The organism is Burkholderia sp. BKH01 (assembly GCF_025685725.1).
In the GTDB taxonomy this organism is placed as follows: Bacteria; Pseudomonadota; Gammaproteobacteria; order Burkholderiales; family Burkholderiaceae; genus Burkholderia; species Burkholderia pyrrocinia_C.
On the sequence record NZ_JAOTQT010000038.1, the window covers coordinates 1 to 46,163 of the forward strand.

The following is a 46,163-nucleotide window of genomic DNA, read 5'->3' on the forward strand; positions in this document are numbered from 1 at the left end:
ACCAGGGACCTACGGATTAACAGTCCGGCGCTCTACCGACTGAGCTATCGGGGAACAAACAGCAGAGAAATGAGATTGTATGGAGTGTTCGCTAACCTGTCAATACTTTTGGGCCGCAGCGCACAAAAATTTTTGCGGCCGCCGCGCGATCAGCGCTCGAGCAGGTGCAGCTTGTCCTGCACGTCCTTCCACTCGTCCGCGTCGGCCGGTGCCGGCTTGGTCTTCGTGATCGACGGCCAGCCCTTTGCCAGCTCGGCATTCAGCTCGGTGAACTGCTGTTGGTCGCCGGGAACGTCTTCTTCGGCATAGATCGCATTGGTCGGGCACTCGGCGACGCACACGGCGCAGTCGATGCACTCGTCCGGATCGATGGCGAGAAAGTTGGGACCTTCACGGAAGCAATCCACCGGGCACACATCCACGCAATCCGTGTATTTGCACTTGATGCAGCCTTCGGTCACAACGTGAGTCATTAAAACGCTCCTGCTTGGCGGTATATATGGGGTGGCGTTTGCGCCAAAAGCGGCATTGTAACTGAAGCGCAAAACCCGCATGGCATGGTCGGCTTTCCGGCTTATATCGTTTCGTGATTAGTTTATGGGGGTCCGCCGGCGGGAACCCGGATACGGCGTGTCGGCGCGACGGGGCAGCGCGGCAGGCGGTTTCACGATGGTCGGGCCCGCATTCGGGTAACATGGCCGACAGACCGGGCGGCGCGCTGTGCGCCGGGGCCCTGTCACGATATTGGCGGTGCCGCAAACATGATCATCACTTCGCTGCTCGACACGGATCTCTACAAGTTCACGATGATGCAGGTCGTCCTGCATCACTTCCCGGCCGCAAACGTCGAATACCGTTTCAAGTGCCGCACGCAAGGCGTCGATCTCGTGCCGTATATCGACGAGATCCGCGACGAGGTGCGCGGCCTGTGCGCGCTGCGTTTTTCCGATGTCGAACTCGACTACCTGCGGCGGATGCGCTTCATCAAGAGCGATTTCGTCGACTTCCTCGCGCTGTTCCACCTGAACGAGAAGTACATCTCGATCACGCCTTCGCCGAAGGGCAACGGCGAGATCGACATCGAGATCAAGGGGCCGTGGCTGCATACGATCCTGTTCGAGATCCCGGTGCTCGCGATCGTCAACGAAGTCTATTTCCGCAACACGCAGCGCGAACCCGACTATCGTGAAGGCCGCGAGCGGCTGCGCGAGAAGATCAAGCTGCTCGGCGCGAAGCCCGAGTTCGCCGATTGCAAGATCGCCGACTACGGCACGCGCCGGCGCTTCTCGAAGGTGTGGCACGAGGAAGTCGCGCTCACGCTGCGCGACGGCCTCGGCCCGCAGTTCGCGGGCACGAGCAACGTGCTGTACGCGATGAAGCACGACATCACGCCGCTCGGCACGATGGCTCACGAATACCTGCAGGCGTGCCAGGCGCTCGGCCCGAGGCTGCGCGACTCGCAGATCTACGGCTTCGAGATGTGGGCGAAGGAATACCGCGGCGACCTCGGGATCGCGCTGTCGGACGTCTACGGGATGGACGCGTTCCTGAACGACTTCGACATGTACTTCTGCAAGCTGTTCGACGGCGCGCGCCACGATTCGGGCGATCCGTTCGACTGGGGCGAGCGGATGCTGCGCCATTACGAGGCGAACCGGTGCGACCCGCGCACGAAGGTGCTCGTGTTCTCGGACGCGCTCGACATCCCGAAGGTCATGCAGTTGTACGAACGGTTCCGCGGCCGCTGCAAGCTCGCGTTCGGCGTCGGCACGAACCTCACCAACGACCTCGGCTACGTGCCGCTGCAGATCGTGATCAAGATGGTGCGCTGCAACGGCCAGCCGGTCGCGAAGCTGTCGGATTCGCCGGGCAAGAGCATGTGCGACGACAAAGCCTATCTCGCGTACCTGCGCCAGGTGTTCGGCATCGCGCAACCGGTCGAGGAAGACGCGTCGAAGTAGGCGTCGGCCGTTCGGTCGAAGGTGCGTGGCGGCAGGGGCGGCCGGTATAATCCGACGTATTGCACGCCAACGTCACGAGGACCGTTCATGGACACTTCTGCTGCCCGTCGCCAGATCCTCGCGCGCATTCGCGCGGCGCAGGGGCGCGCGGCCGAGCCCGATGCAGCGGAGCGCGACGGCGTCACCGATTATCTCGCCCGTCATCCGCAGGGTCCGCGCCCGCCGGCGCCGGCCGATCTCGTCGCCGCATTCGCCGACGAAGCGGCGCGCCTGTCGACGACGGTCGACGAAGTCGCGACGCTCGCCGACGCCCCTGCCGCCGCTGCCCGCTATCTTTCCGCTCACGGCCTGCCGACGCAGGCCGTCGCCTGGCGCACGCTGGCCGATCTCGACTGGGCCGGCGCTGGCCTGTCGGTCGAGTGCCGCAAGCCGCGCGACGGCGATCTCGTCGGCCTCACGGGCTGCTTTTGTGCGACCGCCGAAACGGGTTCGCTGGTGCTGCTGTCCGGTCCCGATACCTATGCGTCGGCCGGCCTGCTGCCGGAGACGCACATCGCGATCGTGCCCGCGTCGCGGATCGTCGCTGGCCATGAAGACGCGTTCGCGCTGATCCGCGCGGAACGCGGCGAATTGCCGCGTGCGGTCAATTTCGTGTCGGGCCCGTCGCGCACGGGCGACATCGAGCAAACCATCGTACTGGGCGCGCACGGCCCGTACCGCGTGCACGCGATCGTCGTACGGGGCGCATGACGCGCCCGCCGCATCCACTACCACTCGAACAAGGAAGTTCTGCATGAAACGACATGCCGCCTGGGCGGGCATGGCGTCGGGAGTCGCGCTTGGCGCCGCTCCCGCGCTTGCATCGGCCGCAACGCTCGACGGTGCCACGCTGTCCGCACTCTGGGGCATCCCGTTTGCCGGGATCCTGCTGTCCATCGCGCTGTTTCCGCTCGTCGCCCCGGTGTTCTGGCATCACCACTTCGGCAAGATTGCAGCCGGGTGGGCGGTCGTGTTCCTGGTCCCGTTCGCGTTCGCGTTCGGCGCGGGCACCGCGTTCGGCACGCTCGTGCATGCGCTGCTCGAGGAATACATTCCGTTCATCGTGCTGCTCACCGCGCTCTATACGGTGGCAGGCGGCATCTGCGTGAACGGCAACCTGCATGGATCGCCGAAGCTGAACACCGCGATCCTCGCGCTCGGCACGCTGCTCGCGAGCGTGATGGGCACGACGGGCGCGGCGATGCTGCTGATCCGGCCGCTGCTGCGCGCGAACGACAACCGCAAGCATGTCGTGCACGTCGTGATTTTCTTCATCTTCCTCGTCGCGAACGCGGGCGGCTCGCTGTCGCCGCTCGGCGATCCGCCGCTGTTCCTCGGTTTCCTGAACGGCGTGAGCTTCTTCTGGACGACTACCCATCTCGCGCTGCCGATGCTGTTCATCTGCGTCGTGCTGCTGGCGCTGTTCTTCGTGCTCGACACGTATTTCTACCGGAAGGGTGGCGAGGAGCGGCCGGCCGCGCTCGATCCGACGCCCGACGACGCGGCGCTGTCGATCGACGGCAAGATCAATTTCGTGCTGCTCGCAGCCGTGGTCGCGCTCGTGCTGATGAGCGGCATCTGGAAGCCGGACATCGCGTTCGACGTGTGGGGCACGCACGTCGCGCTGCAGAACCTCGCGCGCGACGTCGCGCTCGTGGTCGTGACGCTCGCGTCGCTCGCGCTGACGCCGCGTTCCGCACGTGAAGGCAACGCGTTCAACTGGGCGCCGATCGAGGAGGTCGCGAAGCTGTTCGCGGGAATCTTCGTGACGATCGCGCCGGTGATCGTGATCCTGCGCGCGGGCGCGGACGGCGCGTTCGCGCAGATCGTCCATCTCGTCACGGGGCCGGACGGCAAGCCGATCGACGCGATGTACTTCTGGGCGACGGGCCTGCTGTCGTCGTTCCTCGACAATGCGCCGACCTATCTGGTGTTCTTCAACCTCGCGGGCGGCGATGCGCAGACGCTGATGACGGCGGGCGCGTCGACGCTCGCCGCGATTTCCGCGGGCGCGGTGTTCATGGGCGCGAACAGCTATATCGGCAACGCGCCGAACTTCATGGTGAAGGCGATCGCGGAGTCGCGCGGCGTGAAGATGCCGAGCTTCTTCGCATACCTCGGCTGGGCGCTCGTCATCCTGGTGCCCGTGTTCCTGCTGACGTCGCTGATCTTCTTCCCGGCGTAACCTGACAACTTTCAACCAAGCGCGGGCGATCCCGGCGGCGCGATGCGCGCCGCGACCGGCCCGCGGCATACGGAGATGGCGATGCAGAAGATCCTGGTCGCGCGTCCGATCTTTCCGGACGTGATCGAACGCCTCGAGCAGTATTTCGAAGTCGACTGGAACAACGGCGACGCGCTCGGCCCCGATGCGCTCGTCGCGCGTCTGGCCGACAAGGACGGCGCGCTGACGGCCGGCGACCCGGTCGGCGCGGCGGCACTCGCTGCTGCGCCGCGCCTGCGCGTCGTGTCGAACATGGCGGTCGGCTACAACAACTTCGACATGGCCGCGTTCAACGCGGCGAACGTGCTCGGCACCAACACGCCCGACGTGCTGAACGAGTCGACCGCCGATTTCGGCTGGGCGCTGATGATGGCCGCCGCGCGCCGGATCGCCGAGTCCGAGCACTGGCTGCGTGCCGGTCACTGGCAGAAGTGGGCGTACGACGGTTTCCTCGGCACCGACATTTACGGCTCGACGCTCGGCGTCATCGGGATGGGGCGCATCGGCCAGGCGCTGGCGCGCCGCGCGCGCGGCTTCGGGATGCAGGTGATCTATCACAACCGGTCGCGGGTCGCGCCCGAGATCGAGGCTGAACTGAACGCCGAATACGTGTCGAAGGATGCGCTGCTCGCGCGCGCCGATCACGTCGTGCTCGTGCTGCCGTACACGAAGGAAAACCATCACACGATCGGCGCGGCCGAACTCGCGAAGATGAAGCCCACCGCGACGCTGACCAACATCGCACGCGGCGGGATCGTCGACGACGCGGCGCTGGCCGCCGCGCTGCGCGACGGGACGATCGCCGCGGCCGGCCTCGACGTGTACGAAGGCGAGCCGACCGTGCATCCGGCGCTGCTCGAGGTGCCGAACGTCGTGCTGACGCCGCATATCGCGAGCGCGACCGAAAAGACGCGCCGCGCGATGGCGAACCTCGCCGCCGACAACCTGATCGCCGCACTGGGCGAGGGGCCGCGCGCGGGGCAGCCGCCAAATCCGATCAACCCTGACGTGATCGGGAAGCCGCGCGCATGACGATGACGTTGTTGCTTGCGGCCGTTGTCGTGCTGGCCGTCGCGCTCGCGGTGGCGATCGTCGCGATCGTGCGCGGCGGTGGCCGCCACGACGATGCGGCGGTGCTCGGCGACCAGATCGAGGATGCCGCGCATGCGCAGGCGCGCGCGGTCGAGCGGCTCGAACGCGAATTGCGCGGCGAGATCGTCGAGAACGCGCGCGGTTCGCGCACCGAGCTGGCCGGCAGCTTCTCGCAGCTTCAGCAGACGCTCGCCGCGCAACTGACGAGTGTGGCGACTGTGCAGAACAACCAGATCGAGGGTTTCGCTCAGCAGCTCGGCAAGCTCGTCGCCGGCAATGCGCAGCAGTTCGACGCGATGCGCGAGAGCGTGCAGCGCCAGGCGCAGCAGGCGCGCGAGGAGCAGACGGCCGCGCTCAGGCTGTTCGGCGATACGTTGAACCGGCAGCTCACGCAACTGACCGAAGCGAACGATCGCCGGATCGGCGAAGTGCGCGCGACGCTCGAACAGCGGCTGAAGGAAATCGAGACGAACAACGCGGCGAAGCTCGAGGAGATGCGCCGCACCGTCGACGAGAAACTGCACGCGACGCTCGAGCAGCGGCTCGGCGAATCGTTCAAGCTCGTGTCGGACCGGCTCGAGCAGGTCCATCGCGGGCTCGGCGAGATGCAGACGCTGGCGGCGGGCGTCGGCGATCTGAAAAAGGTGCTGACCAACGTGAAGACGCGCGGCACCTGGGGCGAGGTGCAGCTCGAGGCGCTGCTCGAACAGATGCTGACGCCCGATCAGTATGCGAAGAACGTCGCGACGGTGCCGAAGAGCACCGAGCGCGTCGAGTTCGCGATCCGGCTGCCGGGCCGCGAGGCGGGCACGCGAGACGCATCGCCGGTGTGGCTGCCGATCGACGCGAAATTTCCGCGCGAAGACTACGAGCGGCTGATCGACGCGCAGGAGCGCGCCGATGCGGCGGCGGTCGAGGAGGCGGCCCGCGCGCTCGAAGCGCGCGTGCGGCTGGAGGCGCGCACGATCGCCGAGAAGTACGTCGCGCCGCCGCACACGACCGATTTCGCGCTGCTGTTCCTGCCGACCGAAGGGCTTTACGCGGAAATCCTGCGCCGGCCCGGGCTGACCGACCTGCTGCAGCGCGACTACCGCGTGACGGTCGCGGGGCCGACGACGCTCACCGCGTTGCTGAACAGCCTGCAGATGGGGTTCCGTACGCTCGCGATCGAGCAGCGCTCGAGCGAGGTCTGGCAGGTGCTCGGCGCGGTGAAGACGGAGTTCGGCAAGTTCGGCGACGTGCTCGCGCGCACGAAGGCGCAACTCGAAACGGTCACGCGCTCGATCGAGTCCGCCGAGCAGCGTACGCGCGTGATGAGCCGCAAACTGAAGCAGGTCGAGGCGTTGCCGGGCGATACGGCGGCCGGCTTGCTCGGTTCGGACGGCGCGGACGGCGCCGATGCCGACGACGCTTGACGGGTTCAGCCGCTCGAGTGCGGGCGGATCGCAATGAAATCGGGCGCCGTCGGCGCCCGTTTCCTTTTGCTGCAGGGTAGTTCGGCCGCGGCTCGCGCAGGCCGACGCTCAGCGCCCGGCGAGCGTGTCCAGCGCGTCGCCCGTCACGCGGACGATGCGCCATTCGGGCAGCACGGTCGCGCCCATCTTCTCGTAGAAATCGATCGCGGGCTGGTTCCAGTCGAGGACCGACCATTCGAAACGCCCGCAACGACGCTCGACGGCCAGCGCCGCGAGGTGGCGCAGCATCGCGGTGCCGAGGCCGGTGCCGCGCTGCGACGGCTGCACGTACAGATCCTCGAGATAGAGGCCGCGACGGCCGAGGAACGTCGAATAGTTGTGGAAGAACAGCGCGTACGCGACGATCGCGCCGTTGCGCTCGGCGACGAGCGCTTCGGCGGCAGGCCGCTCGCCGAACAGTGCGTCGGCGAGATCCGCTTCGGTCGCGACGAACAGGTGCGTGAGCTTCTCGAATTCGGCCAGCTCGCGCATCAGCGCGAGGATCGCGCCGACGTCGCGCGCTTCGGCCGCGCGGATCAGCGGCGCATCGCTCACGCCTCCTCCGGCGGATCGGACAGCACGATCTCGATGCCGCCGAAGCGCGACGCGACCCAGTTGTATGCGTGGCATGCGATCCACAGCAGCACGAAGCCGAGGATGGCGTTCAGCAGCAGCGCGCTCAGGATCGTGCTCAGTTCGACCATCCCGTAGCGGATGTACGCGACGAGAATGCCGAGCAGCACGATCGGCACGCTGAACGTCAGGTAGACGAGGATCAGCGCCTTCGCGGTCTGCCCCGCGGCGATCGACGAAATTTGTTTCTTCATGTGCGGATTGCCCCCGTAGAGATATACCGATAGTGGAATTCAGATCAGGCCGTCGAGCGGCAGGATGTCGACCGGGGTGCCCGCGTCGACTGCCGCGGTATCGTGGCCCAGGACGATGAAACAGTTGGCGGCCGCGAGGCCGCTCAGCGATGCGGAACTCTGCGAACCGGCCGGCGCGACGTGCCAGCGGCCGTCGGCGGCGCGCGTCGCGACGCCGCGCAGGTATTCGGTGCGGCCGGGACGCGTCTTCAGCGCATGCGTGCTGAGCGCCGTGTACATCGCCGGCGGCGGCGTCTGCGCGCCGGCCAGCGTCAGCAGCGCGGGGCGCACGATTGCGTAGAACGTTACGGCGGACGCGACCGGATTGCCGGGCAGCCCGAAGAACAGTGCGTGACCGGCGCCGTCGGCCGCTCGTGCGAGCGTGCCGCACGCGAGCGGCCGGCCGGGTCGCAGCGCGAGGCTCGCGAACGTGACGTCGCCGAGCCGCGCCATCACGTCGCGCGTGAAGTCGGCTTCGCCGACCGATACGCCGCCCGACGTGATCACCGCGTCGGCCTGCGCGGCGACCGCGTCGCGCAACGCGGCTTCGAGCGCGGCCGGGTCGTCGCGGACGATCCCGAGATCGATCGCGTCGACGTGCAGCCTTTCGAGCATCGCGATCAGCATCCCGCGATTGCTGTCGTACAGCGCGCCGCGGCCGAGCGGTTCGCCGGGTTCGCGCAGTTCGTCGCCGGTCGAGAACACGGCGACGCGCACGCGCCGGCGCACCGTGACGTCGGTGAGGCCGAACGACGCGAGCAGGCCGAGATCGGACGGCCGCAGGATGCGGCCTGCGGCGAGCGCACAGGCGCCGCGCGCGAGATCCTCGCCGGCCTTGCGGCAGTTCGCGCCGCGCGCGACGTCGTGCGCGGCGAAGCGGATCGCGTCGCCGTCGACGTGCACGCGCTCCTGCGGAATCACCGTATCGCATCCGGCCGGCATCGGCGCGCCCGTCATGATGCGCACGCATGAACCGGCCGCCACGGCGCCGTCGAACGGATGGCCCGCGAACGCGATGCCGGCGACCGTCAGCGCGATGTCCCCTGTCGGCGACGCGGGCGCGTCGGCGCCGCCGTCGAACGCATAGCCGTCCATCGCCGAGTTGTCGTACGCCGGAATGTCGAACGGCGCGCTTACGTCGGCCGCAAGCACGCGGTCGAGCGCGTCGCGCAGCGCCACCGTGTCGCACGCGTCGACGGGCACCACGAAGCGGCACGCGAGCGCCTGCGCGTCGGCAAGCGACAGCGTGGCATCGGAATCGGGTGCGGTTCGGGAGGCGGGCGAGGATTGCGTGATCATCAGTCGGACTGCGCCGCGAGGCGTATCGGGTTTGTGGCCGGTGGCGCGAGGAGGGTGCGTGGGCGCGGATTTCGCGTGCGGCGGGCGCCGGGCGGGAGCGGCGCGGGGCCGTCAGCGACGGGCCAGCGCGGCGAGTTCCTGCCAGGAGTTGGCATTGTAAAACGCACGCTCGTCGTGAAACTCGACTTCGACCGTCTTGTGGCGTGCGTACCACGCACGCACCTTGCGGTCGCCTGCCGCGAGCCGGGCGGCGAGATCGTCGGCCAGCGCCGTGCGCAGCAGCGCGAACGTCGGCTGCGGCGAGCGCGCCTGCTGCGCGTCGACGGTTACAGCCATCGCGATGTCGGCCTGCTGCGCGTCGAGCGCCTCGTGCAGCCGCGTGACGAGGTCGGCGGGCAGAAACGGCGTATCGCACGGTGAGCACACGACGAGCGGCGCGCGCACCGCCCGCATGCCGGCGAGCAGGCCCGCTAGCGGGCCGGGGAAATCGGGCGTTTCGTCCGCGACGACGCGCGCGTCGAACGGCGCACCGAGTTCCGCATAGCGATCGGCGTGGCGATTCGCGCTGATCAGCATCTCGTCGACCTGCGGCGAGAGCCGGCGCAGCACGTGCAGCGCGAGCGGCGTGCCGTCGAGTAGTTGCAGGCCCTTGTCGACGCCGTCCATGCGCGTGGCGCGGCCGCCGGCGAGCAGCAGGCCGGCGATCGAAGGAGAGGCGGAAACGGGCATCGTGCGCAGGTGAAATGGGTGGCGTGCGTCAGCCGCCGATATACGACATTTCGACGCGCTTGCCGGCGCCGTCGGGCGAGGTTTCGGCCGACGCGCTGCCGCGCAGTTGCGAATAGCGGTCGGTGCGCGCCTGCCAGATGCGGGCGATCGCGGTCGCGATCTCGGCGTCGCTTGCACCGCCGCGCACGAGCGCGCGCAGGTCGTGGCCCGTCGACGCGAACAGGCACAGGTACAGCTTGCCCTCGGTCGACAGCCGCGCGCGCGTGCAGTCCCCGCAGAAGGCCTGCGTGACGCTCGAGATCACGCCGATCTCGCCGCTGCCGTCCGCATAGCCCCAGCGCTGCGCGGTTTCGGCAGCCGTGTGCGCGTCGAGCGGCACGAGCGGGAAATGTTCGGCGATCCGTGCAACGACGTCCGCCGACGGCAGCACCTCGGTCATGTTCCAGCCGTTCGACGTGCCGACGTCCATGTATTCGATGAAGCGCAGGATCACGCCGGTGCCGCGGAAACGCTCGGCCATCGGCAGGATCTCGCTGTCGTTGGTACCGCGCTTCACGACCATGTTGACCTTGACCGGCGCGAGGCCCGCGGCCTGGGCCGCGAAGATGCCGTCGAGCACGTCGGCGCTCGCGAACTCGGCGTCGTTCATGCGCTTGAACAGCGTATCGTCGAGCGCGTCGAGGCTGACCGTCACGCGCGTGAGCCCGGCGTCCTTCAGCGCGCGCGCCTTGCGTGCGAGCAGCGAGCCGTTGGTCGTCAGCGTCAGGTCGAGCGGGCGGCCGTCATGCGTTGTCAGGCGCGCGAGGCGCTCGATCAGGAATTCGAGGTTCTTGCGCAGCAGCGGCTCGCCGCCCGTGATGCGGATCTTCTCGACGCCATGTGCGACAAAGAGCCGCGCCACGCGTTCGATTTCCTCGTGCGTGAGCAGCGCGCTGTGCGGCAGGAACGGGTAGTCCTTGTCGAAGACCGCGCGCGGCATGCAGTACACGCAGCGGAAATTGCAGCGGTCCGTCACCGAGATGCGCAGGTCGCGCAGCGGCCTGGCGAACGTGTCGGCCAGCGTGCCGTCGGGGGCGTGCGCGACGCCGGAGACGTCCGGCACCCCGCTGACGTCGGCGAGAGGAATGATGCGTCGGGACATGTTGAAAGAAGTGCGAGCCAGACCTGTATTTTAGCCGCAAGCGGCCGACCGGGCCGGTGGGCGGAAACCCGCAGCGCGGACGTGAAAAAGCCCGCCGGAGGCGGGCTTTTCCTGGTCGGGCGATGCGCCGATTAGTGGTGCGTCGTTTCGACCTGCTGCATCGGGGCCGTATCGGCCGGCGGCAGCACCTTGCGTTCGCGCGGCACGCGGGCCGGACGCGGGAGGCGCGACGCGGCTTCCTGTGCAGCGGCGAACTTGCCTGCGTCCGTGTTCACCCAGACGAGACCGGCCTGCTCCAGCACGACATCCAGGCTCGCCGAAGCGGGCGCGGCTACTGGTTGGACGGGCGCAGGAGCCGGTGCCGGTGCTGCAACGGCCTCGACCGGTGCGGCTTCGACATGTGCCGGCTCGACAGCCACCGGAGCGGCTTCGGTCGTCACGGCCGGTGCGGCCTGCTCGACGGGCGCGGACTGCGGCGCCTCGACAGCGGCCGGGGCCGCTGCCGGTACTGCCGGCACTTCGAACGCGTCGGTCGGCGAGACCGCGACCGGAGCCGGACCGGCTTCCGTGTCGACGGCCGGTGCGACCGGTGCCGGTTCCGCTGCTGCCGCGACGGCGACCGAGGGCTCGACCGGAGCGGCCGGAGCCGCTTCGACGTGTACCGGTGCCGGCTGAGCTTCGGCAGCGGCCGGTGCGGCAGGCTGCTCGACGGAAGCCTCGACGGATGCCTCGACAGCGACGGCGATGGCGCCTGCCGCGGCGACGGCCGGTGCGGCCGTGTGGGCCGGTTCGGCAGCGGCCGGTGCTTGCGGCGTCACGGTTTGCGCTGCGGTTTCGCCATCCGGGCCTTGTTCGGCCTGGTCGACGACTGCGCCGTCTTCGTCGCGCTCGCGACGACCGCCGCGGCGGCCGCGACGGCGACGACGACGTTCCTCGCCGTCACGCGCGCCGGCTTCCGCATCGGCTGCCAGCTCGGCGCCGGGCAGGGCTTCCGAAGCGGCCTTGTCGGCGTCCGGTTCCGGATGGTTTTCGCCACGGGTGACGGTCTCGAGCGTGGCCGCATGCTGGGTCGGCTTGCGGCGTTCGCCGCGCTCGCGACGCTCGCCGCGTTCCTGGCGCTCGCCACGGCCGGCTGCGTCGACGCCTTCCGGCTGCTCGGCGCGCTCGCGCGGTTCGCGATTCTCGCGCGGTTCACGCGGCTCACGGCTTTCACGCGGCTCGCGACCTTCGCGCTGGCCACGGCCCTCGCGACCTTCGCGGCCCTCACGACCTTCACGGATTTCGCGTCCTTCACGCGGCTCGCGACCCTCGCGCGGCTCACGGCCTTCACGCGGTTCGCGCACTTCCTTGCCTTCGCGCTCCTGGCGTTGCGGCTGGCCGCGGCCTGCTGCTGCCTGGTCGCGGCCGCCTTGCGCCTGCTGGGCGCCGCCGCGACGGTTGCGATTGCGATCGCCGCCGCGCTGCTCGGTCTTCTCGGTACGCTCGCGAGCCGGGCGGGCCGCCTGTTCCTTCGCCGGTGCCGGAGCAACCGGTGCGGGGGCCGGAGCCGGCGACATGCCGAACAGGCCCTTCAGCCAGCCGATGAAGCCACCGCTTGCCGCAGCGACAGGTGCGGGGGCCGGAACGGGCTCGACCGGGCGCTGAGGCGCCGGGCTCGGGGCGGGGCGCTCGGGCGTGATGCCCTTGACCGCGGCTTCCTGCTTCGGCTTCACTTCTGCCGTGCGCTTGCTGTAGCCGGTTTCCGACTCGAGTTCGCGGGCAGCTTCCTCGGCCATCTTCCAGGACGCGCGCGGATCGTCGAGGCGCGCGTCGTCGTGGCGCAGGCGCTCGAGCTTGTAGTGCGGCGTATCGAGGTGCTTGTTCGGGATCAGCACGACGCCGACCTTGAAGCGCGACTCGATCTTGTTGATTTCCTGACGCTTTTCATTGAGCAGGAAGGCGGTCACCTCGACCGGCACCTGGCAGTGGATCGCCGCGGTGTTTTCCTTCATCGCTTCTTCCTGAATGATCCGCAGGACCTGCAGCGCGGACGATTCGGTGTCGCGGATGTGACCGGTGCCGTTGCAGCGCGGGCAGGTCACGTGGCTGCCTTCCGACAGGGCCGGGCGCAGGCGCTGGCGCGACAGCTCCATCAGGCCGAAGCGGGAAATCTTGCCCATCTGCACGCGCGCACGATCATGCTTGAGCGCGTCTTTCAGGCGCTGCTCGACTTCGCGCTGGCTCTTCGCCGATTCCATGTCGATGAAATCGATCACGATCAGGCCGCCGAGGTCGCGCAGGCGGAGCTGGCGGGCGACTTCGTCGGCCGCTTCGAGGTTGGTGCGGGTCGCCGTTTCCTCGATGTCCGCGCCCTTGGTCGCGCGCGCCGAGTTCACGTCGATCGCGACGAGCGCTTCGGTGTGGTCGATCACGATCGCACCGCCCGACGGCAGCGGCACCGTGCGCGAGTAGGCCGTTTCGATCTGGTGCTCGATCTGGAAGCGGGAGAACAGCGGCACGTCGTCGTGGTAGCGCTTCACCTTCGACACGTTGTCCGGCATCACGATGTCCATGAACGCACGGGCCTGATCGTAGATCTCGGTCGTGTCGATCAGGATTTCGCCGATATCGGGCTGGAAATAGTCCCGGATCGCGCGGATCACGAGGCTCGATTCCAGGTAGATCAGCATCGGCTGGCCGGAGTTGCCGCTTTGCGACGCCGCTTCGATCGCGCGCCACAGTTGCAGCAGGTAGTTCAGATCCCACTGCAGTTCCTCGGCGCTGCGGCCGATGCCCGCGGTCCGGGCGATCATGCTCATGCCGTCCGGAATCTGCAGTTGCGACATCGTTTCGCGCAGTTCCTGGCGCTCGTCGCCCTCGATCCGGCGCGACACACCGCCGCCGCGCGGATTGTTCGGCATCAGCACGAGGTAGCGGCCGGCGAGCGAGATGAAGGTCGTGAGGGCGGCGCCCTTGTTGCCACGCTCTTCCTTCTCGACCTGGACGATCAGCTCCTGGCCTTCGCGCAGGGCATCCTGGATGCGCGCGGAGCGCATGTCGATGCCTTCCTTGAAGTACTGGCGGGCAACTTCCTTGAACGGCAGGAAGCCGTGGCGGTCTTCGCCGTAGTTGACGAAGCACGCTTCGAGCGACGGCTCGATGCGGGTGACGACACCTTTGTAGATATTGCCTTTGCGCTGTTCGCGCCCGGCTGTCTCGATGTCGATGTCGATGAGCTTTTGCCCATCGACGATGGCGACGCGCAGCTCCTCCTGCTGCGTCGCATTGAACAGCATGCGTTTCATGAACGACTCCAGGCGGCTCCGCAGCCGACGCCTCGCGGTTGTCAGTCGCGAGGGCGGAAACGACGGCAGGCCGCGCCTTGTTGTGTTGTCACGAGCACGCTGGAGCGGGAACGATGGCGGGGAGAATTGCCTGAAGAGGCGCTTGGGCCCGAAAGACGGGGCCGGCGGCCATAGGGCACCTGCGAATACGGCTTCAAAGCACGGCGTTCACACACCGCACGCTGCAAAAAAGCGCGCTAAGCCTGAGTCCGGGCATTGCCACGGGCGCGCGCAATGCGTCGCGCGCGCCGACGGGCGGCAGATGCTGCGGCTTGGGCCGCAGCGGGGAGTATCGAATCCAGCCCGACTTTCCCGCTTGGGGTGTACTTCCCTGGTTTGACGTCGCCAAGCCCCGCACGCTTCGCGGGGCCAAATCGGGCGCAACGCCGTAATATTCGCAACCGGCAGCCTGCGGACGCACTTCGCGCCGTCGGGCTGCCGATCAAATTCTTTTCAACCAACTTTCCGTTACCGCGGCGCCTTGCCGACCGAATCCGCCTGTGGGCGCGATCCTTGCCGACGGGCGGCGCCGTGCGTGCAACTTGCTGCATCTCTTTGATTAGGGGCGAGCAGCGGACCCCCGGCGCAAGTAAAATAATGGTTTCCGCTTGCGCCTTGCCCGACTCGGTCGGGGCCGGCCGGTCAGGCCACCCTCAACGTCAGGCTGGGCAAAATTATATTCAGTATGAATGAGTTAGGCAAAATATCCCAGAATTCGGTCGCAAGCGGCCAGGTATCGATGATCGAGATCGACGAAAACTCGGCCGGTCAGCGGATCGACAACTTCCTGTTGCGCGTCTGTAAAGGCGTGCCGAAAAGCCATATTTACCGGATCCTCCGCAGCGGCGAAGTGCGCGTGAACAAGGGCCGGATCGACGCGCAGTACCGCCTCGCGCTTGGCGACATGGTTCGCGTGCCGCCCGTGCGCGTGGCTGCGGCGGACCTCGCGCGCGCCGACACGCCCATCGTGCCGCCCGCGAATTTCGACGTGCTGTACGAGGATGACGCAATGCTCGTCATCGACAAGCCGGCCGGCGTTGCGGTACACGGCGGCAGCGGTGTCGCGTTCGGCGTGATCGAGCAGATGCGCCAGGCGCACCCGCGCGCGAAGTTCCTCGAACTCGTGCACCGGCTCGACCGTGAGACGTCCGGGATCCTGATGCTCGCGAAGAAGCGCACGGCGCTCGTGGGCCTGCACGAGCAGATTCGCGAGAACCGGATGGACAAGCGTTATTTCGCGTGTGTCCACGGCGAATGGCAGCCCGACTGGGGGCGCCGCCGCGCGGTGAAGGCGCCGCTGTTCAAGTATTCGACCCCGGAAGGGGAGCGCCGCGTGCGCGTGCAGGACGACGGACTGCCGTCGCATACGGTATTCAACCTCGTCGACCGCTGGCCCGACTACGCGCTTGTCGAAGCGGAACTCAAAACGGGTCGGACCCATCAGATTCGTGTGCACCTCGCGCATCTCGGCCTGCCGATCGCCGGCGACGCCAAGTATGGCGATTTCGCACTGAACAAGGCGCTGGCGCGCGCGAACGCGCAGCCGGCGTTGAAACGGATGTTCCTGCACGCGCACCGGCTGCGGCTCAACCATCCGCTGACCGGCGAGGCGCTGCAGTTCGATGCGCCGCTGCCGGACGAATGCCGGCGCTTCCTCGACCAACTCAGCGCACTGCGCGATACCGCCTGACCCGCATGGCTCGACAGCAATTTGACCTGATCGTCTTCGACTGGGACGGCACGCTGATGGATTCGACTGCGCATATCGTGCACAGCATCCAGGCCGCATGCCGCGATCTCGGCCTGCCCACGCCGTCCGTCGAGGCGTCGCGCTACGTGATCGGCCTCGGCCTGCGCGACGCGCTGCAGATTACCGCTCCGACTCTTAATCAATCCGACTATCCGCGGCTGGCCGAGCGCTACCGCTATCACTATCTGCTCGACGACCAGCGCATCGAGTTGTTCGCCGGCGTGCGCGAACTGCTCGCCGAGTTGCGCGATACGGGCTACCTGCTGGCCGTTGCAACCGGCAAGGGTCGGGTCGGGTTGAATCGCGTGCTTGACCAGTCGAAGCTGACGAGTGTGTTCGACGCGACGCGCTGTGCGGACGAGACGTTCTCGAAGCCGCATCCGGCGATGCTGCACGAGCTGTCCCGGGAGTTGGGGCAGGACCTCGCGCGCACCGTGATGATCGGCGACACGACGCACGACCTGCAGATGGCCGCGAGCGCCGGAGCGGCGGGTGTCGGCGTCGCATACGGCGCGCACACGGCCGATGCGCTGGCTGCGCTCGCGCCGCGCTTCGTCGCGCCGGACGTCGACGCGTTGGCCGCGTGGCTGCGGGAGCACGCATGAGCGCGGCGCAGGAAGCCGTGCGCGTGTGCGCATCGGACGCGCTGGCCGACGGCGGCGCCGGCGTGCGGGTCGACGCGACGCTGCGCGGCGAGCAGGCCGTCGTATTCTTCGTGCGCTACGACGGTCGCGCCTACGGCTACCTGAATCGCTGCGCGCACGTGCCGATGGAGCTCGACTGGTCCGAAGGGCAGTTTTTCGAGTCGTCGGGCCTGTACCTGATGTGCGCGACGCACGGCGCGATCTACGCGCCGGATACCGGCAAGTGCGTCGGCGGGCCGTGCCGCGGCGGCCGCCTGCGGCCGGTCGAGGTCGACGAACGCGACACGCCCGACGGGCGTGCGGTATTCTGGGTGCCCGACGCCGACCTGCGTCCTGCCGCTCCCGCCACGAACGACTGACGACAATACTGCATGGCCGACCAACCGAATTCCCCCGATTCCTCCTCCCGTCCCGACAGCCGTGAACCGAACTGGGAGCGCGCGGCGCTCGAGCGGATCGCGCTTGCGGCCGTGAAGGAACAGCGCGCGGCGCGGCGCTGGAAGATTTTCTTCCGCTTCGCGTTCCTTGGCGTGTTCGTGCTGCTCGCGTTCGCGCTGATCGATTTTTCGAGCGATTCGAAATTCTCGACGAGCGGGCGGCATACGGCGCTCGTGACGATCGACGGCGAGATCGCGGCCGGCGTCAATGCGAACGCCGAAGACATCAACACGGCGCTCGATGCCGCGTTCGACGACGACGGCACGGCCGGCGTCGTGCTGCGGATCAACAGCCCGGGCGGCAGCCCCGTGCAGGCCGGCATGGTCTACGACGAGATCCGGCGGCTTCGCGCAAAGCACCCGGACAAGCCGCTGTACGTCGTCGTGACCGACATGTGCGCATCGGGCGGCTATTACATCGCGGCCGCGGCCGACAAGATTTTCGTCGACAAGGCGAGCATCGTCGGGTCGATCGGCGTGCTGATGGACGGTTTCGGCTTCACCGGGCTGATGGGCAAGCTCGGTGTCGATCGGCGCCTGCACACGTCGGGCGAAAACAAGGGTTTCTACGATCCGTTCTCGCCGGAGACGCCGAAGATGGACGCGCATGCGCAGGCGCTGCTCGACCAGGTGCACGCGCAGTTCATCAATGCCGTGAAGGAGGGCCGCGGCAAGCGGCTGCATGAGACGCCCGACATGTTCTCCGGCCTGTTCTGGACCGGCGAGAAGAGCATCGAGCTCGGGCTCGCCGACGGCTACGGCACGACCGACACGGTCGCGCGCGACGTGCTGAAGGCGCCCGATCTCGTCGACTATACGGTGAAGGAAAGCCTGACGAACCGTGTCGCGCGCAAGTTCGGCGCGGCCGTCGGCGGCGCCGCGATGAAGGCGCTGACGGCCGGCGGCGCGTCGTTCAGCCTGCGCTGACCGGCGCGGGCGACGGGCGTCCGGCGGGGCGCGAGGGCCCGCTGGCCGCCCACCGGCCGCGGCTTCAGTTCGCGAGCAGCAGGAAGATCGCGGGGCGCTTGTGCAGATTCGGCGCAGGCGCCTTTTTCCAGTCCGCCACGGTGCGGCTCGCGATCGTCTCGGTCGCGAGGGTCAGGTCGGCTGCGACACAGATCTGCGTCGACGGCGCGCAGGTCGCAATCAGCGTGTCGAGCATCGCGTGATTCCGGTACGGCGTCTCGATGAAGATCTGCGTCTGGCGCGCCTTGCGCGACAACTGCTCGAGTTCGCGCAGGCGTTTCGCGCGCGCGGCCGCATCGACCGGCAGGTAGCCGTTGAACGCGAAGCTCTGCCCGTTCAGGCCCGACGCCATCAGCGCGAGCAGGATCGAACTCGGTCCGACGAGCGGCACGACCTTCACGCCGCGCTCGTGCGCGCGGCGTACCAGCAATGCGCCGGGATCGGCGACGGCCGGGCAGCCGGCCTCGGACACGAGGCCGGCATCCGCGCCGGCCAGCACGGGTGCGAGCAGCCGGTCGATTTCTCCGGCTGGCGTATTGACGTTCAACTCGCGGATCTCGATTTCCTGGATCGGACGCGTCGTGCCGATCTTCTTCAGAAAGGCGCGCGTCGTCTTCGCGTTCTCGCCGATGTAATAGCCGAGCGTGCCGGCCCGTGCCTGCACGGCCGCGGGCAGCACGGCGGCGAGCATCGATTCGTCGCCTTCGCCGAGCGTGTTCGGGACGAGATAGAGCGTACCGGCCGTCATGCGCGGTCTCCGCGGGTGGTTGCAAACAGCGGATATTCGGCAGCGCGCAGCATCTGCGTGAGCGCGATCAGCGGCAGGCCGACGAGCGCGGTCGGATCGTCGGAGTCGATCGCATCGAGCAGCGCGATGCCGAGCCCTTCGGATTTCGCGCTGCCGGCGACGTCGTACGGTGTTTCCGCGCGCAGGTACGCGTCGAGTTCGGCCTCGGGTAGCGAGCGGAAGCGTACGCGCGTGACGATGTCCTCGACCTGCGCTTCGCCCGTGCGGCTGTCGTACAGGCAGAGTGCGCTGTGGAATTCGACTTCGCGGCCCTGCATCGACATGAGTTGCGCGAGTGCGCGCTCATGCGTGCCGGGCTTGCCGATCTGGATTCCGTCGAAGGTCGCGACCTGGTCCGACCCGATCACGAGCACGCCGTCCGGCGCGTCGATCGTCGCGGCGACGGCGCGCGCTTTCGCGGCGGCGAGGCGCAGGGCGGTCGCGGCCGGGGTTTCGCCGTCGAGCGGCGTTTCGTCGAGGTCGGGCGACACGACGTCGAACGGCACGCCGAGGCGCTCGAGGAGCGCGCGGCGGTAGCGGGAACTGGAGGCAAGAATCAGCCGCGGCGGGCGGCAAACGGTATCCGGCATGGTCGGTTGGATCGGTGAGTCGTCAGGTGTTGCGCGGCGTTGCGCGGACGCAAGCTTAAGTGATTGACCGCAAAAGGTAAAACAGGTATGCTTTCCCGCTTTTCGTCGGCAGGCTTCCGTGGTGGCGCCTGCCGGGTCTTCGGAAGTAAAGTACGTCCCGTACGTGAGTGAGCGGCGCCAAGCCGGATCCGCAAGTCAGCCTGTAGGCAGGAGCGCACATGAACACTTCTTCTGGCAAACCTGCGGCGCCGCTTGATCCGCACGCGGTCGACCTGTTCGAATTCGCCCGCAGCGGGCGGCAGGCAGCAGGGGCGGTGCGCCTCTCGCAACTGCCGCGCATGTTAAACGAAGTGCCGATGGACGCGCCAGATCGCGACACGGTCTTCACGTGGCAGGCGGAAGGGTTCACGCAGAAGGAATTGCAGGACGACGGCGCCGATGGGCAGCAGCCGTACCTGCGCCTCGCGGTGCATGGCCAGGCATGGCTCACGTGCCAGCGCTGCATGACCCCGTACGACCAGGCGTTCGGTGTCGACATGGTGTACCGCGTCGTCGCGACCGAAGAAGAAGCTGAAGAATTTCCGCTCGACGACGATGAAGCCGATGTGATCGTGGGCTCGCGCCAGTTCGATCTCGTCGACTTGATCGAAGAGGAGTTGCTGCTTTCGTTGCCGCTCGTGCCCAAGCACGAGGTTTGCCCGGCAGTTCACGAAAGCCTCGTGTCGGGTGCGAGCGGTCCTGAGGAAGCGGCGGGCGAAGAGTCCGGCGAAGCCGAGGACGAAGGCAAACGGCCGAATCCGTTTGCAGCGCTGCAAGCGCTGAAGAAGGGCGGTGACGGCACCAAGAAACACTAAGCAGTTGTGGCGCGGGAAGGCGTAAGGGCTTTGGGCCAGGGTAGTTAAGCGCCGGATCGGGCTGTGTTAGAATCCGGAAAATTATTTAGGAGTTAGTCATGGCAGTCCAGCAAAACAAGAAGTCGCCGTCGAAGCGCGGCATGCATCGTTCGCACGATTTCCTGACGGCAACGCCGCTGGCAGTCGAGCCGAGCACGGGTGAAGTGCACCTGCGTCACCACGTCAGCCCGAACGGCTACTATCGCGGCAAGAAAGTCGTCAAGACGAAGAACGACTAAGCGTCAAGTCACGCGTTGCGCGCTACGTTCGCCGTTCGCGTGACAACTGGTTCGCTTGACACTTTCCTGGCGCAACAAAAAGGCGGCATTCAACTGCCGCTTTTTTGTGCCTGAAATTCGTCGCATTCCATGACCGTAAAGCTCACAATCGATTGCATGGGAGGCGACCACGGCCCGTCCGTGACCGTTCCCGCGGCAGTCAAGTTCGTCCGCGCGCATCCCGATGCGCACCTGATGCTCGTCGGCATCGAAGGCGCGATTCGCGCTCAGCTCAAGAAGCTGAAAGCCCTCGACGATCCCGCGCTGACCATCGTGCCCGCCACTGAAGTCGTGGCGATGGACGACCCTGTCGAGGTGGCGCTGCGCAAGAAGAAAGATTCTTCGATGCGCGTCGCGCTCAACCACGTCAAGGAAGGCGCCGCACAGGCCTGCATCTCCGCCGGCAATACCGGCGCGCTGATGGCCGTCTCCCGTTACGTACTCAAGACGCTGCCCGGCATCGAGCGGCCCGCGATCGCGTCCGCGCTGCCGAACCCGACCGGCTACACGATGATGCTGGACCTCGGCGCGAACGTCGACTGCGAGCCGCAGCATCTGCTGCAGTTCGCGGAGATGGGGCACGCGCTGGTGGCCGCGCTCGAAGGCAAGGAGCGGCCGACGATCGGCCTGCTGAACATCGGCGAAGAAGTCATCAAGGGCAACGACACGATCAAGCGCGCAGGCGAACTGCTGCGCGCCAGCACGCTGAATTTCCGCGGCAACGTGGAAGGCAACGACATCTACAAGGGCACCGTCGACGTGATCGTGTGCGACGGCTTCGTCGGCAACGTCGCGCTGAAGACGTCCGAGGGGCTCGCGCAGATGCTGTCCAACATCATCCGCGAGGAGTTCGGCCGTTCGCTGATGTCGAGGTTGATGGCGCTGCTCGCGCTGCCTGTCCTGATGCGTTTCAAGAAGCGCGTCGACCACCGCCAGTACAACGGCGCGGCGCTGCTGGGGCTGAAGAGCCTCGTGATCAAGAGCCACGGTTCGGCCGATGCCTACGCGTTTGAGTGGGCGATCAAACGCGGGTATGATGCCGTCAAAAACGGCGTGCTGGAGCGCCTCACGCGCGCGATGGCGGACAATTCGGCGTCGCTCGGCGACGGCGAACACGACGCGGGCGGCGCGGGCCATGCAAGCCCGGCCGCAGGCCATCACGCCGAACCTTCCGCTGCGCAATCCTCTAAAGCTTAAATGGCCCAATCGACCCTCTATTCCCGCGTGCTCGGCACGGGCAGCTATCTGCCGCCCGACCGCGTCACGAACCAGCAGTTGACCGATCGTCTCGCGAAGGAAGGCATCGAGACGAGCGATGAATGGATCGTTGCGCGCACGGGTATCCATGCGCGCCATTTCGCCGCACCGGACGTCACGACGAGCGACCTCGCGCTCGAGGCGTCGCGACGTGCGATCGAGGCGGCAGGTATCGATCCACAGTCGATCGACCTGATCATCGTCGCGACTTCGACCCCCGATTTCGTGTTCCCGAGCACCGCGTGCCTGCTGCAGAACAAGCTCGGGATCAAGAACGGCGGCGCGGCATTCGACGTGCAGGCCGTGTGTTCGGGCTTTGCGTACGCGATGGCGACGGCCGACAGCTTCATCCGCAGCGGCCAGCACCGCACGGCGCTCGTGGTCGGCGCGGAGACGTTCTCGCGCATTCTCGACTTCAAGGACCGTACGACCTGCGTGCTGTTCGGCGACGGCGCGGGCGCGGTGATCCTTTCCGCGTCGGAAGAGCCGGGCATACTCGGCAGCGCGCTGCACGCGGACGGCAGCTATTCGCACATCCTTTGCACGCCGGGCAACGTGAATCGCGGCGTGATCGAGGGCAGTGCATTCCTGTACATGGATGGGCAGGCCGTGTTCAAGCTCGCGGTCAACGTGCTCGAGAAGGTTGCGATCGAGGCGCTTGCAAAGGCGAATCTCGCGCCCGAACAAATCGACTGGCTGATTCCGCACCAGGCCAACATCCGCATCATGACCAGCACCTGCCGCAAGCTCGGCCTGCCGCAGGAGCGCATGGTCGTGACGGTCGACCAGCACGGCAACACGTCGGCCGCGTCGATCCCGCTGGCGCTCGACACCGCGGTGCGCGACGGCCGCATCCAGCGTGGCCAGCACGTGCTGATCGAAGGCGTGGGCGGCGGCTTTACCTGGGGCGCGTCGGTCTTCCGCTTCTGATCCGCGGCGCGCGACTGCTGCGCGCGGATCCCATCGGCGCGCCGTTCGTGCGCGCCGTCCGAATCGATTCAATTGGGGACGATATGAAATTTGCATTCGTTTTTCCGGGGCAGGGCTCGCAGGCGGTCGGTATGCTCAACGCATTCGCCGATCTGGCCATCGTGCGCGAGACGCTCCAGGAGGCCTCCGATGCACTCAATCAGGATCTCGGCAAGCTGATCGCCGAAGGCCCGGCCGAAGAGCTGAATCTGACCACCAACACGCAGCCCGTGATGCTGACCGCCGCGTACGCGTGCTATCGCGCGTGGCAGCAGGCGGGCGGCCCGGCGCCGTCGATCGTCGCCGGCCACAGCCTCGGTGAGTACACGGCGCTCGTCGCGGCGGGCGCGCTCGCGTTCAAGGACGCAGTGCCGCTCGTGCGCTTCCGCGCGCAGGCGATGCAGACGGCCGTGCCGGTCGGCCAGGGCGGCATGGCCGCGATCCTGGGCCTCGACGACGACACGGTGCGCGCAGTGTGCGCCGAAGCCGCGGAAGCGGGCGTCGTCGAAGCGGTGAACTTCAATGCGCCTGCGCAGGTCGTGATTGCAGGCAACAAGGCCGCCGTCGAGAAGGCGTGCGAGATCGCGAAGGCGAAGGGCGCGAAGCGCGCGTTGCCGCTGCCCGTTTCGGCACCGTTTCATTCGTCGCTGCTCAAGCCGGCATCGGACCAGTTGCGCGACTATCTCGTGAACGTCGACGTGAAGGCACCGCAGATTCCGGTCGTCAACAACATCGACGTCGCCGTGGTCAGCGATCCGGCCGCGATCAAGGACGCGCTGGTGCGCCAGGCCGCGGGCCCGGTGCGCTGGGTTGAGTGCGTGCAGCACATTGCCGGCACGGGCGTCACGCACGTGATCGAATGCGGTCCGGGCAAGGTGCTCGCCGGCCTGACGAAGCGCATCGACGGCAACCTGACGGGTGCGTCGGTTTTCGATCCGGCGTCGCTCGACGAAGCGCTCAAGCTGGTGACCGCCTGACGCGGCGCCTTTTCTCAAGAGACGGATATTCGATTCATGGAAAAGACTCTCGATAAACAGGTTGCGATCGTGACCGGCGCGTCGCGCGGTATCGGCCGCTCGATCGCGCTCGAACTCGCGCGTCTGGGCGCGACGGTGATCGGCACCGCGACGAGCGAATCGGGCGCTGCCGCGATCACCGCGGCGTTCGCGGAAGCGGGCGTCACGGGCCGCGGCGCGGTGCTGAACGTCAACGACGCGGCGGCCGCCGAGGCACTGATCGATGCGACCGTGAAGGAATTCGGTACGCTGAACGTGCTCGTCAACAACGCGGGCATCACGCAGGACCAGCTCGCGATGCGGATGAAGGACGAGGACTGGGACGCGGTGATCGACACCAACATGAAGTCGGTGTTCCGCCTGTCGCGTGCGGTGCTGCGCCCGATGATGAAGGCGCGCGGCGGCCGTATCATCAACATCACGTCGGTGGTCGGTTCGGCCGGCAACCCGGGTCAGGTCAACTACGCGGCCGCGAAGGCCGGCGTCGCGGGCATGACGCGTGCGCTTGCGCGCGAAATCGGCAGCCGCGGCATCACCGTGAACTGCGTCGCGCCGGGCTTCATCGACACCGACATGACGAAGACGCTGCCGGAAGAACAGCAGGCCGCGCTCAAGACCCAGATTCCGCTCGGCCGCCTCGGCAGCCCGGAAGACATCGCCCATGCCGTCGCGTTCCTCGCATCGCCGCAGGCCGGTTATATCACCGGCACGACGCTGCACGTGAACGGCGGCATGTACATGTCGTAACGATTTTCGTTTACTATCCGCGCCGTATCCCGTTTTTCAGGCGGATCGGCGCTTGATCGGCCATCAAGCCAACGCGCGTTTTGGCGTCAGCAAACCTGATAAAATGCGCGCACTTGTAAATCTGAACTTTCCCTCGGAGGGGTAATGGACAACATCGAACAACGTGTCAAGAAGATCGTCGCTGAACAACTGGGCGTCGCGGAAGCCGAGATCAAGAACGAAGCTTCGTTCGTGAACGATCTGGGTGCCGACTCGCTCGACACGGTCGAACTGGTGATGGCTCTCGAAGACGAGTTCGGCATGGAAATCCCGGACGAAGAAGCAGAGAAGATCACGACCGTTCAGCAAGCGATCGACTACGCTCGCGCAAACGTCAAGGCGTAAGCGCCTTTCGCGCTTGTCCGCCACGTCGCCGCGATCTTCGCGATTGACGCGCCATTCTGCCGGCTTCGCGCCGGACGGACTAACAGCCACAGGGCTCGCAGGGCTGGTTCCTGTGGCCACTGTGGCTTTTGTTTTTGTCATCCAATAATGGAAAAGAGGTTACCGTGAGCCGCCGTCGTGTTGTCGTTACAGGCCTGGGGCTGATTTCGCCTGTTGGCAATAATGTTGCCGACGGCTGGGCCAATCTCGTCGCCGGCAAGTCCGGTATCGCCACCGTCACGAAGTTCGATCCGTCGAACCTCGCCGTGCATTTCGCGGGCGAGGTGAAGGGTTTCAGCGCCGAGGAATACATCCCGGCGAAGGAAGCCCGCAACATGGATACGTTCATCCATTACGGCATCGCCGCCGGCGTCCAGGCCGTCAAGGACAGCGGGCTGGAAGTGACCGAAGCCAATGCGGAACGCATCGGCGTGCTGGTCGGTTCCGGCATCGGCGGCCTGCCGATGATCGAAGATACGCACCAGACCTACGTCGATCGCGGCGCGCGCCGGATTTCGCCGTTCTTCGTGCCGGGTTCGATCATCAACATGATCTCGGGTCACCTGAGCATCATGTTCGGCCTGAAGGGCCCGAACCTCGCGGCCGTGACGGCCTGCACGACCGGCCTGCACAGCATCGGCCTCGCGGCACGCCTGATCCAGGCCGGCGACGCGGACGTGATGGTCGCGGGCGGTGCCGAATCGACGGTATCGCCGCTCGGTATCGGCGGTTTCGCGGCCGCGCGCGCGCTGTCGACCCGAAACGATGATCCGGCGACCGCGTCCCGTCCGTGGGACAAGGATCGCGACGGCTTCGTGCTGGGCGAGGGCGCAGGCGTGATGGTGCTGGAAGAGTACGAGGCGGCGAAGGCGCGTGGTGCGAAGATCTACGCGGAAGTCTCGGGCTTCGGCATGACCGGCGACGCGTACCACATGACCGCGCCGAACATGGACGGCCCGCGCCGCTGCATGGTCGCGGCGCTGCGCGATGCCGGCGTGAACGCGGACGAGGTCCAGTACCTGAACGCGCACGGCACGTCGACGCCGCTGGGCGACAAGAACGAGTCCGACGCGGTGAAGGCGGCCTTCGGCGAGCACGCGTACAAGCTCGTCGTGAACTCGACGAAGTCGATGACGGGCCACCTGCTGGGCGGCGCGGGCGGCCTCGAGTCGGTGTTCACGGTGCTGGCGCTGCACAACAACGTGTCGCCGCCGACCATCAACATCTTCAACCAGGACCCCGAGTGCGATCTCGATTACTGCGCGAACACCGCGCGGGACATGAAGATCGACGTAGCCGTGAAGAACAACTTCGGCTTCGGCGGTACCAACGGCACGCTGGTGTTCAAGCGCGTCTGACGCTGAAATCGCTTGACGAGTCCATTCGATGCTCCGGCCGGGCGTCCGCAGCGCTTTGCGTTGCGGGCCTCGGCCGTGTCGTATGTCGTGCTGGCCGCGTTCGTCGCGTCGGCTGCCGCGTCGGCGTACCTGTTCTGGGCGCCGCGCGCGGGCGCAGCCGCCGGCGCATGCGTGTCGGCCGTGACGGCCGCGCTGCTGGCCGTGTGCGCCGCGCGGGCCTGCGCCCGCCGGCTGCCGGCCGAGTTGCAGATCGACGCGTTCGGGGAAGTTGCGGCGTTTGGCCGCACCGGGCGGCTGCTGGCCCGCGGCCGTGTGATGGGCCATGCGCACTGGAGCAGCCTGCTGCTCGTGCTGTCGGTCGGGCAAGGCGCCCGGCGGGCCAGGCCGCTGCTGATTCCGGCCGATGCGCTCGACGCCGCGTCGTTCAGCGCGCTGTCCGTGCTGGCGAGAACCGCGGGCGCGGCGGGGCGGGCATGACGGCGGCGCGGTTACCGACCGTAACCAGCGGCCGGCGCGGGAACGCTACAATAGCGCTCCGCGTTGCATCCCTAGTTAATGGATTTGTCAGGTGAGTGAAAAAGAAATTGATCAGGTTCTGGTCGAGCGCGTACAGAAGGGCGACAAGGCAGCGTTCGAACTCCTGGTCTCCAAATACCACCGCAAGATCATTCGGCTGATCTCGCGCCTCGTGCGGGATCCCGCCGAGGTCGAGGATGTAGCCCAGGACGCGTTCATCAAGGCGTATCGTGCGCTGCCGCAATTTCGCGGCGAGTCCGCGTTCTACACGTGGTTGTACCGGATTGCCGTCAATACGGCGAAGAACTACCTTGCGACGCAGGGTCGCCGTGCACCGACCTCGACCGAGGCAGATGCGGAGGAAGCGGAAACTTTCTCCGACGCAGACCAACTAAGGGATATCAACACGCCTGAGTCGATGTTGATGAGCAAGCAGATTGCCGAGACGGTCAACGCAGCAATGGCCGCCTTGCCCGAGGAACTGCGCCAGGCGATTACGCTGCGCGAGATCGAGGGCCTGAGCTACGAAGAGATCGCGGAAATGATGGGCTGTCCGATCGGGACGGTCCGGTCGCGGATCTTCCGTGCTCGCGAGGCAATCGCTGCCAAATTGCGTCCGCTGCTCGATACGCCCGAAGGCAAGCGCTGGTAAGCGCAATAGGCGGAGCGACGCGGGTCGGGGTCTAGTTACGGATAGAGTCGTGAAGTCACGACGGGGTGTGCAAGATGGGGAGCATCATGGGTTCGGTCAATACGCAGTCGCACGCGTGCTCGCGCGGCGAGCGCCTTTCCGCGCTGGTCGACGGCGAAATGTTTGATGGCCCGGATCACGGGCAGTTTCTGGCTGAGCTCGACCGCGCGGATCGCGCTGCGTGGGCCCATTACCACCTGATCGGCGATGCGCTGCGCTCGGACGAGCTCGCGTTGTCGCCCGCGCTGAGCGTCGCGTTCACCGCGCGCATGTCGGCCGCGCTCGAGAGCGAGCCGCACCTGCTCGCGCTGGCGGCAGCGCCGGCCGCGCGCAAGCTGCTGTCGCTGCGCCGGCGCGTCGTGCCCGCGTTCGCGGTGGCCGCCGCGGCGGCCACGCTGACGTGGATCGTCGTTCCGCAACTACAGACGGCCGGCACGCCGGGCGCCGTCCAGGTCGCGTCGGTCGGTGCGCCGCAAAGCGGCAACCTGCAGCGCGTGACGGTCGCGCAGGCGTCGGCCCAGCCGGGGCTGCAGGACGTCAACATCATTCGCGACGCCAGTCTCGACCAATACCTTGAAGCGCACCAGCAATTCGCACAGCAGCCCGTCGTCACGGGTTCGATGCCGCTGATCCGCGCTGCCGTGACCACCACGCCAGGCCAATAAACCCGATGCGGACATTGCAGTTGAATCACGCCATCTCCGGATGGAAGCGGCTGCCGGCCCTCCTGCTTTGTGCAGCCGCCCTGTTGTCCGTTCAATCCCTTCCTGCCAGCGCCCAGCAACCGGACGATCCCGTCGCGACCCGCAAGGGCGCCGCGGACTGGCTCGACCGCGTCCAGCAGGCGGCGCAGCAGCAGAGCTACGAGGGCACGTTCGTCTACCAGCGAGGCGGGTATGTGCAGTCGTCGCGCATCGCGCACGTCGCGTCCCGCGACGGCGAGTTCGAGCGGATCGAGACGCTCGATGGCAAGCCGCGCAAGCTGCTGCGGCATAACGACGAGCTGTACACGTTCGTGCCCGAGCGCAAGCTGTGCGTGGTCGAGCGCCGTCAGGCGCGCGACTCGTTCCCCGCGCTGCTCGGCGCGAGCGGCGAACACGTGATGTCCGTCTACGACGCGAAGTCGCTCGGCAAGGATCGCGTGGCCGGGATCGACGCGCAGGTCGTCGAGCTCGTGCCGAAGGATGCCTACCGTTTCACGTACAAGCTTTGGGCCGACGCGCGCACGGGGCTGCTGCTGCGTTCGCAGACGCTCGATGCGAACGATCACGTGCTCGAACAGATTGCGTTCTCGCAACTGCAGACGGGCGGTGCGAGCGGTGACAAGGCCGCGATCGCGGCCGGCATGCGCAACCTGAGCGGCTGGACCGTCGTGCGTCCGCCGGTCGCGACGGTCGACATGGAGGCGGCTGGCTGGCAGCTCGCGCCGAGCGTCGCCGGTTTCCAGAAGATCCGCGAAGTGCGCCGGCCGATGGCTGCGCGCGATGCGGGCGATCCGCCGATTCCGGTCGATCAGGCCGTCTTCACCGACGGTCTCGCGACGATCTCCGTTTTCATCGAGCCGGCCGAAAAGAATACGCGCAAGGAAGGCGCGGGCAGCACCGGTGCGACGCACGTCCTCGTGAAGCGTCGCGGCGACTACTGGATCACCGTGCTCGGCGAAGTGCCGCCGGCTACGTTGCAGCAGTTCGCGTCTGCCATAGAATACAAGGCTTCCAAGTAACGCTACGGCTTCCGACATGATGAAACACACGCTGCGCAAATGGCTCGCGGCGGCGGCGCTGTCTGCCTGCCTGCCGCTCGTGCCGCATACCGCGTTCGCGGTGACGGCTCCCGCTGCCAGCCTGCCCGACTTCGCCGATCTGGTCGAAAGGGTCGGGCCGGCCGTCGTGAACATCAGGACCACTGCCAACGTGCCGACGAGCAGCGGCCCGCGCGGGATGCTCCCGCCGGGCTTCGACAACGGCGACATGTCGGAATTCTTCCGGCGCTTCTTCGGCATTCCGCTGCCGCAGGCACCCGGCAACGGTAGCGGCAATGGCAATGGCAACCCGAAGAACGCGCCCGCGCCGGACAATCCGCCCGACACCGAGCAGAACCGCGGTGTCGGCTCGGGCTTCATCGTGTCGGCCGACGGTTACGTGATGACCAATGCGCACGTCGTCGACGATGCGGACACCATCTACGTGACGCTGACCGACAAGCGCGAATTCAAGGCGAAGCTGATCGGCGTTGACGATCGCACGGACGTCGCGGTCGTCAAGATCCAGGCGTCGAACCTGCCTGTCGTCGCGATCGGCGACTCGAACAAGGTGCGCGTCGGCGAGTGGGTCGTCGCGATCGGTTCGCCGTTCGGCCTCGACAACACGGTGACGGCCGGCATCGTCAGCTCGAAGAGCCGCAACACGGGCGACTATCTGCCGTTCATCCAGACCGACGTCGCCGTGAACCCCGGCAACTCGGGCGGCCCGCTGATCAACATGCAAGGCGAGGTGATCGGCATCAACTCGCAGATCTACAGCCGTACCGGCGGCTTCATGGGCATCTCGTTCGCGATTCCGATCGACGAGGCGATGCGCGTGGCCGACCAGTTGAAGGCGACGGGCAAGGTCACGCGCGGTCGGATTGCGGTGGCGATCGGCGAGGTGACGAAGGATGTGGCCGACTCGATCGGGTTGCCGAAGGCCGAGGGCGCGCTCGTCAGCAGCGTCGAGCCGGGCGGCCCGGCCGACAAGGCGGGTATCCAGCCGGGCGACATTATCCTGAAGTTCAACGGCCGCCCGGTCGACGCGGCGTCGGACCTGCCGCGCATGGTCGGTGACACGAAGCCCGGCACGAAGGCGACCGTCAGCGTGTGGCGCAAGGGTCAGGCGCGCGATCTGCCGATCACGATCGCGGAGACGCCGGTCGAGTCGACGGCCAAGGCCGAACAGCGCAAGAACGCGCCGCAGAAGCCGCGCCAGACCAATTCGCTCGGTCTGACGGTCAGCGACCTGACGGCCGATCAGTTGAAGACGCTGAAGCTGAAGAACGGCGTGCAGATCGACGGCGTCGACGGCCCGGCCGCCCGTGCGGGCCTGCAGCGCGGCGACATCGTGCTGCGCGTCGGCGATACCGACATCACGAGCGCGAAGCAGCTTGCCGAAGTGACCGCGCAGCTCGATCCGCAGAAGGCGGTCGCGGTGCTGGTGCGGCGCGGCGACAACACGCAGTTCGTGCCCGTGCGGCCGCGCCAGAAGTAACGCGCCGATGTTCACGCTCTACGGCCGCGGCTGGTGCCACCTGTGCGACGACATGCGCGACGCACTGGCGCCGGTGGCGGCCGAATTCGGCGTCGCGGTCGACTATGTCGACATCGACACCGATGCGGCGCTCGTCGCCCGCTACGACGAGGACGTGCCGGTGCTGCTGCTGGACGGCGCGGAAGTGTGCCGCCACCGGTTCGACGACGCGAGGGTGCGCGACGCGCTCGCGGCCCGGCGCTGAGCCTGTCGCCGGCCGGCGTCGCTTCGCACGGGACTTCGCCCGGCAGGCGCCCCGGCCGGGTGCCGCGCGGCCAGGCGTCCGAAATACCGCCCGGTGAAGGCCTTTTCGGCTAAAATAGGCTGTTTTTTCACCGACTTACACAAGGCGTGCTCCGCAGTCGTCGAGCGCGCCTTTTTCGCTTGATCGGCACTGAATGGATCATATTCGCAATTTCTCGATCATCGCGCACATCGACCATGGCAAGTCGACGCTCGCGGATCGCATCATCCAGGTCTGCGGCGGTCTCGCCGACCGTGAAATGGAAGCGCAGGTGCTCGACTCGATGGATATCGAGCGCGAGCGCGGCATCACGATCAAGGCGCAGACGGCTGCACTGTCCTATCGCGCGCGCGACGGCAAGGTCTACAACCTGAACCTGATCGACACGCCGGGGCACGTCGACTTCTCGTACGAGGTCAGCCGTTCGCTGTCCGCGTGCGAAGGCGCGCTGCTGGTCGTCGACGCGAGCCAGGGCGTCGAGGCGCAGACGGTCGCGAACTGCTACACGGCGATCGAGCTCGGCGTCGAGGTCGTGCCGGTGCTGAACAAGATCGACCTGCCGGCCGCGAACCCCGAGAACGCGATCGAGGAGATCGAGGACGTAATCGGCATCGACGCGACCGACGCGACGCGCTGCAGCGCGAAGACGGGCCTCGGCGTCGAGGACGTGCTCGAAGCGCTGATCGCGAAGGTGCCGCCGCCGAAGGGCGATCCGGACGCGCCGCTGCAGGCGCTCATCATCGATTCGTGGTTCGACAACTACGTCGGCGTCGTGATGCTGGTTCGCATCGTCAACGGCACGCTGCGCCCGAAGGACAAGATCAAGATGATGGCGACCGGTGCGCAGTATCCGGTCGAGCACATCGGCGTGTTCACGCCGAAGTCGCGCAATCTCGATTCGCTGTCGGCGGGGCAGGTGGGCTTCATCATCGCCGGCATCAAGGAACTGACGGCCGCGAAGGTCGGCGATACCGTCACGCACGTGGCCAAGCCGGCGGCGCAAGCGCTGCCGGGCTTCAAGGAAGTGAAGCCGCAGGTGTTCGCCGGCCTCTATCCGGTGGAAGCGAACCAGTACGACGCGCTGCGCGAATCGCTCGAGAAGCTGAAGCTCAACGACGCGTCGCTGCAGTACGAGCCCGAAGTGTCGCAGGCGCTCGGCTTCGGGTTCCGGTGCGGCTTCCTGGGTCTCCTGCATATGGAGATCGTGCAGGAGCGGCTGGAGCGCGAATTCGACATGGACCTCATCACCACGGCGCCGACCGTGGTCTACGAGGTCCTGATGAGCGACGGCTCGATCGTGATGGTCGAGAATCCCGCGAAGATGCCGGAGCCGCCGAAGATCGAGGAGATCCGCGAGCCGATCGTCACGGTGAATCTCTACATGCCGCAGGACTACGTCGGCTCGGTGATCACGCTGTGCACGCAGAAGCGCGGCTCGCAGATCAACATGCAGTATCACGGCCGCCAGGTGCAGCTGACCTACGAAATCCCGATGGCCGAGATCGTGCTCGATTTCTTCGACCGCCTGAAGTCGGTGTCGCGCGGCTACGCGTCGATGGACTACGAGTTCAAGGAATACCGGTCGGCGGACGTCGTGAAGGTCGACATGCTGATCAACGGCGACAAGGTCGATGCGCTGTCGGTGATCGTCCACCGGTCGCAATCGCAGTATCGCGGCCGAGAAGTGGCGGCGAAGATGCGCGAGATCATTCCGCGCCAGATGTACGACGTGGCGATCCAGGCCACGATCGGTGCGCACATCATCGCCCGCGAGAACATCAAGGCGCTGCGCAAGAACGTGCTGGCGAAGTGTTATGGCGGTGACATCACGCGCAAGAAGAAGCTGCTCGAAAAGCAGAAGGCAGGTAAGAAACGCATGAAGCAGGTGGGTTCGGTCGAGATCCCGCAGGAAGCGTTCCTTGCGATCTTGCGCGTCGAAGATAAATAACAGGACTGTTCCCTTTATGAATTTTGCGCTGATTCTTTTTGTGCTCGTCGTCGTGACGGGCGTAGCGTGGGTGCTGGACAAACTGGTGTTCATGCCGCGGCGACGCATGGCGGCCGACTCGGCGATCGAGGAGTTCGATCGCCAGCAGTCGCGCATCGACAAGCGTTTCGCGGACGAAAACGCAGTGCAGACGCGTTCGAAGCTGCGCGACGAGAAGCTGCGCCAGCCGTGGTGGCTCGAGTACACCGCGAGCTTCTTCCCGGTGATCCTGGCGGTGTTCGTCGTGCGTTCGTTCATCGTCGAGCCGTTCAAGATCCCGTCGGGTTCGATGGTGCCGACGCTGCTCGTCGGCGACTTCATCCTCGTCAACAAGTTCGAGTACGGGCTGCGCCTGCCGGTCACGAACACGAAGATCACGCAGGGCAGCCCGCTGTCGCGCGGCGACGTCGTCGTGTTCCGTTATCCGAAGGACGAGTCGGTCGACTACATCAAGCGCGTGATCGGCTTGCCGGGCGACACGGTCGCGTACCAGGACAAGCAGCTCACGATCAACGGCCAGCCGGTGCCCGAAACGCCGCTGCCCGATTTCTTCGACGACGAGCGCCAGAATTACGCGAAGCAGTTCGAAGAGACGATCGGCAACAAGAAGAACGCGATCCTCAACAACCCCGCGGTGCCGCCGTTCGTGATGGGCGCATACGACTATCCGTATCGCGACAACTGCACGTACAACAGCCGCGGCGTGATCTGCAAGGTGCCGCCCGGTCACTACTTCATGATGGGCGACAACCGCGACAACAGCGCGGACAGCCGCTACTGGGGTTTCGTACCGGACCGGAACATCGTCGGCCGCGCGTTCTTCATCTGGATGAACTTCAGCGACCTGAAGCGCATCGGTTCCTTCAACTGATCGCATTCGACGCACACGCAATACGCGACGCACGGGCCGCGTCGCGTATTGCCGAACTACTTTAAGAACCGGCGGTAACACCGCCTCGTCACGCCTTTTCGTGTCCGGCCGTGCCGTTTCGGCCCGACCGGCGCCCGCGTTATACTCCTGCACATGCCCCTATCCCAGTTGGAAAGCCGGCTGCGCTACGAATTTCGCAATGCGGAATTGTTGCGCCAGGCTTTGACCCATCGCAGTCACAGTGCCACGCACAACGAACGGCTCGAGTTTCTCGGCGACTCCGTTCTGAATTGCGCGGTGGCCGCCCTTTTGTTCCAGCGTTTCAGCAAGCTGGACGAAGGTGACCTGTCGCGCGTACGCGCCAACCTCGTCAAACAGCAGTCGCTGTACGAAATTGCTCAGGCCCTGAATATCTCGGACGGGCTGCGGCTGGGCGAGGGCGAGTTGCGCAGCGGTGGTTTCCGCCGCCCGTCGATCCTCGCGGACGCGTTCGAAGCCATCATCGGGGCCGTGTTCCTCGATGGCGGCTTCGAAGCCGCCCAAGGGGTCATCAAGCGCCTCTACATCCCGATTCTCGACCACATCGATCCGCGCACGCTCGGCAAGGACGCGAAGACGCTGCTGCAGGAATACCTGCAGGGGCACAAGATCGCGCTGCCGACCTACACGGTCGTCGCGACGCATGGTGCGGCGCACAATCAGCAATTCGAAGTCGAATGCACGGTGCCGAAGCTTGACGTGAAGGTGTCGGGCTCCGGCGCAAGCCGGCGCGCGGCCGAGCAGGCAGCGGCGAAGAAGGCGCTCGACGAGGTGATCGCGGCCGCGCCGATGCTGGCCGCGAAGCCGAAGCGCTCGAAAAACGCACGCGGGTCGAAGCATGTCGAACCCGAAATCGTGCCGGGCGTGAAGGGCGTGCAGGAAGCGCTCGACCTGCGCTCGCCGGAACGTAAGGAACGTGCGGCGGCGCGTGAGGCCAAGGCGGCCGGTGCGGTGCCCGCGGCCACCGCCGCGACCGGAGCCGGTGCGGAGCCGGCTGTGGCGCCGATGGCCGCGATTCGCGCGGCGCATGTCGAGGCGGCTGCCGACAAGGGCGAACGGGCGGCCAAGCCGGCGACCGACAAGGTTGCCGAAAAGCCCGCCGAGCGCACCGACAAAGTAGCGGAAAAGCCCGCGGAGGCCACGCCGCGCGCAGCCGACAAGCCGGCTGGCCACGCAGCCGATCTGGCATCGTCGTCCGCCGACAAGCCTTCCGCCGGCTCCGACCCCGCTTCGCGTGCAGCCGTGCGCGCACGCGATGCCGCGGCGCCCGATTCCGATACGCCGCCGGGCGGTGCGAGCCTCGCAGCCACGCAGGCGCGCGTGGCCGATGCCGACCACTGAATTGCCCATCGATCGTGCCGCGCACCGCGCGGCCGTTTCCGAACCTGTCTCCCAAACGATATGAACACTCCCGCTCCTACCGGTTTCCGTTGCGGCATGATCGCGATCGTGGGCCGCCCGAACGTCGGCAAGTCGACGTTGATGAACGCACTCGTCGGCCAGAAGATCAGCATCACGTCGCGCAAGGCGCAGACGACCCGCCATCGCATCACCGGCATCAACACGTTCGACGACGCGCAGTTCGTGTTCGTCGACACGCCGGGTTTCCAGACCCGTCACAGCACCGCGCTGAATCGTTCGCTGAACCGCGCGGTCACGTCGACGCTGACGTCGGTCGACGTGATCCTGTTCGTGATCGAGGCCGGCCGCTTCGGGCCCGACGACCAGAAGGTGCTCGACCTGATTCCGCCCGGCATGCCGACGCTGCTGATCGCGAACAAGATCGACCGCGTGACCGACAAGGCGACGCTGTTCCCGTTCATGCAGCAGATGAGCGCGCTGCGCGAATTCACCGAACTCGTGCCGCTGTCGGCGCAGCGGCCGGAAGACATCAAGCGCCTGCTGGAGACGATCAAGCCGTACCTGCCGGAAGGCGAGCCGATCTACGGCGAGGATGAACTCACCGACCGCAGCTCGCGCTTCCTCGCGGCCGAGATCCTGCGCGAGAAGGTGTTCCGCTGGACCGGCGACGAACTGCCGTACACGAGCACCGTCATCATCGAAAAGTTCGAGGAGGAGGGGCGCCTGAAGCGCATCTTCGCGACGATCCTCGTCGAACGCGATTCGCACAAGGCGATGGTGATCGGCAAGAAGGGCGAGAAGCTCAAGCAGATCAGCACCGAGGCGCGGATGGACATGGAGAAGCTGTTCGACGGCCCGGTGTACCTCGAGACCTTCGTGAAGGTGAAGAGCGGCTGGGCCGACAACGAGGCGGGGCTGCGCGCCTATGGGTACGAATGACGCGCTGACGTCGACTGAAGACGCGGTGACGGCCGGCGCGAACGACGCGCCGCTGCCGGCCCCGCCCGAACCGCCGCGCAAGGCGCGGCGTGCGACGTCTCGCACGTCCGATTTCCGCGTCGCCGAGCAGCCGGCGTTCGTGCTGCACAGCTATCCGTACCGGGAAACGAGCCTGATCGTCGACGTGCTGACGCGCGATCATGGCCGGCTCGCGCTCGTCGCGAAGGGCGCGAAGCGCCCGCACTCCGCGCTGCGCGGCGTGCTGCAGACATTCCAGCCGCTGCTGCTGTCCTGGTCGGGCAAATCCGAGGTGCGCACGCTGACGGGCGCCGAGTGGGTCGGCGGGATGCTGCCGCTCGGCGGCGACGGGCTGCTGTGCGGCTTCTACGCAAACGAACTGCTCGTGAAATTCTGCGCGCGCGAGGATCCGCAGCCGCCGCTGTTCAATCATTACGTGCTGACGCTCACGCGCCTCGCGCACGGCGAGCCCGCGGTGCAGGTGCTACGCTCGTTCGAGCGCGTGCTGCTGCGCGAGACCGGCTATGCGATGGCGCTGAACCGCACGGTCGCGCGTCGCGCGGTCGAGCCCGACCGCCGGTACGTGTTCGATCCCGAGCGCGGCGTGCGCAATGCGGACGACGATGTGCCGTCGCACTGGCCGGTCATCACCGGACAGACGTTGCTCGACATGGAGCAGGACGATTACCATCGAGCCCAGACGGTTGCGCAAAGCAAGACGCTGATGCGCTTCCTGCTGAACACTTATCTCGGCGGTACGCCGCTCGCCACGCGCCAGATCCTGATCGACCTGCAAAACCTATGAGTTTCTTCCTGACAACGCCCACCGCCATCGACCTCGGCGTGAACATCGACCACGTCGCGACGCTGCGCAATGCGCGCGGCACGGCCTATCCGGATCCGATCCGCGCGGCGCTTGCCGCCGAAGAGGCCGGCGCGGACGCGATCACGCTGCACCTGCGCGAGGATCGCCGCCACATCGTCGACGCGGACGTGCGCAAGCTGCGCCCGCTGCTGAAGACGCGCATGAACCTCGAGTGCGCGGTGACCGCCGAGATGCTCGATATCGCGTGCGAAGTACGTCCGCACGACGCGTGCCTCGTGCCCGAGAAGCGCGAGGAACTGACGACCGAAGGCGGCCTCGATGTCGCCGGCCACTTCGAGGCCGTGCGCGCGGCGTGCAAGCAGCTTGCCGACGTGGGCGTGCGCGTATCGCTGTTCATCGACCCGGACGAAACGCAGATCCGCGCCGCGCACGAAGCGGGCGCGCCGGTGATCGAGCTGCATACGGGCCGCTACGCCGAGGCGCACGACGAAGCCGCGCAGCAGCGCGAATACGAGCGCATCGTCGCGGGCGTGCAGGCCGGCGCGAAGCTCGGCCTGAAGGTCAACGCGGGTCACGGCCTGCATTACACGAACGTGCAGCAGATCGCCGCGATCGACGGCATCGTCGAACTGAACATCGGCCACGCGATCGTCGCGCACGCGATCTTCGCGGGCTGGGACAACGCGGTGCGCGAGATGAAGGCGATCATGGTCGCCGCACGCGTCGCCGCGCTGCATGGCGGCGCGCGCTGAAGATGAAATGCCAACGCGCCGCGCGCGCCGATCGCAACCCGGCCCCGCCGGGGCGCTCCGGCGCGTACTGACATGGCGATCTACGGTATCGGTACCGACATCGCCCAGGTGAGCCGCGTCGCGGCCGTGCTTGAACGCACGGGCGGCCGGTTTGCCGAGAAGGTGCTGGGTCCGGACGAACTGCGCGTGTTCCATGCGCGCCGCGCACGTTCCGAGGCACGCGGCATCGCGTTTCTCGCGACGCGCTTTTCCGCGAAGGAAGCGTTCTCGAAGGCGATCGGGCTCGGCATGCACTGGCCGATGACGTGGCGTGCATTGCAGACCCTCAACCACCCGAGCGGCGAGCCGTACGTGGTCGCGTCGGGCGAGCTGGCCGACTGGCTTGCGGCGCGCGGCATCACGGCGCGCGTGACGGTCAGCGACGAACGCGACTATGCGGTGTCGTTCGTGATCGCCGAGACGGACGCCGCGCCTGCACCTGTTTCCCGAACCTCCTCCTGACGGAATTCCCGATTCGATGAAAACGACTCCCGGCCCGGTCATGCTCGACGTCGTCGGCACGACCCTGTCGCGCGACGATGCGCGGCGCCTCGCGCATCCGAACACCGGCGGCGTGATCCTGTTCGCGCGGCACTTCCAGAATCGCGCGCAGCTGACCGCGCTGACCGACTCGATCCGCGCGGTGCGCGAAGACATCCTGATCGCCGTCGATCACGAAGGCGGGCGCGTGCAGCGGTTCCGCACCGACGGCTTCACGGTGCTGCCCGCGATGCGCCGCCTCGGCGAGCTGTGGGATCGCGACGTGCTGCTCGCGACGAAGGTCGCGACCGCCGTCGGCTACGTCCTGGCTGCCGAACTGCGCGCGTGCGGGATCGACATGAGCTTCACGCCCGTGCTCGATCTCGATTACGGGCACTCGAAAGTGATCGGCGATCGCGCATTCCATCGCGACCCGCGCGTCGTCACGCTGCTCGCGAAGAGCCTGAACCACGGGCTGTCGCTTGCCGGCATGGCGAACTGCGGCAAGCATTTTCCCGGGCACGGCTTCGCGGAGGCCGATTCGCACGTCGCGCTGCCGACCGACGATCGCGCGCTCGACGCGATCCTCAAGCAGGACGTCGCGCCGTACGACTGGCTCGGCTTGTCGCTGTCCGCGGTGATTCCCGCGCACGTGATCTACACGCAGGTCGACAAGCGGCCGGCCGGTTTCTCGCGCCTGTGGCTGCAGGACATCCTGCGCGGCCGGCTCGGCTTCACGGGCGCGATCTTCAGCGACGACCTGTCGATGGAGGCTGCCCGCGAAGGCGGCACGCTCACGCAGGCGGCCGAAGCGGCGCTCGCCGCCGGTTGCGACATGGTGCTCGTCTGCAACCAGCCGGATGCGGCCGAGGTCGTGCTGAACGAGCTGAAGGCGCAGGCATCGGCCGAGTCGGTGCGACGCCTCAAGCGGATGCGCGCGCGCGGCAAGGCGCTCAAGTGGGACAAGCTGATCGTGCAGCCCGAGTATCTGCAGGCGCAGGCGCTGTTGAGCAGCGCACTGGCATAAACGGGGAAGGGGTCGGCGCGCTACCGCGCCATTCCGGTCGCTGAAACAAGAAGCCGCGCAACAGCGCGGCTTTTTACATGGGGTGCGGCACGCGTGAACCGGACTGCGGCGGAAATCAGGCATACCGCCGCGGTGACCTTATGACGCAACTAACGGTCAAATCCTGCCATCGCCTGCATGCATCACCGGCCGCTCAGTTCACCTTCATCCGCTGCAGCTTGTTGTACAGCGTCTTCGGGCTGATGCCGAGCAGCGTCGCCGCGCGGTGACGCGTGCCGCCGACCGCGTCGAGCGTCGCGCGGATCAGCAGATCCTCGACGTCGGCCAGCGGCGTGCCGACCTTGATCTGCACGCTGCTGCCGTTCAGCGCGGCGCCGGCGGAGAAGCTGGTCTCGCCTGCGCGCAGCGTCTCGATGAAATCGCCCGATGCGTCGTATGCGAAGCGCACGCGCTCCTGCAACTCGCGCACGTTGCCGGGCCATTCGTACGACACGCATTCGCGTACGAAGCCCGGCGCCGCGCGCTTGTCGGTCGTGCTGCGGCCGGTTGCGCGCGCTTCGCGGTTCAGTTCGTCGATCAGCGCGTCCGCGATCGCGAGCGCGTCGCCGTCGCGCTCGCGCAGCGGCGGCATCGTGATCGATGCCGCGTCGAGGCGCAGCCACAGATCCTCGCGCAGCGTGCCGTTCGCGACCGCTTCGCGCGCCGGGCGGCGCGTGGTCGCGATCAGCCGGAAATCGCTCGTGATCGCGCTCGTGCCGCCGATCCGCATGAAGTTCTGCGAATCGAGCGCTTGCAGCAGCGCTTCCTGCAGCACGAGCGGCAGCGCGGTGATCTCGTCGAGGAACAGCGTGCCGCCGCCCGCCTGTTCGAACAGGCCCGATTCGCGGCGCTCGGCGCCGTCGAACGCGCCGCGCTCATGGCCGAACAGCACGCTGTCGAGCGACGCGCCGTGCCGGCCTGCCTGCGTGATCGTCCGGCAGTCGAACGACACGAACGGCCCTTTGCGGCGCCGGCTCAGTTCGTGCAGCGTGCGTGCGGCCAGCTTCTTGCCGGTGCCGGCTTCGCCCGCGAACAGCACGGCCGTTTCGGTGCGCGCGTTGTGCTCGATCATGTCGTACACGTGCTGCATCGCGTCGCTGCGGCCGACCAGTGCGCCGAAGCGGCCGAGATGGCGCAGCGATGCGCGCAGCGACTGCACTTCGTCGATCAGTTCGTACGGGCGGGGAATTCGCGCGAGCAGGCTGCGCAGGCGCGGAATGTTGATCGGCTTCAGCAGGTAGTCCCAAATACCGTGACGCAGGCCCTCGATTGCGCTTTCGACCGTCGCGTTGCCCGTCAGCACGATGACGGGCAGCGAGCCGTTCGGCTGCTGCTGCGGCAGGTGCTGGAGCAGGTCGAACCCGCTGCCGTCCGGCAGGTTCAGGTCGACGAGGACGACATCGGGAATCGAGCGGCCGAGCGCCGTGCGCGCTTCGGCGAGCGACGTGGCCGTGTCGACCGAGAAGCCGTCTGCGGCGAGCAGCGCGGTGAGGCCGGAGAGACTGTTGGGATCGTCTTCGACAATCAGGGCGTGTGGCATGGTGGACGCGAGTCGAGTCAAGAGAGGCGGGCTGTCGACCATCGGAGCCGCAGCCGCATGTCAGATTAAAAACTGATTTTATGCCCCGCTGAACGTGTAACGCGCATTATTTCTCCAGCGCTATAAAACAGTTACCGATGATACAAATTGAATATCTTTACCGGTGGATTTTGTGCTTGATATGGCACTGGTTTGCGATCGCTGTTGGCGACAGGCAAACAAAAAGCGCCCCGAAGGGCGCTTTGTTCGATGCGTGTAACGCTGGCGATTACGCGCGGCTGCGGTATTCGTTCGTGCGCGTATCGATTTCGATCTTGTCGCCGGTGTTGCAGAAGAGCGGAACCTGCAGTTCGAAGCCCGTTGCGAGCTTCGCGTTCTTCAGCACCTTGCCCGACGACGTGTCGCCCTTGACGGCCGGCTCGGTGTAGGTGATCTCGCGAACGAGGATCGTCGGCAGTTCGACCGAGATCGCCTTCTCGTTGTAGAACACGACTTCGCACGCCATGCCGTCTTCGAGGTAGTTCAGCGCTTCGCCCATCATTTCGGCTTCGACTTCGAACTGGTTGTAGTCGGCGTCCATGAACACGTACATCGGATCAGCGAAGTACGAGTACGTCACTTCCTTGCGGTCGAGCACGACGACGTCGAACTTGTCGTCGGCCTTGTAGACCGATTCCTGGCCTGCGTTGGACAGCAGGTTCTTCATCTTCATCTTGACGACGGCGGCGTTACGGCCCGACTTGTTGTATTCCGTCTTCGCGATGACCCAAGCGTCGCTGCCGATCTGCACGACGTTGCCTACGCGGAGTTCTTGTGCGGTCTTCATAAAAACTGTCCTGATCAAATCAAATAAATAGGTGCCTGAGCGTTGCGCGAGGGCTGACGGCGCAAGCGGTGCGTTCCGGTGGACGCCACAAGCATGCGCTTGCGTGGTCAGCCGTCGGATAACCGCTTATTTTAACTGAGATTTTGCGTATTCCGCCAGCTTTCCGGCGAGATCGCCGACGGCCGCGAGCGTGTCGGCCCAGCGGGCCGCGTTGGCGTCCAGGGCGGCACGGTGCTGGCGGAAATCGGCCCAGTCGGGCGTGCCGGCGCCGTTCCACGCATGCCAGAAGCGCTCGAGCGCCGCGCGCGGCGCGTCGGCGAGGCCGGTCGACAGGTGCGCGAGCGCGGCGTCGAGCTTCGGCAGGTGCGCATCGTCGGCCTGCGGGTAGATATGCCACACGAACGGCTTGCGTGCCCATTGCGCACGGACGAACGAATCCTCGCCGCGGACGAAATTGATGTCGGCCGCCCACAGCAGCGGGTCGTAGTCGGCCTGCGGAACGAACGCGAGCCCGTGAGCGACCAGGTTGCCGCTGCTCGCATGAGCGCCCGCGCCGAACGACTCGACCCCGAAGAAGCGCGCCACGGCGGGCGACACGCGGCCGGCCGGCACGAGCGCGACGACCGGCGACGGGCCGTCGCGCCACTGCGCGAGCAGCGCGTCGACGGCCGGATTCTCGTACGCGAACAGGCTGACGACCGTCGTGCCGGGCGCCGGCGGCGCGCCGCCGGTCGCACGCTGCCACCACGCGGCGCGCGCGGCCGCGTCGGTTTCGAACGCGGTGCGGCGCGCATCGAGGTCGTGTTCCTTCAGGACGCCGCCGGTACCGGCCGACAGGCCCGGGAAGAAGAACGTCTTCAGCAGCGGGTAGCGCGGATGCGGCGATGGCCGCAGATGGAAATCGGCGACCCAGTCCTCGGCGCTCAGGTATTCGAGGTTGATCCACACTGGGCAACGCGTGCGGCGCGCCATCGCGGCGAGATACGCGCCGGGCAGCTCGCACGCGAATGCCTCGATCACGACGTCGGCGATCTCCAGCGCGTCGCCGGCTTCCGCGTGCCAGTGCTCGATCACGATGCCGTCGACCGTCTGCCGTCCCGCATCGGGATCGACCCCCGGCAGCAGGCGCGCGAACGTGCGCAGGTCGTCCACGAACAAGCGAACCTGCCAGCCGTGCTCGTGTGCGAGCTGGCGCGCGACGCGCCAGCACACGCCGATGTCGCCGAAATTGTCGATTACCGTGCAGAAGAGATCGCAGGCGATCGGTTCGCCCGGCGCGAGCGGCGCGGCGGATTGGGGGACAGCGGTGGTGCGTGGCATCGAAGCGGGCCGATGAATGCTCTAAACTGGCGATTCTAATAGACCCGTTCCGCGTTACAAGGCGCCCGGATCACGCATGACATCCCCAGAAGCCTCCGATACTCCGTTCGAACCGAAGAAGATCCTTGCGCAGTTGCCGCACATGCCGGGCGTCTATCGCTATTACGACACGGCGGGCGCCGTCCTCTACGTCGGCAAGGCGCGCGACCTGAAGAAGCGCGTGTCGAGCTATTTCACGAAGACGCAGCTGTCGCCGCGCATCGCGATGATGGTCACGCGCATCGCGCGCATCGAGACGACCGTCACCCGCTCGGAAGCCGAGGCGCTGCTGCTCGAGAACAACCTGATCAAGGCGCTCGCGCCGCGCTACAACATCCTGTTTCGCGACGACAAGTCGTATCCGTACCTGAAGCTCACCGCGCACCGTTTTCCGCGGATGGCCTACTACCGTGGCTCGGTCGACAAGCAGAACCAGTATTTCGGGCCGTTCCCGAGTGCGTGGGCCGTGCGCGAGAGCATCCAGATCCTGCAGCGCGTGTTCCAGTTGCGGACTTGCGAGGATTCGGTCTTCAACAACCGCACGCGGCCGTGCCTGCTGCACCAGATCGGGCGCTGCACGGCGCCGTGCGTCGGCGCGATTTCCGACGAGGATTACGCGGTCGACGTGTCGAACGCCGCGCGTTTCCTGCTCGGCCGGCAGTCCGAAGTGATGAAGGAGCTCGAGCAGAAGATGCACGCGTTTGCGGCCGAGCTGAAATTCGAGCAGGCGGCGGCCGTGCGCAACCAGATGAGCTCGCTCGCGACGGTGCTGCACCAGCAGGCGATCGAGGTCGGCGGCGACAGCGACGTCGACATCCTGGCGGTCGTCGCGCGGGGCGGGCGCGTGTGCGTGAACCTCGCGATGGTGCGCGGCGGCCGCCATCTTGGCGACAAGGCGTATTTCCCGGCGCACGTCGAAAGCGCGCTGACGCTCGCCGAGGGCGGTCTCGGCGACGAGGCCGAGGTGGCGGAAATTGCCGACGCGACTGACGGTGTGCTGCCCGACCGGCCGGCGGAAGAGGGCGGCGGCGCGCGTGGCGACGCGGTGGCGTCGGTCGAGGCCGAGGTGCTCGACGCATTCATCGCGCAGCACTATCTCGGCAACCGCGTGCCGCCGGTGCTCGTCGTGAGTCATGCGCCCGCGAGCCGCGACTTGCTCGAACTGCTGTCCGAGCAGGCCGGCCACAAGGTGTCGCTGGTGCGGCAGCCGCAGGGGCAGCGGCGCGCGTGGCTGTCGATGGCCGAGCAGAACGCGCAGATCGCGCTCGCACGGCTGCTGTCCGAGCAGGGCTCGCAGCAGGCACGTACGCGTGCGCTCGCGGAGACGCTCAGCTACGAATGCGACGATCTCTCGACTCTGCGGATCGAATGCTTCGACATCAGCCATACGATGGGCGAGGCGACGCAGGCGTCGTGCGTCGTCTATCACCATCACAAGATGCAGTCGGGCGAGTACCGTCGCTACAACATCACGGGCATCACGCCGGGCGACGATTACGCGGCGATGCGGCAGGTGCTCACGCGCCGCTACGAGAAGATGGTCGAGCAGGCCGCGCAGGCGGCCGCCGCGGACGATGCGGCGGGCATCGACGGCGAGTCGACGCGCCAGGCCGAGGCGTCGAGCCTGCTGCCGAACATTGTGCTGATCGACGGCGGCAAGGGTCAGGTCGAAATCGCGCGCCAGGTGTTCACCGAGCTTGGCCTCGACACGTCGATGCTGGTCGGCGTCGCGAAAGGCGAGGGGCGCAAGGTCGGCCTCGAGACGCTCGTGTTCGCGGACGGCCGCACGCCGCTCGAACTCGGCAAGGAGAGCGCAGCGCTGATGCTCGTCGCGCAGATTCGCGACGAGGCGCACCGCTTCGCGATCACGGGCATGCGCGCGAAGCGGGCGAAGGCGCGCCAGACATCGCGGCTCGAGGAGCTCGAGGGCGTCGGCGCGAAGCGCCGGCAGCGGCTGCTCGCGCGCTTCGGCGGGTTGCGCGGCGTCGTTGCCGCGAGCGTCGAGGAACTCGCGAGCGTCGAGGGCATCTCGCACGCGCTTGCCGAGCAGATCTACAAGCAGCTTCACTGACACGCCCGTGCGTCCGGCTGCCTTGCCCCCGCGTTTTCGCGTTCTTGTGGCAGGCCGGTCGACACGGCACAATTGCGAATCCTTTACTGTCCCGGATGCCATGCCGTTCAATTTCCCGATTTTCCTGACGTGGGTGCGGATCGTGCTGATTCCGCTCGTCGTCGGCGTGTTCTATCTGCCGGACACGGTGATGGGCGGCGCGCACCGCAATCTCGCGGCGGCGGCGATCTTCATCCTCGCCGCGCTGACCGACTGGTTCGACGGGTTTCTCGCACGCAAGTGGAACCAGACGTCGTCGTTCGGCGCGTTTCTCGATCCGGTGGCGGACAAGCTGATGGTGACGGCCGCGCTGCTGATCCTCGTGCAGATTTCGCGCGTCGACGCGGCAATCGCGCTCGTGATCGTCGGCCGCGAGATCGCGATCTCGGCGCTGCGCGAGTGGATGGCGCAGATCGGCGCGTCGAAGAGCGTCGCGGTGAACCAGCTCGGCAAGTTCAAGACCGCGTGCCAGATGGTCGCGATCCCGATGCTGCTGTTCTACGGGCCGCTGCCGCTCGGCGTCGCGACGATCGACACTCGCGTGTGGGGCGAGTGGCTGATGTATCTCGCGGCGGTGCTGACGATCTGGTCGATGCTGTACTACATGAAGCTCGCGTGGCCGCAGATTCGCGAGCGCGGCGGCGCGTGACCTGTGCCACGTACTCGTCGGCGCAGGTTTTTGGAAAAAGGGCAGGAAAAGCCCTTGACACACGAATGTGCCTTCGACATAATCTCGCTTCTCCGCTGCACGGCGAAGTAAGTGCGACGGGGAAGCAGTAGCGCAGCAATACGCGGGAGTAGCTCAGTTGGTAGAGCGCAACCTTGCCAAGGTTGAGGTCGCGAGTTCGAGACTCGTCTCCCGCTCCAGATTTTTCTGGCAGCGTGTTGGTCGGCAAAGCGCTGCAGATGCAGGACAAATGCGGGAGTAGCTCAGTTGGTAGAGCGCAACCTTGCCAAGGTTGAGGTCGCGAGTT

General features: G+C 66.7%; 45 protein-coding genes and 1 tRNA gene. 34 read left to right on the top strand and 12 right to left on the bottom strand.

What is annotated here, in order from left to right; translation table 11 throughout:
• Window positions 1-149 precede the first annotated feature (149 nt).
• Window positions 150-473 (bottom strand): ferredoxin FdxA, encoded by a 324-nt coding sequence (gene fdxA / locus OEJ37_RS32790; RefSeq protein WP_034183076.1) that lies wholly within the window; start codon window positions 471-473, stop codon window positions 150-152.
• A 288-nt stretch (window positions 474-761) separates the two neighbouring features.
• Here fdxA and pncB point away from each other — a divergent pair, with 288 nt between their 5' ends.
• From pncB to rmuC, 5 genes are all read left to right on the top strand, one after another.
• A complete protein-coding gene (gene pncB / locus OEJ37_RS32795; RefSeq protein ID WP_152855374.1) occupies window positions 762-1,961 on the top strand; it encodes a nicotinate phosphoribosyltransferase in 1,200 nt (399 codons plus the stop codon).
• An 87-nt stretch (window positions 1,962-2,048) separates the two neighbouring features.
• The gene (locus OEJ37_RS32800) at window positions 2,049-2,711 is read left to right on the top strand and encodes a lactate utilization protein C (RefSeq protein ID WP_263349155.1); all 663 of its coding nucleotides are present in this window, start codon (window positions 2,049-2,051) and stop codon (window positions 2,709-2,711) included.
• A gap of 43 nt (window positions 2,712-2,754) precedes the next feature.
• Window positions 2,755-4,185 (top strand): sodium:proton antiporter, encoded by a 1,431-nt coding sequence (locus OEJ37_RS32805; protein ID WP_174417712.1) that lies wholly within the window; start codon window positions 2,755-2,757, stop codon window positions 4,183-4,185.
• Between the two features lie 81 nt (window positions 4,186-4,266).
• Complete coding sequence (locus tag OEJ37_RS32810) at window positions 4,267-5,256, top strand: 2-hydroxyacid dehydrogenase (protein WP_175945674.1); 990 nt, start codon at window positions 4,267-4,269, stop codon at window positions 5,254-5,256.
• Window positions 5,253-6,731 carry a DNA recombination protein RmuC gene (gene rmuC, locus OEJ37_RS32815; RefSeq protein WP_263349157.1) on the top strand — a complete coding sequence of 493 codons (1,479 nt, stop codon included), beginning with the start codon at window positions 5,253-5,255 and terminating at the stop codon, window positions 6,729-6,731. The genes OEJ37_RS32810 and rmuC overlap by 4 nt, the downstream gene beginning before the upstream one ends.
• Window positions 6,732-6,839: 108 nt before the next feature.
• Here rmuC and OEJ37_RS32820 read toward each other — a convergent pair whose 3' ends face one another.
• The 6 genes from OEJ37_RS32820 to OEJ37_RS32845 form a co-directional block, all read right to left on the bottom strand.
• Window positions 6,840-7,325, bottom strand: a complete 486-nt coding sequence (locus tag OEJ37_RS32820) for a GNAT family N-acetyltransferase (RefSeq protein ID WP_105390714.1) — start codon at window positions 7,323-7,325, stop codon at window positions 6,840-6,842.
• Complete coding sequence (locus OEJ37_RS32825) at window positions 7,322-7,597, bottom strand: hypothetical protein (protein WP_006476519.1); 276 nt, start codon at window positions 7,595-7,597, stop codon at window positions 7,322-7,324. Before OEJ37_RS32825 ends, OEJ37_RS32820 begins: the two co-directional genes overlap by 4 nt.
• A 39-nt stretch (window positions 7,598-7,636) precedes the next feature.
• Complete coding sequence (gene glp / locus OEJ37_RS32830; RefSeq protein ID WP_175945670.1) at window positions 7,637-8,935, bottom strand: gephyrin-like molybdotransferase Glp; 1,299 nt, start codon at window positions 8,933-8,935, stop codon at window positions 7,637-7,639.
• A gap of 111 nt (window positions 8,936-9,046) precedes the next feature.
• Window positions 9,047-9,664, bottom strand: a complete 618-nt coding sequence (gene mobA, locus OEJ37_RS32835) for a molybdenum cofactor guanylyltransferase MobA (RefSeq protein WP_175945668.1) — start codon at window positions 9,662-9,664, stop codon at window positions 9,047-9,049.
• 28 nt (window positions 9,665-9,692) lie between these two features.
• Entirely contained in the window at window positions 9,693-10,805 is a 1,113-nt protein-coding gene (gene moaA, locus OEJ37_RS32840) for a GTP 3',8-cyclase MoaA (protein WP_174417707.1), read from the bottom strand.
• Window positions 10,806-10,936: 131 nt separating this feature from the next.
• Window positions 10,937-14,089, bottom strand: a complete 3,153-nt coding sequence (locus tag OEJ37_RS32845) for an Rne/Rng family ribonuclease (RefSeq protein ID WP_263349162.1) — start codon at window positions 14,087-14,089, stop codon at window positions 10,937-10,939.
• Between the two features lie 724 nt (window positions 14,090-14,813).
• Between OEJ37_RS32845 and OEJ37_RS32850 the strand changes: the two genes are divergently transcribed.
• The 4 genes from OEJ37_RS32850 to OEJ37_RS32865 are packed head-to-tail and all read left to right on the top strand — an operon-like array spanning window position 14,814 to window position 17,886.
• Window positions 14,814-15,818, top strand: coding sequence for an RluA family pseudouridine synthase (locus tag OEJ37_RS32850; RefSeq protein ID WP_175945665.1), 1,005 nt, complete (start codon window positions 14,814-14,816; stop codon window positions 15,816-15,818).
• Between the two features lie 5 nt (window positions 15,819-15,823).
• Window positions 15,824-16,483, top strand: coding sequence for an HAD-IA family hydrolase (locus tag OEJ37_RS32855; protein WP_174417704.1), 660 nt, complete (start codon window positions 15,824-15,826; stop codon window positions 16,481-16,483).
• A complete protein-coding gene (locus tag OEJ37_RS32860) occupies window positions 16,480-16,881 on the top strand; it encodes a Rieske (2Fe-2S) protein (protein WP_263349165.1) in 402 nt (133 codons plus the stop codon). The genes OEJ37_RS32855 and OEJ37_RS32860 overlap by 4 nt, the downstream gene beginning before the upstream one ends.
• Before the next feature lie 12 nt (window positions 16,882-16,893).
• Complete coding sequence (locus OEJ37_RS32865) at window positions 16,894-17,886, top strand: S49 family peptidase (RefSeq protein WP_175945663.1); 993 nt, start codon at window positions 16,894-16,896, stop codon at window positions 17,884-17,886.
• A 64-nt stretch (window positions 17,887-17,950) separates the two neighbouring features.
• Here OEJ37_RS32865 and OEJ37_RS32870 read toward each other — a convergent pair whose 3' ends face one another.
• Together OEJ37_RS32870 and OEJ37_RS32875 are read right to left on the bottom strand one after the other, a co-directional pair.
• On the bottom strand, window positions 17,951-18,673 hold the full coding sequence (locus OEJ37_RS32870; protein ID WP_175918901.1) for an SAM-dependent methyltransferase: 723 nt from the start codon (window positions 18,671-18,673) through the stop codon (window positions 17,951-17,953).
• On the bottom strand, window positions 18,670-19,302 hold the full coding sequence (locus OEJ37_RS32875; protein WP_174417701.1) for a Maf-like protein: 633 nt from the start codon (window positions 19,300-19,302) through the stop codon (window positions 18,670-18,672). Before OEJ37_RS32875 ends, OEJ37_RS32870 begins: the two co-directional genes overlap by 4 nt.
• 218 nt (window positions 19,303-19,520) lie before the next feature.
• Between OEJ37_RS32875 and OEJ37_RS32880 the strand changes: the two genes are divergently transcribed.
• The 22 genes from OEJ37_RS32880 to nagZ all read left to right on the top strand — a co-directional run bounded on the left by OEJ37_RS32880 (window position 19,521) and on the right by nagZ (window position 39,315).
• Complete coding sequence (locus OEJ37_RS32880) at window positions 19,521-20,156, top strand: DUF177 domain-containing protein (RefSeq protein WP_263349167.1); 636 nt, start codon at window positions 19,521-19,523, stop codon at window positions 20,154-20,156.
• 98 nt (window positions 20,157-20,254) lie between these two features.
• Window positions 20,255-20,434, top strand: coding sequence for a 50S ribosomal protein L32 (gene rpmF / locus OEJ37_RS32885; RefSeq protein WP_006759765.1), 180 nt, complete (start codon window positions 20,255-20,257; stop codon window positions 20,432-20,434).
• 129 nt (window positions 20,435-20,563) lie between these two features.
• Complete coding sequence (plsX, locus tag OEJ37_RS32890; protein ID WP_152855358.1) at window positions 20,564-21,670, top strand: phosphate acyltransferase PlsX; 1,107 nt, start codon at window positions 20,564-20,566, stop codon at window positions 21,668-21,670.
• A complete protein-coding gene (locus OEJ37_RS32895; protein WP_175918899.1) occupies window positions 21,671-22,660 on the top strand; it encodes a beta-ketoacyl-ACP synthase III in 990 nt (329 codons plus the stop codon).
• Window positions 22,661-22,743: 83 nt separating this feature from the next.
• Window positions 22,744-23,676, top strand: coding sequence for an ACP S-malonyltransferase (gene fabD, locus OEJ37_RS32900; protein WP_263349171.1), 933 nt, complete (start codon window positions 22,744-22,746; stop codon window positions 23,674-23,676).
• A 36-nt stretch (window positions 23,677-23,712) separates the two neighbouring features.
• Complete coding sequence (fabG, locus tag OEJ37_RS32905; protein WP_174417697.1) at window positions 23,713-24,462, top strand: 3-oxoacyl-ACP reductase FabG; 750 nt, start codon at window positions 23,713-23,715, stop codon at window positions 24,460-24,462.
• Between the two features lie 144 nt (window positions 24,463-24,606).
• The gene (acpP, locus tag OEJ37_RS32910) at window positions 24,607-24,846 is read left to right on the top strand and encodes an acyl carrier protein (RefSeq protein ID WP_004197638.1); all 240 of its coding nucleotides are present in this window, start codon (window positions 24,607-24,609) and stop codon (window positions 24,844-24,846) included.
• 164 nt (window positions 24,847-25,010) lie between these two features.
• Window positions 25,011-26,243 (top strand): beta-ketoacyl-ACP synthase II, encoded by a 1,233-nt coding sequence (gene fabF / locus OEJ37_RS32915; RefSeq protein WP_174417696.1) that lies wholly within the window; start codon window positions 25,011-25,013, stop codon window positions 26,241-26,243.
• A 12-nt stretch (window positions 26,244-26,255) separates the two neighbouring features.
• Complete coding sequence (locus tag OEJ37_RS32920; protein ID WP_263349173.1) at window positions 26,256-26,720, top strand: hypothetical protein; 465 nt, start codon at window positions 26,256-26,258, stop codon at window positions 26,718-26,720.
• 91 nt (window positions 26,721-26,811) lie between these two features.
• On the top strand, window positions 26,812-27,411 hold the full coding sequence (rpoE, locus tag OEJ37_RS32925) for an RNA polymerase sigma factor RpoE (RefSeq protein ID WP_034183098.1): 600 nt from the start codon (window positions 26,812-26,814) through the stop codon (window positions 27,409-27,411).
• Window positions 27,412-27,497: 86 nt separating this feature from the next.
• Window positions 27,498-28,115, top strand: a complete 618-nt coding sequence (locus tag OEJ37_RS32930; protein ID WP_263349175.1) for a sigma-E factor negative regulatory protein — start codon at window positions 27,498-27,500, stop codon at window positions 28,113-28,115.
• Window positions 28,116-28,120: 5 nt separating this feature from the next.
• The gene (locus OEJ37_RS32935) at window positions 28,121-29,173 is read left to right on the top strand and encodes a MucB/RseB C-terminal domain-containing protein (protein WP_263349176.1); all 1,053 of its coding nucleotides are present in this window, start codon (window positions 28,121-28,123) and stop codon (window positions 29,171-29,173) included.
• Between the two features lie 16 nt (window positions 29,174-29,189).
• The gene (locus tag OEJ37_RS32940; RefSeq protein ID WP_175918897.1) at window positions 29,190-30,692 is read left to right on the top strand and encodes a DegQ family serine endoprotease; all 1,503 of its coding nucleotides are present in this window, start codon (window positions 29,190-29,192) and stop codon (window positions 30,690-30,692) included.
• A gap of 7 nt (window positions 30,693-30,699) precedes the next feature.
• Window positions 30,700-30,936 carry a glutaredoxin family protein gene (locus tag OEJ37_RS32945; protein WP_152855350.1) on the top strand — a complete coding sequence of 79 codons (237 nt, stop codon included), beginning with the start codon at window positions 30,700-30,702 and terminating at the stop codon, window positions 30,934-30,936.
• Between the two features lie 193 nt (window positions 30,937-31,129).
• Window positions 31,130-32,923 carry a translation elongation factor 4 gene (lepA, locus tag OEJ37_RS32950; RefSeq protein ID WP_152855349.1) on the top strand — a complete coding sequence of 598 codons (1,794 nt, stop codon included), beginning with the start codon at window positions 31,130-31,132 and terminating at the stop codon, window positions 32,921-32,923.
• 16 nt (window positions 32,924-32,939) lie between these two features.
• Window positions 32,940-33,833 (top strand): signal peptidase I, encoded by an 894-nt coding sequence (gene lepB, locus OEJ37_RS32955; protein WP_174417691.1) that lies wholly within the window; start codon window positions 32,940-32,942, stop codon window positions 33,831-33,833.
• Between the two features lie 153 nt (window positions 33,834-33,986).
• Window positions 33,987-35,213, top strand: coding sequence for a ribonuclease III (gene rnc / locus OEJ37_RS32960; RefSeq protein WP_174417690.1), 1,227 nt, complete (start codon window positions 33,987-33,989; stop codon window positions 35,211-35,213).
• 60 nt (window positions 35,214-35,273) lie between these two features.
• Window positions 35,274-36,173: a GTPase Era gene (gene era / locus OEJ37_RS32965; RefSeq protein WP_175918894.1), complete on the top strand. Its 900-nt coding sequence runs from the start codon at window positions 35,274-35,276 to the stop codon at window positions 36,171-36,173.
• Entirely contained in the window at window positions 36,160-36,996 is an 837-nt protein-coding gene (gene recO, locus OEJ37_RS32970; RefSeq protein WP_059574001.1) for a DNA repair protein RecO, read from the top strand. The genes era and recO overlap by 14 nt, the downstream gene beginning before the upstream one ends.
• Window positions 36,993-37,769 (top strand): pyridoxine 5'-phosphate synthase, encoded by a 777-nt coding sequence (gene pdxJ, locus OEJ37_RS32975; protein ID WP_072435991.1) that lies wholly within the window; start codon window positions 36,993-36,995, stop codon window positions 37,767-37,769. Before recO ends, pdxJ begins: the two co-directional genes overlap by 4 nt.
• Window positions 37,770-37,841: 72 nt before the next feature.
• Complete coding sequence (gene acpS / locus OEJ37_RS32980; protein WP_021159685.1) at window positions 37,842-38,270, top strand: holo-ACP synthase; 429 nt, start codon at window positions 37,842-37,844, stop codon at window positions 38,268-38,270.
• Window positions 38,271-38,286: 16 nt separating this feature from the next.
• Entirely contained in the window at window positions 38,287-39,315 is a 1,029-nt protein-coding gene (gene nagZ / locus OEJ37_RS32985; RefSeq protein WP_175918891.1) for a beta-N-acetylhexosaminidase, read from the top strand.
• A gap of 193 nt (window positions 39,316-39,508) precedes the next feature.
• Here the strand turns inward: nagZ and OEJ37_RS32990 are convergent, their stop codons facing one another.
• The 3 genes from OEJ37_RS32990 to earP all read right to left on the bottom strand — a co-directional run bounded on the left by OEJ37_RS32990 (window position 39,509) and on the right by earP (window position 43,040).
• Entirely contained in the window at window positions 39,509-40,894 is a 1,386-nt protein-coding gene (locus OEJ37_RS32990; RefSeq protein WP_174417687.1) for a sigma-54-dependent transcriptional regulator, read from the bottom strand.
• 268 nt (window positions 40,895-41,162) lie between these two features.
• Window positions 41,163-41,720, bottom strand: coding sequence for an elongation factor P (efp, locus tag OEJ37_RS32995; RefSeq protein ID WP_174417686.1), 558 nt, complete (start codon window positions 41,718-41,720; stop codon window positions 41,163-41,165).
• A 126-nt stretch (window positions 41,721-41,846) separates the two neighbouring features.
• On the bottom strand, window positions 41,847-43,040 hold the full coding sequence (earP, locus tag OEJ37_RS33000) for an elongation factor P maturation arginine rhamnosyltransferase EarP (protein WP_263349185.1): 1,194 nt from the start codon (window positions 43,038-43,040) through the stop codon (window positions 41,847-41,849).
• Between the two features lie 76 nt (window positions 43,041-43,116).
• Between earP and uvrC the strand changes: the two genes are divergently transcribed.
• From uvrC to OEJ37_RS33015, 3 genes are all read left to right on the top strand, one after another.
• Entirely contained in the window at window positions 43,117-45,150 is a 2,034-nt protein-coding gene (gene uvrC / locus OEJ37_RS33005) for an excinuclease ABC subunit UvrC (RefSeq protein WP_175918889.1), read from the top strand.
• A 100-nt stretch (window positions 45,151-45,250) separates the two neighbouring features.
• A complete protein-coding gene (gene pgsA / locus OEJ37_RS33010; RefSeq protein ID WP_034183114.1) occupies window positions 45,251-45,838 on the top strand; it encodes a CDP-diacylglycerol--glycerol-3-phosphate 3-phosphatidyltransferase in 588 nt (195 codons plus the stop codon).
• 142 nt (window positions 45,839-45,980) lie between these two features.
• Window positions 45,981-46,056, top strand: a tRNA-Gly gene (locus OEJ37_RS33015).
• The last annotated feature ends 107 nt before the right edge of the window (window positions 46,057-46,163 follow it).

What these genes read in the sequence shown, in the direction of transcription:
- fdxA (WP_034183076.1), bottom strand. Translation starts at nt 473, where the DNA reads ATGACTCACGTTGTGACCGAAGGCTGCATCAAGTGCAAATACACGGAT.
- pncB (WP_152855374.1), top strand. Translation starts at nt 762, where the DNA reads ATGATCATCACTTCGCTGCTCGACACGGATCTCTACAAGTTCACGATG.
- OEJ37_RS32800 (WP_263349155.1), top strand. Translation starts at nt 2,049, where the DNA reads ATGGACACTTCTGCTGCCCGTCGCCAGATCCTCGCGCGCATTCGCGCG.
- OEJ37_RS32805 (WP_174417712.1), top strand. Translation starts at nt 2,755, where the DNA reads ATGAAACGACATGCCGCCTGGGCGGGCATGGCGTCGGGAGTCGCGCTT.
- OEJ37_RS32810 (WP_175945674.1), top strand. Translation starts at nt 4,267, where the DNA reads ATGCAGAAGATCCTGGTCGCGCGTCCGATCTTTCCGGACGTGATCGAA.
- rmuC (WP_263349157.1), top strand. Translation starts at nt 5,253, where the DNA reads ATGACGATGACGTTGTTGCTTGCGGCCGTTGTCGTGCTGGCCGTCGCG.
- OEJ37_RS32825 (WP_006476519.1), bottom strand. Translation starts at nt 7,597, where the DNA reads ATGAAGAAACAAATTTCGTCGATCGCCGCGGGGCAGACCGCGAAGGCG.
- glp (WP_175945670.1), bottom strand. Translation starts at nt 8,935, where the DNA reads ATGATCACGCAATCCTCGCCCGCCTCCCGAACCGCACCCGATTCCGAT.
- mobA (WP_175945668.1), bottom strand. Translation starts at nt 9,664, where the DNA reads ATGCCCGTTTCCGCCTCTCCTTCGATCGCCGGCCTGCTGCTCGCCGGC.
- moaA (WP_174417707.1), bottom strand. Translation starts at nt 10,805, where the DNA reads ATGTCCCGACGCATCATTCCTCTCGCCGACGTCAGCGGGGTGCCGGAC.
- OEJ37_RS32845 (WP_263349162.1), bottom strand. Translation starts at nt 14,089, where the DNA reads ATGAAACGCATGCTGTTCAATGCGACGCAGCAGGAGGAGCTGCGCGTC.
- OEJ37_RS32850 (WP_175945665.1), top strand. Translation starts at nt 14,814, where the DNA reads ATGAATGAGTTAGGCAAAATATCCCAGAATTCGGTCGCAAGCGGCCAG.
- OEJ37_RS32855 (WP_174417704.1), top strand. Translation starts at nt 15,824, where the DNA reads ATGGCTCGACAGCAATTTGACCTGATCGTCTTCGACTGGGACGGCACG.
- OEJ37_RS32860 (WP_263349165.1), top strand. Translation starts at nt 16,480, where the DNA reads ATGAGCGCGGCGCAGGAAGCCGTGCGCGTGTGCGCATCGGACGCGCTG.
- OEJ37_RS32865 (WP_175945663.1), top strand. Translation starts at nt 16,894, where the DNA reads ATGGCCGACCAACCGAATTCCCCCGATTCCTCCTCCCGTCCCGACAGC.
- OEJ37_RS32870 (WP_175918901.1), bottom strand. Translation starts at nt 18,673, where the DNA reads ATGACGGCCGGTACGCTCTATCTCGTCCCGAACACGCTCGGCGAAGGC.
- OEJ37_RS32875 (WP_174417701.1), bottom strand. Translation starts at nt 19,302, where the DNA reads ATGCCGGATACCGTTTGCCGCCCGCCGCGGCTGATTCTTGCCTCCAGT.
- OEJ37_RS32880 (WP_263349167.1), top strand. Translation starts at nt 19,521, where the DNA reads ATGAACACTTCTTCTGGCAAACCTGCGGCGCCGCTTGATCCGCACGCG.
- rpmF (WP_006759765.1), top strand. Translation starts at nt 20,255, where the DNA reads ATGGCAGTCCAGCAAAACAAGAAGTCGCCGTCGAAGCGCGGCATGCAT.
- plsX (WP_152855358.1), top strand. Translation starts at nt 20,564, where the DNA reads ATGACCGTAAAGCTCACAATCGATTGCATGGGAGGCGACCACGGCCCG.
- OEJ37_RS32895 (WP_175918899.1), top strand. Translation starts at nt 21,671, where the DNA reads ATGGCCCAATCGACCCTCTATTCCCGCGTGCTCGGCACGGGCAGCTAT.
- fabD (WP_263349171.1), top strand. Translation starts at nt 22,744, where the DNA reads ATGAAATTTGCATTCGTTTTTCCGGGGCAGGGCTCGCAGGCGGTCGGT.
- fabG (WP_174417697.1), top strand. Translation starts at nt 23,713, where the DNA reads ATGGAAAAGACTCTCGATAAACAGGTTGCGATCGTGACCGGCGCGTCG.
- acpP (WP_004197638.1), top strand. Translation starts at nt 24,607, where the DNA reads ATGGACAACATCGAACAACGTGTCAAGAAGATCGTCGCTGAACAACTG.
- OEJ37_RS32930 (WP_263349175.1), top strand. Translation starts at nt 27,498, where the DNA reads ATGGGTTCGGTCAATACGCAGTCGCACGCGTGCTCGCGCGGCGAGCGC.
- OEJ37_RS32935 (WP_263349176.1), top strand. Translation starts at nt 28,121, where the DNA reads ATGCGGACATTGCAGTTGAATCACGCCATCTCCGGATGGAAGCGGCTG.
- OEJ37_RS32940 (WP_175918897.1), top strand. Translation starts at nt 29,190, where the DNA reads ATGATGAAACACACGCTGCGCAAATGGCTCGCGGCGGCGGCGCTGTCT.
- OEJ37_RS32945 (WP_152855350.1), top strand. Translation starts at nt 30,700, where the DNA reads ATGTTCACGCTCTACGGCCGCGGCTGGTGCCACCTGTGCGACGACATG.
- lepA (WP_152855349.1), top strand. Translation starts at nt 31,130, where the DNA reads ATGGATCATATTCGCAATTTCTCGATCATCGCGCACATCGACCATGGC.
- lepB (WP_174417691.1), top strand. Translation starts at nt 32,940, where the DNA reads ATGAATTTTGCGCTGATTCTTTTTGTGCTCGTCGTCGTGACGGGCGTA.
- rnc (WP_174417690.1), top strand. Translation starts at nt 33,987, where the DNA reads ATGCCCCTATCCCAGTTGGAAAGCCGGCTGCGCTACGAATTTCGCAAT.
- era (WP_175918894.1), top strand. Translation starts at nt 35,274, where the DNA reads ATGAACACTCCCGCTCCTACCGGTTTCCGTTGCGGCATGATCGCGATC.
- recO (WP_059574001.1), top strand. Translation starts at nt 36,160, where the DNA reads ATGGGTACGAATGACGCGCTGACGTCGACTGAAGACGCGGTGACGGCC.
- pdxJ (WP_072435991.1), top strand. Translation starts at nt 36,993, where the DNA reads ATGAGTTTCTTCCTGACAACGCCCACCGCCATCGACCTCGGCGTGAAC.
- acpS (WP_021159685.1), top strand. Translation starts at nt 37,842, where the DNA reads ATGGCGATCTACGGTATCGGTACCGACATCGCCCAGGTGAGCCGCGTC.
- nagZ (WP_175918891.1), top strand. Translation starts at nt 38,287, where the DNA reads ATGAAAACGACTCCCGGCCCGGTCATGCTCGACGTCGTCGGCACGACC.
- OEJ37_RS32990 (WP_174417687.1), bottom strand. Translation starts at nt 40,894, where the DNA reads ATGCCACACGCCCTGATTGTCGAAGACGATCCCAACAGTCTCTCCGGC.
- efp (WP_174417686.1), bottom strand. Translation starts at nt 41,720, where the DNA reads ATGAAGACCGCACAAGAACTCCGCGTAGGCAACGTCGTGCAGATCGGC.
- earP (WP_263349185.1), bottom strand. Translation starts at nt 43,040, where the DNA reads ATGCCACGCACCACCGCTGTCCCCCAATCCGCCGCGCCGCTCGCGCCG.
- uvrC (WP_175918889.1), top strand. Translation starts at nt 43,117, where the DNA reads ATGACATCCCCAGAAGCCTCCGATACTCCGTTCGAACCGAAGAAGATC.
- pgsA (WP_034183114.1), top strand. Translation starts at nt 45,251, where the DNA reads ATGCCGTTCAATTTCCCGATTTTCCTGACGTGGGTGCGGATCGTGCTG.